The organism is Pseudomonas sp. B37(2017) (assembly GCF_002112885.1).
In the GTDB taxonomy this organism is placed as follows: Bacteria; Pseudomonadota; Gammaproteobacteria; order Pseudomonadales; family Pseudomonadaceae; genus Aquipseudomonas; species Aquipseudomonas paraglycinae.
The window spans coordinates 112,255-168,359 of sequence record NZ_NEIX01000002.1 but is presented as its reverse complement, the minus strand read 5'-3'; the positions used below and the strand labels follow the sequence as shown (position 1 = coordinate 168,359).

The window sequence follows — 56,105 nt, the reverse complement described above, 5'->3', positions numbered from 1 at the left end:
AGCGAGCGCGAGGCCATGGAGTTCGCCGAGTACTGGCTGGAAAAGGTCAACCTGAAAGAGTTCGCCAACCGCCCCGCCGGCACCCTGGCCTACGGTCAGCAACGTCGCCTGGAAATCGCCCGCTGCATGATGACCCGTCCGCGGATCCTCATGCTCGACGAACCGGCCGCCGGCCTGAACCCGAAGGAAACCGAAGACCTCAAGGCGCTGATCAGCGTGCTGCGTGAAGAGCACAACGTGACCGTGCTGCTGATCGAACACGACATGAAACTGGTCATGAGCATTTCCGACCACATCGTCGTGATCAACCAGGGCACGCCTCTGGCCGACGGCACGCCGGAACAGATCCGCGACAATCCTGAAGTGATCAAAGCCTACCTGGGGGAAGCGTAAATGCTGCAGTTCGAAAACGTTTCCACCTTCTACGGCAAGATCCAGGCCCTGCACAGCGTCAACGTCGAAGTCCGCCAGGGCGAGATCGTGACTCTGATCGGCGCCAACGGTGCCGGCAAGTCCACGCTGCTGATGACGCTGTGCGGTTCGCCGCAGGCCCACAGCGGCAGCATCCGCTACATGGGTGAGGAACTGGTCGGCCAGGACTCGTCGCAGATCATGCGCAAGAGCATCGCCGTAGTGCCGGAAGGTCGTCGGGTGTTTGCCCGTCTGACCGTCGAAGAAAACCTGTCCATGGGCGGATTCTTCACCGACAAGGGCGACTATCAGGAACAGATGGACAAGGTTCTCGGACTTTTCCCACGCCTGAAAGAACGCTTCAACCAGCGCGGCGGCACCATGTCCGGCGGCGAACAGCAAATGCTCGCCATCGGCCGCGCGCTGATGAGCAAGCCGAAACTGCTGTTGCTCGACGAACCGTCGCTGGGCCTGGCACCGATCATCATCCAGCAGATCTTCGACATCATCGAACAGCTGCGCAAGGACGGTGTGACGGTGTTCCTGGTCGAGCAGAACGCCAACCAGGCGCTGAAAATCGCTGACCGTGCGTACGTTCTTGAGAACGGCCGGGTGGTGATGCAAGGCACCGGCGAAGCGCTGCTGACCGACCCGAAAGTGCGCGAGGCATACCTCGGCGGTTGATGGATCGCTTCAAACAAAAAACGGCCTCTGGGCCGTTTTTTTGTGCCCGGCAAAAAAACTTTATTGATCGCTGTAACGCATCGCCGAGTCGTTTCTCTAGTGGAGCAAGCAAGCGCAATCGCTTGTTCAAACCCAAGTTCAAACCGGAGAAACATCATGACTGCTACTACCCGCACCCTGTCCGCCACCGCCCTGGTTCTGGCCCTCGGTTCTGCTCTGAGCATCGCTGCCGTCTCCACCGCCCACGCCGCTGACGACAACATGGAAAAATGCTTCGGCGTGGCCATGAAAGGCAAGAACGATTGCGCCGCAGGCGCGGGCACCACCTGTGCCGGCACCGCGAAAATGGATCATCAGGCCAACGCCTGGAAACTGGTTCCAAAAGGCACCTGCGCCACCACCGAAAGCAAAACCTCGCCGACCGGTTTCGGTCAGCTCGAAGCGTTCAAAGCCAAGTCCTGATCCGGGAGCCGCCCGAGTGTCGATCATGATCACATCCTGCGACCATGCCTTGCGCCGCACTCGGGCAGCCCTCTCCGGGCTCCCGTCCCGTGCCGGGCTGGGGCTCAAGAGCGAGCACTTCAGCGAAGTGCTCGATTCACGTCCGGACATCGGTTTCTTCGAAGTCCACGCCGAAAACTACATGGTGGCCGGCGGCCCGTTTCATCATTTTCTGGGATTGATTCGCGAGGCGTATCCGCTGTCGCTGCATGGCGTCGGGCTGTCCATCGGTGCCGAAGGCCCGCTGGATGTCCAGCACCTCAAACGCCTGGCGGCGCTGATCGAGCGCTATCAACCGCACTCCTTTTCCGAACACCTGGCCTGGTCGAGCCACGGCCCGGTGTTTCTCAATGACTTGCTGCCCCTGGCGTACGACAAGCCGACGCTGAACCGCGTCTGCGACCACATCGATCAGGTGCAAAACACCCTCAAGCGTCCGATGTTGCTGGAAAACCCGGCAACCTACCTGGCGTTCCAGCGCTCGACCATCGACGAAGCCGATTTCATCCGTGAAGTCATCCGGCGCACTGGCTGCGGTCTGTTGCTGGACGTGAACAATGTCTACGTCTCGTGCATCAACCATCAGCGCGATCCCCTGGCTTATCTCGACGCACTGCCGCTGCACGCGGTGGGCGAGATTCATCTGGCCGGGTTTGCCGAAGACTCCGACAGCCTCGGTGATCGCTTGCTGATCGACGATCACGGCGCGCCGATCGATCAAGCGGTCTGGTCGTTGTACCGGCAAGCGCTGGAACGCGTCGGCCCGGTGGCGACGCTGATCGAACGGGACAATCAGGTGCCGGCCTTCAACGTGCTGTTGACGGAAGCGCAGCAGGCCGATGAGCTGTTGCTGTGCGCGGGAGGTCGGCCGTGAGCACTCAAGCCGCGTTCAGCGCAGCGTTGCTCGATACCGACCTGCCCTGCCCCGACGGTTTGTGCAGTGCAAACGGTGCCGACCCGGCCAGCCGTTTCGCGGTGTACCGCAACAACGTGCAGGGTTCGCTGATCAATGCATTGGCCGACAGTTATCCCGTGGTCATGCAGTTGGTGGGGGACGAATTCTTCCGAGCCATGGCCGGCATTTTCGTGCACAGCCATCCGCCACACAGTCCGTTGATGAGCGACTACGGCAGCGGGCTGGCGGACTTCATCAGCGGCTTCGAACCTGCTGCGAGCGTTCCCTATCTGGCCGATGTCGCGAGCCTGGAACGCTTGCGCACGCTGGCCTATCACGCTGCCGATGCGTTGCCTGTGAGTCAGGAGCGGATTGCTGCTGTATTCGCAGATGCCGATGCGCTCAACGAACTGCGCATCGGCCTGCACCCTTCGCTGCATCTGCTCGATTCAAGCTTCGCCGTAGTGGACATCTGGGCCGCGCATCAGCACGACGCGACGCTGGCCGGGATCGATCTGCATAACGCCCAACACGCGTTGATCCTGCGCAATGGACTGGAAGTCGAGGTGTTCACCGTGGATCGCGGCGCCAGCCAGTTCATTCGCCAGCTCAAGGCCGGCCAGTCACTCACGCAGGCGCTGGAATCCGCTGGGACCTTCGACCTCAGCCAGACCCTCGCCCTGCTGATCAGTCGCCAAGTCATTACTCATTTGCACCCAAAGGTGTCGTCATGAACAGCCTCGTTGCCCGCGCCATCGCGCTGCTGGAAAAAATCCCTCACAGCCTGATCGCCTTCATCGCGCGATTTTCCATCGCCGCAGTGTTCTGGAAATCCGGGCAGATCAAGGTCGAAGGGCTGGCCGTCGACCTGATCGATGGCACCTTCGAGCTCGGCTGGCCGCGTCTGGCGGACTCGACGATTCCGCTGTTCAAGAGCGAGTACCACGTGCCGCTGCTGTCGCCGGAAATCGCCGCGCATCTGGCGGCGTTTGCCGAGCACTTCTTCCCGATCCTGATTCTGATTGGCTTCGCTACGCGTTTTTCGGCGCTGGCCTTGCTGGGCATGACCCTGACCATTCAGCTGTTCGTGTATCCGGATGCCTACCCGACCCACGGCACCTGGATGGCGGTGCTGCTGTACCTGATGGCGACCGGGCCGGGCAAAGTGTCGATCGATCACCTGATCGCCCGGCACTACAACCGGTCCAGCGCCTCGCCACTGAGTTTGAACCAGCCAATCAGGTAGTCCGCCAGCACCTGGGTACGTTTCGGTAGACCGCCCTGATACGGATGCACCAGGTACATCGGCATGCGCCGGGTCTGAAAATCCCGAAGGAGCCAGCGCAATCGGCCGTCAGCCAATTCCGCCTGCAATAGATAGGACGGCAGGCGAGCGATCCCGGCGCCGGCCAATGCGGCTTTCTTCAGCAGGTTGTAATGATTGCTGGCGAACGGTCCCGACACCCGCACCCGCAGCAGCTCGTGCTGCTGGTGATAAAGCCATTCCTCGCGACCGCTGTAGTGACTGTTGAGCAGGCAACGGTGTTCGGCCAATGCTTGCGGCGTCAGCGGTTCGCCAAAGCGCTCCAGATATTCAGGACTGGCACAGGTCATTTCCTGCCAGGCCAGCAGGGGCTTGGCCACCAGTCGCTCGTCATTGGCGACCTCGGTGCGGATCGCCAGATCGAAGCCGTCGCGGGACAGGTCGCGGTAGCTGTTGTTCAGCTCCAGTTCGATCTGCACCTCGGGGTATTTCTGCGAAAAGTCCAGCAGCAGGCCGTCGAAGAAAGTTTCCCCCAGCGACACCGGAACCGTCATACGCACCGGGCCGGCCATGTCGTCCTTCAATCGCGCCAATGCCTGACGCGCTCTTTCAACCTGGACTACAAGCGCCTGAGCCTGTGGCAACAACGCCGCACCGGCCGCCGTCAGGCTCAACCGACGCGTCGTGCGTTGCAGCAACACCATGGAAAACCGTGCCTCCAGCTGGCTGATGCGCTTGGACAACTGCCCCTTGCTGCAGCCCAATTGTTGCGCCGCCAGGGTAAAACTGCCGGCTTCGATCAAGACCGCGAACGCTGCCAGATCATCCATCTCGCTCATGGATTGTTTCCATTTGAAAACCAAAGGTTGCCCATTAGTGCGCTTATCCGCAGAAAAAACCACTCTAGACTGAAACCTCGTTCAATCACTTGAGGCAATCACGATGAAAATTCTGTTGATCGGCGCGGGCGGTACCATCGGTTCGGCCGTGGACAAAGAGCTGTCGCAGCGTCATGAAGTCATTCGTATCGGTCGCAGCAGCGGCGATTTCCAGGTGGATATCAGCGACAGCGCATCGATCCGCAAGCTGTTCGAACAGACCGGCAAGTTCGACGCACTGGTCTGCGCCGCTGGCAACGTGACCTTCGCCCCGCTGGGTGAAATGACCGAAGACAGCTTCGCCCTCGGCCTGAAAGACAAGTTGATGGGCCAGGTCAATCTGCTGCTGATCGGCCGTGAATTCGCCAACGACGGCGCATCGTTCACCTTCACCACCGGGGTGCTCAGCCACGATCCGATCCGCAGCGGCGCCTCGGCTGCACTGGTCAACGGCGCGCTCGACAGCTTCGTTCGAGCCGCCGCCATCGAGCTGCCACGCGGCCTGCGCGTGAACTCGATCAGCCCGACCGTGCTGGTCGAAGCCATGGGCAGCTACGCCCCGTACTTCCGTGGCTACAAGCCGGTTCCTGCGGCGGATGTGGCATTGGCCTACGCCAAAAGTGTCGAAGGCTTGCAGACAGGTCAGACATTTCACGTGGGCTAAACCCTTGTGATGAACGGTCAGCCTGCGTAACGTGGCGACACTTGTCTGGAGAGCCAAAGATGCGTGTTGCCCGTTCCCTGATCGTTGTTGCCCTGCTCCCGTTGTTTGCCGCGTGCCAGTTGTTCGATGGCGCGCGGGAAAGCGCCTCCCACGTCGGCCAGACGCGGATGCAGGGGCAACTGACCGCTGCCGACGGCAAACTGGTGTTCCAGGCCTGCGGCGAGCAGCGTCAATACGTGGTCAACGACATCGGCGGCACCAGCGTCCTGCAAGAGGCCGCCACCCTGGCCGATCAGCAGGGCAAGCTGTTCGCCGACGTGCGCGGGAAGATCGCCGGCGACCGCCTCGACCTGACCCAGCTTTATCGCGTCGAACGCTCCGGCACCGCCTGCGACGATCCCAACTTCAAACAGCTGATCCTGCGCGCCGCCGGCCATGGCCCGGAATGGAATGTAAAAGTCAGCGGCAAGGGCCTGGTCATCGACCGCGAAGGCCAGCCACCGCTCGCCGTGCCCTATGTCGAAGAGCAACTGGGCGACGGCCGTTTCAACCTCAGCAGCGAAGCCAACAACCAGCGCATCGAGCTGTGGGTGGCGCCGCAGCGCTGCATCGACAGCAGCACTGGCAGCGTGCAGCACATGAGCGCCGAGTTGCGTATCGACGGCAAGGTGCAGCGTGGTTGCGGGTATTTCGGCGGTTCGCGTAACGACTGATCGTTTTACCCTCACGGGATCCGGCCGTTGCGGCTTATAATCGCCGCCTTCAAACGCCCTGGCGCAGTTGTGCGCCCCGCGAACCGGATCCTGTCATGTTACGAATCACTGAACTCAAGCTGCCGATCGACCATCCCGACGAAGACCTGCGCGCTGCCATCGTGCAACGCCTGGGCATTGCCAGCGATGACCTGCTCGATTTCACCTTGTTCAAGCGCAGCTACGATGCGCGCAAAAAGTCCTCCGAACTGTGCTTCATCTACACCATCGACCTCGAAGTGCGCGACGAGGCCAAAGTGCTGGGCAAGTTCGCCGACGACCGTAACGTCAACGTCGCGCCGGATGTCAGCTACAAATTCGTCGGTCAGGCGCCCAGCGACCTGAGCCAGCGCCCGATCGTGGTCGGTTTCGGCCCGTGCGGGATCTTCGCCGGCCTGTTGCTGGCGCAGATGGGCTTCAAGCCGATCATCCTTGAGCGCGGCACCGAAGTGCGCCAGCGCACCAAGGACACCTGGGGCCTGTGGCGCAAAAGCGTGCTCAATCCCGAGTCCAACGTGCAGTTCGGCGAAGGCGGCGCGGGCACGTTCTCCGACGGCAAGCTGTACAGCCAGATCAAGGACCCGAAATTCCTCGGCCGCAAGGTGCTGCACGAATTCGTGAAGGCCGGCGCGCCGGAAGAAATCCTCTACGTCAGCAAACCGCACATCGGTACGTTCCGTCTGACCGGCATGGTCGAGACCATGCGTGAAGAGATCCGTGCACTGGGCGGTGAAGTACGCTTCCAGGAGCGCGTCACCGACGTGCTGATCGAAGACGGTCAACTGGTCGGCGTCGAGCTGGCCAGCGGCGAAACCCTGCATTCCAAACACGTGGTCCTGGCCCTCGGCCACAGTGCCCGCGACACCTTCCGCATGCTCCACAGCCGTGGCGTGTTCATGGAAGCCAAGCCGTTCTCGGTGGGCTTCCGGATCGAGCACCCGCAATCGCTGATCGACCGTGCGCGTCTGGGCAAGTACGCCGGCCACCCCAAGTTGGGAGCCGCCGACTACAAACTGGTGCACCACGCCAAGAACGGCCGTTCGGTCTACAGCTTCTGCATGTGCCCGGGCGGCACCGTGGTGGCGGCGACCTCCGAGCCGAACCGCGTGGTCACCAACGGCATGAGCCAGTACTCGCGTAACGAGCGCAACGCCAACTCCGGCATCGTCGTCGGCATCACCCCGGAAGTCGATTATCCGGGCGGCCCGCTGGCGGGGATCGAGTTGCAGGAACGTCTGGAGTCCCACGCCTTCATCCTCGGCGGCAGCGACTACAAGGCGCCGGCGCAACTGGTCGGCGACTTCATCAACGACATTCCTTCGACCGAACTGGGCGAAGTCGAGCCGTCGTACAAACCGGGCGTGGCACTGGGCGATCTGGCCCTGGCCTTGCCGGACTTCGCCATCGAAGCGATCCGCGAAGCACTGCCGGCGTTCGAGAAGCAGATTCGCGGTTATTCGCTGCACGATGCGGTGCTGACCGGCATCGAGACCCGCACCTCTTCGCCGCTGCGCATCACGCGTAACGAGACGCTGCAGAGCATGAACGTCAAAGGCCTGTTCCCGGCCGGTGAAGGCGCGGGTTATGCGGGCGGGATTCTGTCGGCGGGTGTCGATGGTATTCGCATCGCAGAAGCCGTGGCGCGTGACATTCTCGGTCTAGAGGCCTGACACCGCAAAATTGTGGGAGCGGGCTTGCTCGCGAATGCGGTGTTACATTCAACAATTATGTTGACTGATCCAAAGCATTCGCGAGCAAGCCCGCTCCCACATTAGGTTCCGGGTGTATCAAATATTGGCGCGCAGAACCGAGGTCGGCAGCGCCTTACCCTGCTCGGCACTCGCCGCTACGGCCGCTATCAATCCATCCAGCTCATAGCCCTGCGCCTTGAGCCACGCCTGATCGTAATACGTGTCCGCGTAGCGCTCGCCGCCATCGCACAGGATCGCCACGATCGAGCCCGACTCCCCCGCCGCTTTCATCTGCTGGGCCGCCATCAGCGCGCCGATCAGGTTGGTCCCACTCGAACCGCCCACATGTCGGCCCAGACGCTGCGCCAGGTAATGCATGGCCGCCAGCGACAAAGCATCCGGCACCTTGACCATCGCATCGATTACCTTCGGCAGGAACGACGCTTCTACCCGCGGCCGGCCGATGCCTTCGACGCGTGAACCGTGGTCCAGACGCAAACTCGCGTCGCCGGTCTGGTAAAAGTCGAAGAACACCGAACGCTCGGCATCGGCGCACAGCACGCGGGTGCAGTGCTGGCGATAACGCACGTAGCGACCGAGGGTCGCGGTGGTGCCGCCGGTGCCGGGACTGGAAATCAGCCAGGCCGGGCACGGGTGCTGCTCGTAACGCATCTGCTGGAAGATCGACTCGGCGATGTTGTTGTTCGCCCGCCAGTCGGTGGCCCGCTCGGCGTAGGTGAACTGGTCGATGAAGTGACCGTCGTGCTCGCGGGCCAGGCGTTCGGATTCGGCGTAGATCTGGGTCGGATCGGCTACCAGGTGACTCTGGCCACCGTAGAACGCGATCTGCGCAATTTTTTCCTTGGAGGTGGTCGCCGGCATCACCGCAATGAACGGCAGCCCGAGCATCCGCGCGAAGTACGCCTCGGAAATCGCCGTCGATCCGCTGGACGCCTCGATCACCGGCGCGCCGGGCTTGAGCCAGCCGTTACACAAGGCGTAGAGAAACAGCGAGCGGGCCAGCCGATGCTTGAGGCTGCCGGTCGGGTGACTGGACTCGTCCTTGAAGTACAACTCGATGCCTGGGAACCCCGGCAGCGGCAAGGGGATCAGGTGGGTGTCGGCGCTGCGCTGGAAGTCCGCTTCGATGATCCGGATGGCTTCGCGGGCCCACTGTCGGTTGTCGCTCATGGCTGTCGTTCTCGTTGAATCGGGCAGAAGTGCCTTCACAGGCTCAGCCCCCAAGCTTAGGAAAAATCCCACGGCACCGACAGATACAGCTGAGCTTCAATCCCTTGGGCAACTGCTAGGCTCTGCTGCATGTCGGCCTGGCGCCCTGTAACCACATATAACAAAAAAGAATATAACTTTTGTTTTAACAACTAACGGTACGGGTTAGGGTGTGCCACCTTTTGACTTTATCGATGGAGAGCGACCTTGCCTCTGCGTAGCACTTTCACGCGTTTCTTTCAGTTGGAAGCTGCCAGCGGTCTGTTACTGATCGCCGCGGCCATCCTGGCTCTAATCATCAACAACTCGCCGTTGTCGTGGTTGTACAGCGGCCTGCTCGACACCCCGGTGGTGGCGCAGATCGGCGCGTTGAAGATCGCCAAGCCCCTGCTGCTGTGGATCAACGACGGCCTGATGGCGCTGTTTTTCCTGCTGATCGGCCTGGAAGTGAAGCGCGAAGTCCTCGACGGTCAGCTGTCGAAACCGTCGCAGATCGTCCTGCCCGGCGCGGCGGCCATCGGCGGCATGCTGGTGCCGGCGCTGATCTACTGGTTCCTCAACCGCGACAATCCGGCCGCCCTCGACGGCTGGGCGATTCCGACCGCCACCGACATCGCCTTCGCCCTCGGCGTGCTGGCCTTGCTCGGCAAGCGAGTGCCGGTGTCGCTGAAGCTGTTCCTGATGACCCTGGCGATCATCGATGACCTCGGGGCCATCGTGATCATTGCAATCTTCTACTCCGGCGAGCTGTCGACCCTGTCGCTGGGCCTGGCGGCGGCGTGCATCGCGGCGCTGGTGGCGATGAACCGACTCGGCGTGGTCAAGCTCGGGCCGTACATGATCATTGGTCTGATCCTCTGGGTCTGCGTACTCAAGAGCGGCGTCCACGCGACGCTGGCCGGCGTGACCCTGGCATTCTGTATCCCGCTGCGCACCAGGAATGCCGAGCCTTCGCCGCTGCTGACCCTCGAACACGCGCTGCACCCGTGGGTCGCCTACGGCATTCTGCCGCTGTTCGCCTTCGCCAACGCCGGCCTGTCGTTGACCGGCGTGACCGCCGAAAGCTTCACCCACCACGTCCCGATGGGCATCGCCGTCGGCCTGCTGCTGGGCAAGACCATCGGCGTGTTCGGCCTGACCTGGCTCGCCGTCAAGACCGGCATCGCCGCCCTGCCCCAAGGCGCCAATTGGGGCCAGGTGTTGGGCGTGGCGATCCTCTGCGGGATCGGCTTCACCATGAGCCTGTTTGTCGGCTCCCTCGCCTTCGTGCCGGGCGCCAGTGAATACGCCGGGATGGACCGGATGGGCATTCTCACAGGTTCAGTGTTTGCGGCATTGATCGGTTATGCGGTGACATTGGCGGCGAGCAGAAAAGGATCCACACAAGGAAGTTAACACGCTCATTACGCGCCTCTCACTGGAAGGCCCAAGACTCAATGAAAGATTCACACACATGATTGGGCTCCAGAACCCTGCAAAGCATTGATAGTCTCCCGTTGGCGCTGCTCGCAGCGCTTAACCTGAGCCTTTCAAGTGTGCTATATCTCCTGTTGACAGCAGCGTCACCTCAGAATGTTTTTTCGGAGCCTTCCATGTCACGCAAAGCAGAAAAGCGCCCAATGACGGACAGTCAGATTGCCGTGCAGGAGTCTTATATTCCGGACATTGCCCTGAAAGCGTTCAACAACGCCTACAAAATGGCGCTTGCCAATGGGGCTGCTGTGCTTGTCGCCAAAGATGGTCAATTGTTTGAAGTTACAGAAAAATCTTCGGTTGCACTGCGCTCGATCGGCACCTATGGAAACCTGAAAAGCGGGACTCGCCTGCAAATCAGCAAACTGCCTAAACAGGTCGTTTCTTGAGCACACCGAGGGTACGTATATTCGCCGGACCAAATGGCTCAGGAAAAAGCACCTTTAATCGGCTGGTTCCTGCGCATCTATTGGGAAATTACATAAACCCGGATGATATAGAGCGTGCAATCAAAGACACTGGTTATTTTGATTTCACCACCTATCGCATCGAATCTCACAAAAATGACATTTTCGATTTTTTCCGCAACCACGCCCTGCTGAAAAAAGCTCCAGAGTCATTGGCAAAAATGGATTCGATTACGATTGAAGGTGACAGGCTCAGCTTCTCGGATACTCAGATCGACTCCTATGTAGCCTCCGCTCTTTCCGACTTCATACGGCGCTCTCTGATCAAAGAGAAAATCAGTTTTACGTTCGAAACCGTCATGTCCTCATCAGATAAAGTCGATTTGCTCTACGAAGCCCAGAGATCCGGGTACAGGGTTTACGTCTATTACGTTGCAACAGCCGACCCGGAAATCAATGTCGCCAGGGTTGCCTATCGCGTATCACAGGGTGGGCACAACGTTCCTCCTGAAAAGATACGAAAGCGTTATTGGAGGTCTCTGGCGCTCCTATCGGATGCAATCCTCACCTCGAACAGAGCCTATATCTTTGATAACTCCGACGAAGGTAGCGAAGGACTGACACAGGTTGCAGAGATCACAGACGGGGAGCTGATTGAAATCAAATCTGACGTACAGCCACCTTGGTTTAAAGAGTTCCTGCTCGATAAACTGATCTAGATCACAAGCCTACGACTTCTCTTAATGTCGGCCTTTATTCACGTCGAACAATCACCCACGCCTTTAAAGATACGTCCTACCCAATCGCATTCGTCTATCGCGATCACTGGTGAACACCAAACAAAAACCCCGACCAGTCACCTGATCGGGGTTTTCTTTTACCGCTTGTTCGCGATTAGTGCGAAACGCGGCTGGTGCCGCCAACAGTCGAAATCCGTACCCGCTCACCCACGCGGAATACTTCATTCTCCTGCACTTGCTGCACATAGGCACGCATGCTGCCGTCGTCTTCGCGCACGGTGATTTCAACGCCTTGAGTGCGGGTCAGGCCTTCTTCAGTGGCCGAACCGATCAGGCCGCCGGCCACGGCACCGATAACGGCTGCAACGATGCTGCCTTTGCCGCCGCCGATGGCGCTGCCGCCGACACCGCCCACCGCTGCACCGGCGAGGCCGCCGATCGGGGTCTTGGTGCCTTCGATTTTCACCGGACGCAGGGATTCGATGGTGCCCATGCGAATCGTCTGCACGCGACGCGCTTCGTCACGGGAGTAGGAGTCACCGGTCAGGCTCGACTGGCAGCCGGTCAGCAACATCGCCATCGTGGAAAAGGAAGCAACCAGTAGAACAGACTTACGCATAGCATCAACTCCAAAGGACAGGTATTCATTAAACTCCGCAGCTTGACGCCTGTCACGGCGTCGCCCGGATAAAGTTGCTTTCATTCAGGCCCGGTACAGGCGCCCGCGAACTCACCCAACAGTAGCGCCAAAATCCGTTTCCTGCGCCGCCGACCCAAGGATTTCCATGGATTACTTCATCATTGTCGTCACCACCGCCGCCGGTCTGTACTTCCACTGGTGGCTGTATGTGCGGATCAAACGCTGGATGGATCGCGACCTGGCCCTGTCACTGGCCGGCAAGGATGAAGGCAAACGCGCCTTCATGCTCGAACGGCTGAAGCAGGCTCAGGCGCAGAAGATCAAGCGCCGGGACCTGCCGAAGTGGCTTGAGGCCGCTGCGGCAGGCTATCCCGCTCGGTAGACTGTTTACGGTGCCAGACGTTCAAGAATCCAGTCGGCGCCCTGCACACGGTAGTTGAGGCGATCGTGCAGACGGCTGGCGCGGCCCTGCCAGAACTCGATGCGCTCGGGGAGCAAGCGGTAGCCACCCCAGTGTTCCGGGCAATCGGGCTGGGTGTTGGTGAAACGTTGCTCGGTGGCCTTGAGCAAGTCTTCCAGTTCACCCCGGCCGTTGATCACCCGGCTCTGCGGGGAGGCCCAAGCGCCGAGACGGCTGCCCAGCGGTCGCACCTGATAGTAAGCGTCGGACTCTTCAGGCGTGACCTTCACCACCCGCCCTTCGATCCGTACCTGGCGCTCCAGGGTCGGCCAGAAGAACGTCATGGCAGCGAACGGGTTCGCCGCCAGATGCTGGCCCTTGGCGCTTTCGTAGTTGGTGAAGAAGGTGAAGCCCTGCTCGTCCAGCCCCTTGAGCAGCAGAATGCGGCAATGCGGACGGCCGTCCGCATCCACCGTGGCCAGGGTCATCGCGTTGGCTTCCACCGGCGCCTGTTCGGTTTTCACCGCTTCGGCAAACCACTGGTGAAACAACGCAAAGGGCTCAGCCGGGGCTTGCGCCTCGGTCAGGCCGTCCCGGGTGTAATCACGACGCATATCTGCCAGAGACTGGGTCACGGCGCATTCCTTTTCGTTAGCGGATCACTTTTTAGTGGTATCGGTCGCAGCGACTTTCTTGTCGGTTGCGGCAGCTTTGGCGGGCGCGGTCTTTTTCGCCGGAGCCTTGGCCGGGGCCTTCTTCGCTGGAGCCTTGGCAGCAGCTTTCTTGGCCGGAGCCTTTTTGGTGGCCGGTACAGCGGCTTTCTTCGCAGCCGGTGCCGGGGTCACCGGTTTGGCGGCAGGCTTGACGTCCTGAGCAGCGACCATGGTCACTGGCTTCGGTGCTGGCATGTTGTATTTGCTCAGCAGTGCGACCATGGTGTTTTGCGGCGTCACCAGCAGTTCGACACGACGGTTCAGGGCACGGCCTTCAACGCTGTCGTTGGCAGCACGCGGGGCTTCGGAACCCATGCCGCGCAGCATCAGACGATCACGCTGCAGACCGCTGAGGCGGAAGATCGCCGCCACGGCTTGGGCGCGTTCCTGGCTCAACTTGACGTTGGCCGGAGCGGCGCCGGTGGTGTCACTGTGACCGAGCACCAGCACGGCGGTTTTCGGGTCGGCTTCGAGGATTTTCGCCACGCGGGTGAACGGGCCGAGGGTCACTGGCAGCAGCATCGCCGGGCGGTCCGGGTTGAACGAGCCTTCCACCGGCGCGGTCACGACCAGCACGTTTTCACGGCGCTCGAGTTGGAGGTTGCTGTCCTTGATCGCGGTGCGCAGGCGCGGCTCGTAGTCATCCAGCCAGGCTTGAGTCACTTTTGGATCGGGCATCGGCACGACTTTGGCCGTGTCCTGCTCCTTGCCGCCAAACGGCCACCACCATTTGCCACCCTTGTCGGCCTCAGCCTTGGCGACTTCGACCGGCTTGGCTTCGGGTTTGGCTTCAGCCTTCACCTCAGCCTTGGCCGCCGAGTCGTCGGAGCCAAACGGCCAGTACCACGGACTGCTGCTCTCGGCCTTGGCAACCGGCGCGGTGGCGGCCGGTTTCAACGGGGCAGGCGCCGGAGCCGGCTCCTTGGCTGCGACTTTGTCGGAAGAACCGAACGGCCACCAGCTGCCGCCATCGGCGTCGTTCTTCGGAGTCTGTGCACAACCGGTGATTGCGAAACACAGGGCCAGGGCGAGAGTTTGTTTGGACGACATTGGAAACCCACAAAAAGAAGTAGTGAACAATCAGAGGACTTTCGCCCGGATAAACAGACGCTTTGAAACGAAATTCGCCATGAGGTTCCGGCCCTGGAGCCTCGTGCGATGCTTTACAGACAAGTGGCTAGTACCCGCGCCAGCTTCTGCGCGCGCGGATCCATCAAGACGTACGGCCCCAGGGTATTTGTCACAAATCCGAAGGCCACATCGTGCTCCGGATCAGCAAAACCGATGGAACCGCCCGCACCCGGATGGCCGAATGCACGCGGGCCGAGGCCGTAAGTGGCGTTTGGCACGTCGGGTTGATCGAGCATGCAACCGAGACCGAAACGGGTGCGGGTCAGCAAGGTCTTGTCCTCGCCGAGGCTGTGTTCGCGGGTCAGTTCTTCGAGCATTTCGCTTTCCAGCAGGCTGCCGTCGAGCAGACCGGCGTAGAACCCGGCCAGACTGCGCGCATTGCCGTGGCCGTTGGCCGCCGGTTGCTGCATGCGGCGCCATTCCGGTTTGTTGGTGCTGGTGAGCACCGACGGCGGATTGGTGAAGGCCCGGGTGGTCATGGCCGTCGGCTCGCGCATGGTCACTTGCAGCAGGCGCTGGGCAGCGGCGTCGCCGGTGTTGCCCTTGCCCCGCGCAATGTGCGCCACGCGATGAAACTCTTCGTCGGCCAGACCGACATGGAAATCCAGCCCCAGCGGTTTGGCGACCCGCGCCACAATCGATTCCCCCGGCCCGCGACCGTCGGCACGCCGCAGCAATTCGCCAATCAGCCAGCCGTAGGTGATCGCGGCATAGCCATGACCGGTGCCCGGCGTCCACCACGGTGCTTCGGCGGCGAGAGCGTCGACCATGGTTTGCCAGTCATACAGCGCTTCCGGCGCCAGCAATTCGCGCAGGGCCGGCAGACCGGCCTGATGGCAAAGCAGTTGGCGCAGGGTGACGGATTCCTTGCCGGCGGCGGCGAATTCCGGCCAGTAACGGGCGACCGGCGCATCGAGCTGCAACTTGCCTTCGGCAACCAGTTGCAGCGCGGTGACGGCGGTGAAGGTCTTGGTGCAGGAGAACAGATTGGCGATGGTGTCGCTGTGCCAGGCCTCGGCGCCGTCCTTGTCGGCGGTGCCGGACCAGAGGTCGAGGACGGTTTCCCCGCCGACCCGGATGCACAACGCGGCGCCGCGTTCCTGGGGATCGTCGAACAGTGCGGCGAAAGCTTCGCGCACCGCTTCGAATTGAAGCTCGTAATGTCCCTGAATCTGCACCCGCAACTCCCCCGCGAAAACGCTCTACAAAGTGGCCCGCATTGTTCCAGCCCGTGAGGGTTTTGGGAACCGCTGCGGGCCGGGCGGTCTTCAGGTTTCGTAACGATCAGTGACCGTTGCCCGAATGCCCGCCGGTGTGGCCGGCCCCCTGCCCCGGGCCTTTGCCGGCGTCTGCCTTGCGGCCGCCTTCGGCTTCGTGGCCGGTCTTGTCCGCAGCGGCAGCCGCTTTCTGCGCCTCTTTGTTCAACTGATCGACGGTCGCCAGGTTGCTCTTGCGCACGGCTTCGACAAAACCCTGGAACGGCAGATCGGTGACGCCAACCAGACCAAAGTGGCCGTTTTCGCCATCGAGCAGACGCCCGGTCACCGGTTGATCCAGATACTGGAACCAGTGCACGCCGACAATCGACGGCTCGCTAAGCGCCTGTTTGAGGAAGTTGGCGTAGGCCGGGCCGCGGTCTTCTTCCTTGCTCAACGGAGTCACGCCGCCCCAGAACGGGCCACGGTCGGTGGAGCCGAAGTTGAATTCGGTGATCAGCACCGGTTTGTCGAGGTTGCGCAGCGCGGCGAAGTCATAACCGTCCTGCGGTTGCAGGGTGTACATGTTGAAGCTCAGCACGTCGCAATACTGGGCGCAGGACGCCACGGCTTCCGGGGTGCTGGTGGCGAAACGGCCACCAAGCAGCAACTGGTTCGGCGCGTGCCATTTCAGCGAGTCGGAAATGGTCTTGAAGTAGGTGTCGGCGAACACCTTCTGGAAGTATTTGAAGTCGGCCTCGATTTCCGGATGCTCCGGATTCGGCAGCGGCGCCTCGAAACCCGGGTCTTCCATCAATTCCCACGCCGGCAGATCAATGCCCCAGGCCTTCGACAGCCCCGCCTGATTGCGGTACTTGTCGCGCAACTGCTTGAGGAACGCGCGTTTGGCCGGAACGTCGGTGGTCATTTTCAAGGTGCCGTAGGCCAGCGCGTAACGGGATTTCGGATCATCACCGGGGCCGGCCCAAGCCAGCTCGTTGTCGGCGAAGTAGCCGATGAGCCACGGATCATCGCGATGATCACGGGCGGCAATCGCCACGGCGCGTTCGGTGGCCATGGCGAAGCGCGGATCGAACGGGTCAGGCATGCCGCCCCACCAGTCGGTGCCGGTGCTGATGCTGGTGTAATCGCCGACGATCGACAGCGGCAAGGTGTACGGCATGCGCTCGGCGTCACCGAGGGCAGGCGCGCTCCAGTTACCGACCGTGTTGAAGCCCCAGGCTTGCAGGCGATCAAGGGTGTGGCTGGCCCACTTTTGCTCGTCGACCGTGTTTTTGCACGGCTTCGCAACGCTTTGCCCGCTGGTGGCTGCCGACTCGGCGACCCCGGCTTTCGGCTGTTCGGAGGCGGCTACCGGTGCACTGGCGTTGGTCGCGGCTTCTTCTGCGGCGCCAGCCTTGGCGGCTTCGGCCACTCCGGCCTTGTTGCCGCTGTCCGGAATGCATGGCTCGCCATACAGACGCTGAAGGTTGGCGCCGTAGAAGTCGTACCAGCGACCGAAGTTGTAGCCACGACCCTGATCGACACCGTTGCCGCCACGGTTGTCGCCTTCGCCGAAGTGGCTGGCCAGCGGCTCTTCCGGTTTGGGCAGGGATTCGAACATGTACTCGCGGCCGGCCACGTAGGTCTGGTTGACCTCCGGGCTGACGGTGTTCACGCCGAGGGAATAGAACGGATGGCCCTCGGGCGTCACCAGATACCAGCGGCCGTCACGTTTTTCGGTGCGGAAGAAACCGCTGGCCTTGAACGCCGGGCCTTTGCTCCAGCCACCGAACTTGTCCAGCGACGACTTTTCGCGCTCGGCCAGCCAGGTGTTCAGTTGTTGCTGTTCTTTGGCGGCGGCGGATTTCAGTTGTTCGTCATTGGCGACTTTCTCCGGCCACTTGCCGCGAGTCGACTGGCCATAGGCATCCACCAGATTGCCGTAGGCGGATTTGATCACCTCGCCTTCGTCCTGCACGCCAAAGCGCTCGAGCAACAGACTTTGCGCGGCTTTCGGCTGATCCATCGACAGGCTGACCGAAACCACCTGGCTGCGATCCAGCTCACCGCTGCTGCTCGCCAGCAAGATGCGCTGCCCATCAATCGTCATTGGCATCACCGGCCCGGCTTTCATGCCCTGGCTGAGTGGCGAGGTTGCGGTCAACGGCACCAGCAAGGTCTGCGCCGGGCCCGCCGGCAGGTCAACGCGGCTGACCAGAGTCTTGCCGTCGTTGCTCTGGATTTGTACGTAGACGGTCACCGCCCAGTTCATCGCGCTCTGGATGCGCAGGCTCATCATGCCGGACTGCGACCAGTCCCAGGCACCGGTCTGCGGGGACAGACGCAAGGTCGGGCGGGCCGTCGGGTTGAACGTCACCCGGCGCAGCACTTCGCCCTCGGGGGTCTGCTCGGCGTTGGCTTGCGGCAGGTCGGCGTTTTCGGTCGCCACTTTCACCACGTCGGCGGGGCGGACAAAGTTGAACAGGGTCTGCTGGCCGGCAGGTGCCGCCAGCAAGGGGCCAGCGAAAACCAGGGCAAAAATGGCAGGCAACGAACGACGAATCATGAGAACGGATTTCTCCCTAACGACCCACGAGGGCCAATGGAAAAGCGATAGCAGAGAGATAGACAGCGCGGCGGGCAAAACTGCCCACCGATGTCTCAGGATATTTCACGACGGAAAGGAGGCAACGCATTGAGGATCGCCTTGCCGTAGCGCTGGGTGACCAGCCGCCGATCCAGCAAGGTGATGGTGCCGCGGTCTTCTTCGGTACGCAGCAGTCGGCCGCAGGCCTGAACCAGCTTCAGCGAGGCGTCGGGCACCGAGATCTCCATGAACGGATTGCCGCCCCGGGCTTCGATCCATTCCGACAGTGCGGCTTCGACCGGATCGTCCGGCACCGAGAACGGGATCTTGGCGATCACCACGTGTTCGCAGTAGGCGCCGGGCAAGTCCACGCCTTCGGCAAAACTGGCGAGACCGAACAGCACGCTGGAATCACCGCCATCGACCCGCGCCTTGTGCTTGTTCAGGGTTTCCTGTTTCGACAGGTTGCCTTGAATGAACACTTGCTTGCGCCAGTCGCGGTCGAGGCCGTCGAACACGTCCTGCATCTGTTTGCGCGACGAGAACAGCACCAGACTGCCGCGAGAGCCTTCGACGAGTTCCGGCAGATCGCGGATGATCGCGGCGGTGTGGGCGGCGGCATCGCGCGGGTCGGCCTTCAGGTCCGGCACCCGCAACACACCGGCATCGGCGTGATGGAACGGGCTCGGCACCACTGCGGTGACGGCTTTTTTCGGTAGGCCGGCGCGCATGCGAAAGCGGTCGAACGTGCCGAGGGCGGTCAAGGTCGCGGAGGTCACCAGACAGCCGTAGGCCACGTTCCACAGGCTGCGGCGCAGGGTTTCGGCGGCGAGGATCGGGCTGGCGTTGACCTCGATGTCGAACAGCGAACCGCTTTCCGCCAGGGTCAGCCAGCGGGCCATCGGCGGGTTGTCTTCCGGGTCTTCGGCGGTGAATGCGGTCCACAGCTCCCAGTTGCCGGACGCCCGGGACAACAGGCTGCCGAACAGCGGATACCATTCTTCGGCCTGGTTGCTGGCGATGCCGATGTTGACCTCGCCGTCCATGCCTTCCTTGAGCAGATCCGTCAGGCGGGTGAACAGGTCATTGAGGCGGGAGAAGCCTTTTTTCAGCTCGATGCCCATCTCGCGCATGTGCTCGGGAATCACCCCGCCGATGAAGCGATGACGCGGGCGCTCGCGACCTTCGACGTCTTCACCGGGTTTGAAATCGGCGATCTGTTCGCAGGCGGTGAACATGAACTGCTGCTGGGTCTTGATCTCCCGCGCCAGCTCCGGCACCTGCTCGATCAGCTTGCCAAGGTCGCCTGGCAGCGGGTGCTGGGCCAGCAGTTTGGTGAGGTTCTTGGCGGTGGTTTCCAGCCAGTCGGCGGTGGAACGCAGGCGCGTGTAATGGGCGAAGTGGCCGATGGCCTTGTCCGGCAGGTGGTGGCCTTCGTCGAACACATAAATGGTGTCGCGCGGATCCGGCAGAACCGCCCCGCCGCCCAGTGCCAGGTCGGCCAGCACCATGTCGTGGTTGGTGACGATCACGTCGACCTTGCCCATGCCTTCGCGGGCCTTATAGAAGGCGCACTGGCCGAAGTTCGGGCAATGACGGTTGGTGCACTGGCTATGATCGGTGGTCAGGCGCGCCCAGTCGGCGTCTTCCAGCGCGTTGGGCCAGCTGTCGCGGTCGCCGTCCCATTTATTGCCGGCGAGCTTCTCGATCATGCTGGTGAACAGCTTCTGGCTGGCCTCATCGACCTCGATCTTGAAGCCTTCTTCTTCGAACAGCTGCGCGGTGGCGGTCTGCGCGTGGCCTTCCTGCAACAGCATGTCGAGCTTGGACAGGCACATGTAGCGGCCACGGCCCTTGGCCAGGGCGAAGCTGAAATTCAGCCCGCTGTTGCGCATCAGGTCGGGCAAGTCCTTGTAGACGATCTGCTCTTGCAGGGCGACGGTGGCGGTGGCGATCACCAGGCGTTTGCCGGCCAGTTTGGCCGTCGGGATCGCCGCCAGGCTGTAGGCCACGGTCTTGCCGGTACCGGTGCCGGCTTCCACCGCGACAATCGCGGGGTCGCCACTGCGCCGGCCTTCGTCGTCGGTGTCGATATCACCGAGGACCTTGGCGACTTCAGCGATCATCAGGCGCTGGCCGTAACGCGGTTTGAGGCTCTTGGCCTCTAGAAAACGCGAGTAGGCGCCCTGGATCGTGGTTTTGAGTTCAGTGCTGATCATTGAGTGTCGGGCGCAAAAAACGCTGGATAAATTTTCAGTGGTTCGGTTCGGCGGCTATCATACCCCGCGAATCGATCCCGCGCAGAACGGAGTACCCCAATGACACCTTTTAGCCTCGTTTACCCCATCCATGTACTGGCCGCACTGGTGTGGGTCGGCGGTATGTTTTTCGCCTGGATGGTGCTGCGCCCCGCGGCCATGAAGGCACTGGACGGCCCCGGGCGCCTGACGCTCTGGGTGGAAGTGTTTCAAGGTTTTTTTCGTTGGGTGTGGGGGGCGGTGATTCTGCTGCCGGTCACCGGGGTGGGCATGCTGCATCTGCAACACATCGCCTTCGACAACGCGCCGCGTTATGTGCAGGTGATGATGGGGTTGTATGTGGTGATGACCGCGCTGTTCATCCGGATTCAGGCCTTGATGCTGCCGGAGTTGCGCACGGCGGTGCAGGCGAAGGACTGGCCGGCGGGTGCGGCAGTGCTGGGGCGGATTCGCAAGGTGGTGGGGTTCAATCTGCTGGTCGGGGTGGTGCTGGTGACGGTGGCTGCTGCGCGCCCCTCGTTCTGACGAGCGCGTTTTGCCTGATCGTTCCCACGCTCTGCGTGGGAATGCAGCCCGTGACGCTCCGCGTCACTGGACGCAGAGCGTCCCTTGAGGCATTCCCACGCGGAGCGTGGGAACGATCAACGAAGGTGAGAGCAATCGGTTACAAGCGCTGTACAGTGACAGACCCCGCCGCACCCGCAGGCCCCGGCTGCCCGTCGGCCCCCGGCTTGCCGCTCTTGCCGCCATCGGCGCGATAGACCAGGCAGCCCTTGGACTTGCCACCCGCCCCCGGCTTGCCGCCAGGACCGGCCGGGCCACCGGCACCGCCGGCGACTTCGACCTTGATCAGCTCGACCGGAAACTCGCGCGGCACTTCAAGACGCACCAGCGCGCCCGGTGCACCCGGCTGGCCATCGCTGCCGTTGCTGCCATCAAAACCGTGTCCCGCCTGGCCCCAGGTGCAACCCGGCTCCTGACCGTTGGCGCCATCAAGCCCGACAAAACCCGGCGCGCCGGTGCCGCCACGGGCATCGACCACCAGTTTCGGCGCATTCAACGCCTTGAATTGCAGATTCAGATTGCGCCCGGCGCGGGCGGCTTTTTCGTAAGTGCCCGGTGCACCACGGGCGGTGATCTGGCTGCCCTCGCCGAGTTCGGCGCGGCTCACTTTCATCTCCAGCGCCTGTTCGCTCGGCACGATGGCGATGCGCGCTTCGTGGCCCAGCTGCAATTCGCCGACACTCAGCTCGGTCACGTTCGAAGGAATCAGCAAAGTGCCGTAATCGGCGACTACCAGTTTCTCCAGTTGCAGAGTGCTGGCGGTGTTCGGCAGACGCATCAGCGAGTTGGTTTCGACGCTGACCACCTGGGCGCAGGCCAGGGGACTGATGAATGCAGCGAGCAGGCAGAGTTTACGCATGGGAAGCCTCCGGAGCGGCCGGGGCCGGGATGGTTTGCAGGTGGAATACGCCGAACAACAGGATACGGCCACGATCACGCCAAGGGTGCGGACGCCCCTTGAGACTGCGGTTGCACAGCAGCACTTCGAGTACGTGGATCGCCAGCAGCAGACCGCCCGCCAGATTGACCAGCAGGTGCAGCGGATGAACAAACGGCACCAGCTGATTGGCCAGCACCACGCAGCAGAACAGCAGGGTCAACAATCGCCCCAGCCCACAGAACACCTTCATACGCTCCCCCGTGTTGCGAATTATTCTTTGGGCGCACAGTAACGGCTTCTGCAGGGGATAAGCCAGAGGGGAAAATGAAAAAAACCGGACCGCCGCCGGATGGCTGCCGGTTCGACGACGTTCATCGACCGACAGCTCTAGCCTGCGGACTACAGACTCATCCTAACGATTGATGTGCAGTTCCACCCGACGGTTCTGCGCACGCCCCTCGTCCGTGTTGTTATCGGCGACCGGTTCGCTTTCGCCGCGCCCTTCACTGGTGAGTTTGTTTGGCGCCAGGCCCTGGCTCAGCAAATACTCCGCCACGCTGCTGGCGCGACGTTCCGAAAGTGCCTGGTTGTAGGCATCCGAACCCTTGCTGTCGGTGTGGCCTATGACCTTGATGCTCACCACATCGGCATTGCGCAGTTTGTCCATCAGCGTGTCCAGCTGGCTTTTCGCGGCCGGTTTCAGATCGGACTTGTCGAAGTCGAACAGCACGTTGCCGGCATCGTTGAGGGTGATGACTTCGGTTTGCGGGGCCGGTTCGGCCGGTTTCTCGGTGACCGGGTATTGCGGCAGCGGACAGCCACGGTGGTCGACCGGGGTATTGGCCGGGGTATCGGGGCAACGGTCGCGGCGATCGAACACGCCGTCGTCGTCTTCATCGCCATCCTGGGCATAGCAGATCAATCCGCCGGTGAGGATCCCCAGCGCAGCGCCACCGCCGGCCCAGCCGCCACTTTCGAGCGCGCCGAGACCGCCGCCGACCAGTCCGCCAATAAGGCTGCAGATCGGCCAGGTACGTTGATTGAGGGGAGCGGTGCCATCGCTGTGGGTGGCGCAACCGGTCAACAGGCTGCCCAGCAGCAGAACCGGCAAGACGGACCTTGTAAGAACACTCATCGTTAAAGCTCCTGTGTCACCGGCCCATACCGGTTACACAGGAGTAAAGACCCGCATCCGCGACTGCACAAGCCGCGGATGCGAGGGGGCTAGCGGTTGATTTTGATTTCGGTACGACGGTTCAGCGCACGTCCGTCAGCAGTTTTGTTGTCTGCCACCGGCTGGCTTTCACCGGCACCGGTCACCGACACGAAGCTGCTTTGCGGTACACCGCTCTCGACCAGGTACTTGACCACGGAGTGCGCGCGGCGATCCGACAGTTTCTGGTTGTAGGCATCGCTGCCGACGCTGTCGGTGTGGCCGGTCACGGTCAGTTGCGCGGTGCTGGATTCCTGTTTCAGGCGCGAAGCGACCTTATCCAGGACCAGTTTGTCGGCCGGGGTCAGCGTGGCCTTGTCGAACTGGAAGTGAACATCGCGGATGACAATGGTTTCTTCCTTGACCACTACAGCTTCTTCGACCACTGGCGCAGGGGCTGGTGGAGGGCAGCCGTCAGCATCGACCTGTACGCCTTTAGGCGTGCCCGGGCACTTGTCGCGACTGTCCGGCACACCATCGCCGTCTTCATCGCCATCACCGTGAACCCAGCAATAGGCTGCTGCCGTACCGCCGACGAGTAACGCGCCATACCCCGCCCATGCGGAGCTTTCGGTTGCACCGAGACCCGCACCGACGACACCACCGACTGCCGCACAGGTCGGCCAGTCGGTTTTCTGCAAACCTGCGCAACCAGTCAACACACTGGTTAGCAGAACCAAGGGTAATGCTGTCCGAACTATGCTCATCTAGTTTTCTCCTGAGGGATCGGCTTAGAACCGATTCAGGGAGTAAAGACCGGAGTTTTAATCTCCGCCAGCAATAGGCCATTGCTGTTTGTGCGCCTGTTCACGGGACTTCGACGAATTTGCCGCAAACCCGCAGAACAGAGATCTAGGCCTTGGCGTCCTGGCAAGCTAGTCTTGGCGCTCTGATTGAGGAGCTTCGATGAACGTCGCCATTTCTTCCCGCACGCCGCAGCAGGCATTGGCCGCCCTGCTCGACCGCTATGCCCCGGCACGTCTGCTGCTGATCGGCGCCAGCGAGTTCCCGGCGCTGGCTGCCTTTAAGGAAGCGCACCCGGACACCTGCGTCGCGCACGCCGCGCCCGGTGCATTGCCGGCAGAACTGGCGGCCCGCCGTTTCGACCTGGCGCTGGTGGTCGATTGCCTGGAACATTTGCCCAAGCGCGACGGCCTGAATCTGTTGGGCGGGATCCGCAACCTCAACGCCAGCCGCATCGCGGTGCTGGCGGATCTGCCGGCCAGCGGCTGGCAAGAAACCGATTTTTATTCCCTGGCCCTGCAGGCCAGCGAACGCTTCGCCCGGGATGAACAGGTGCTGACCCTGTTCACCTACGATCTGCTTGACTACAAACAAGTCCCCGACTGGCTCAACTCGCGGTTCTGGGCCAATCCGGAAAACTTCGGGAAATACTGGTGGTAATGCAATGAGTACAGCCATTTGCCCTTGCGGCAGCGGCAACCTGCTGGATGCCTGCTGCGGTCACTATCACGCCGGCCACCCGGCCCCATGCGCCGAAGCCCTGATGCGCTCGCGCTACAGCGCCTATGTGCTGGGTCTGATCGATTATCTGGTGGCCACGACCCTGCCCGCCCAGCAAGCGGGGCTGGATCGCCAGTCGATCAGCGACTGGAGCGCCCAGAGCACCTGGCTCGGCCTGGACGTGGAAAGTTCGGAAGTGCTCGGAGGCCAGCCGGAACACGCGTTCGTCACGTTCACTGCGCGCTGGCATGACGGTCAGGGCGAGCACAGCCACCGCGAGCGCTCCTCGTTCGTGCAGAACACCGGGCGCTGGTACTTCATCGACCCGACCGTGCAACTGAAGCTGGGCCGCAACGACGCCTGCCCGTGCGCCAGCGGCCAGAAGTTCAAGAAATGCTGTGCGGGGTATTTCGGCAGCTGAAGCTAGACTGGGCAGCAAAGGGAGTTAAACCATGCTCGGTCATTGGCGCACATTCCAGGTCTTCTCACTGCTCGTGTTTCTGGGGCTCGGCGGCTGCGCGTCATGGTTTACCGACGACGCCCGCGACCCCGCCGTTCACCTGGTGAAAGTCGAAGTGGTGCGCGCCAAGCTGCTGGAACAGAAATTCATCCTGCACTTTCGCATCGACAACCCCAACGACAGCGATCTGACGGTGCGCGGCCTGGAATACCGCATACACCTGGCCGACATGTTGCTGGCGGAAGGCGAGCACGAACACTGGATCACGGTGAACCCCAAAAGCAGTGCGTTTTACAACGTGCCGATCCGTACCAACCTGTGGCCGAAGGTGAAAGAGGTGGTGAAAATGCTGAAAAACCCGCACCAGCAGATTCCCTACCGACTGGAGGGCGAGATGGAAACCGGTTTATTCATCGCTCACTACGTGCACCTGGCGCGCAATGGCGTGATAATCCCCGCCGATTTGATTACGGAGTGACCCCGATGACCCAGCAACCTCATGTCCATGGCCCAGACTGCAACCACGATCATGACCATCACCACCATGATCACGACCATGGCCATGTCCACGGCCCGAACTGCGGCCACGCCCACCAGGAACCGGTGCGCAACGCCCTGAAAGACGTTGGCCGCAACGACCCTTGCCCATGCGGCAACGGCAAGAAATTCAAGAAGTGCCACGGCGCTTGATGTTTCAGGCAATTATCTTCTTCGCCTGAGATACCGCCTTCGCGAGCAAGCCCGCTCCCACATTCGACCGTATTCCTTCTGACGGAATGCAGGCAAATGTGGGAGCGGGCTTGCTCGCGAAGGGGCCTGCCCATTCACTGGAAGCTTTTCAGCCTGCCGCCAGAATGTGCTCGGTGCCGACCACCGTCGCATACTCCCCGTGCAAGTTCCCCAGCGACATCGCATGCACCTCTTGCGCCGAACGCAACGTGCCGAAATAGTCGGCCTTGTCGAAGGTAAAGCACGCATCCTCCGCTACCCACGCGTCAAACCCCAGATTGCCTGCCGTGCGCGCCGTGGACTCCACCGAGTTGTTCGTCGCCACGCCGACGATGACCAATTGCCCGATCCCCGCCTCACGCAACTTCGCCTCAAGGCCTGTCGCACAAAACGCATCCGGTACCTGTTTCTGGATCAGCCACTCGCCGTCCTGCGGCAAAAACCTTTCCTGAAAATCCACGCCTGACTGCTCGGGCCAGAACACCGAATCCGGCGAGCGCGACAGGTGCTGCACGTGGATCACCGGCCGCCCGCTGCGTCGCCAGAAACTCAGCAAATCGAGAATCCGCTCTTCGGCCGACGGATTGTTCCGCCGCCCCAGACGCGGTTCCAGAATGCCTTTTTGCTGGTCGATGATGATCAGTGCAGCGCTGGCCTTGAGTTCCATGGCGATTTTTCTCACGCGGGGTCATTGAATTTCCCGTACTTGAGCATCACCTCCTGTGACTAAGCAAGCTATCGAACGCACACAGGACAACCTGAAGCCGGCGTTTGCTGTCCGCATGTAAGCCATTTTCCTGATTTGGAGCTTTCCATGATCGACCTGTATTACTGGACCACGCCCAACGGCCACAAGATTTCCCTGTTCCTCGAAGAAGCGGGCCTGCTCTACGACGTGCACCCGATCAACATCAGCCAGGGCGAGCAGTTCCAGCCGCACTTTCTGAAAATCGCACCGAACAACCGCATCCCGGCCATCGTCGATCATGAACCGGCTGACGGCGGCGAACCGTTGTCGCTGTTCGAATCCGGGGCGATCCTGCTGTACCTCGCGGAAAAGACCGGCAAGTTCCTGCCCAAGGATCTGCGTGGCCGCCAGGTGGCGCTGCAATGGCTGTTCTGGCAAATGGGCGGTCTGGGGCCGATGGCCGGGCAAAACCATCATTTCAGCCAGTTCGCCCCGGAAAAAATCCCCTACGCGATCAAACGCTACATCGATGAAACCGCACGCCTGTACGGGGTGCTGGACAAGCAACTGGCGAACAACGAGTTCGTCGCCGGCAGCGAATACAGCATCGCCGACATGGCGATCTACCCGTGGATCGTCTCGCACAAGTGGCAGAGCCAGAACCTGGAAGACTTCCCGAACGTGCAGCGCTGGTTCAACCACATCAAGGACCGCCCGGCGACCGTGAAGGCCTACGCGCTGGTGCAGAAGATCAATCCGCCGAAGTCTTGAGTCACCTGGCCTGATCGTTCCCGCGCGCGGGAACGATCAACGGGAAGAAATAACCGCTCGCCCCGCTTGCGCGGCCCCCTCCTGCTCACTAACGTAGCGGCTTTATTGCGCCCCCAGCCTCTACACCCCCGCAGGAGCTTTGCCATGGCCTCGCCAGCCCTTTCACATTTTCTTCCCCGGTTCGGCGTTGCCGCAGCAGTGGCCGGTGTTCTGAGCCTGACCGGTTGTCAGACCTGGAACGCCCAGGACACCCTCCCGCCGACCTCCGGTGTGCAGCCGCTCAAGGGCCTGGCGCAGAACGTTTCGGTGCGCCGCAATGCCATGGGCATGCCGCTGATCGAAAGCAACAGCTTCCACGACGCGTTATTCGCCCTCGGTTATGTGCACGCCAGCGACCGGATCAATCAGATGGTCACCCTGCGCCTGCTGGCCCAGGGCCGTCTGGCGGAAATGTCCGGTTCGTCGATGCTCGACGCCGACCGCTACATGCGCGCCGTCAATCTGAAGAAAAGCGCCGGCGAGCTGTACAAGGCTTCGTCGCCACGGCTCAAGCGCTTCTTCGAGGTCTATGCCCGGGGCGTCAACGCCTACCTGTTCCGCTACGCCGACAAACTGCCGGGGGATCTGGCTTCCAGCGGCTACAAGCCTGAATACTGGAAACCGGAAGATTCGGCGCTGATCTTCTGCCTGCTGAACTTCAGCCAGTCGGCCAACCTGCCGGAAGAAATCGCTTCGCTGGTGCTGGCGCAGACCGTGACCAACGACAAACTGGCGTGGCTGACCCCGTCCGCTCCCGACGAAAACCTGCCGCTGGCCGAAGCCGACAAGCTGCAAGGCATCAAGCTCAACGGGCAGATTCCGGGGCTGACGGAGCTGAGCAACGCCAGCGAACAACTGGCCGCCATCAACCTGCTGGGCACTCAGTCATCGAACAACTGGGCCATCGCCCCGCAACGCAGCCGCAGCGGCAAGAGCCTGCTGGCCAGCGACAGCCATGGCCCGCTGGCTGCGCCGTCGCTGTGGAGTTTCGTGCAGATCCGCGCTCCGAAATACCAGGCCGCCGGCGTGACCGTGGCCGGTCTGCCGATGGTGCTCGGCGGTTTCAACGGCAAGGTGGCGTGGAGCCTGACCAGCGTGCTCGGCGATAACCAGGACCTGTTCCTGGAAAAAATCCGTCGTCAGGGCAGCACGTTGTCCTACGAGGTCAACGGCAAGTGGCAACCGGTTGCGGTGCGCAACGAAACCTACTTCGTCAAAGGCCAACGGCCGATTCGCGAAGCGGTGTACGAAACCCGCCATGGCGCGCTGCTCAACAGCACCCAGGCTGCCGCTCAGGGCGCGGGTTTTGGCCTGGCCTTGCAGACGCCGAGCTTCACCGACGACAAATCCCTCGATGCGTTTTTCGATCTGAGCCGCGCGCAGAACGTTGAGCGCGCCTCCGACGCCAGCCGGGAAATCCGCGCCATCGCGCTGAATCTGGTGTTTGCCGACGCCAGCAACATTGGCTGGCAAGTTACCGGGCGGTTCCCGAACCGCCGTGAAGGTGAAGGTCTGCTGCCGTCGCCGGGCTGGGAAGGTCGCTATGACTGGGACGGTTACGCCGACCCGATGCTGCACCCGTACGATCAGGACCCGGCCCAAGGCTGGCTCGGCACCGCCAACCAGCGGGTCATCCCTCACGGCTACGGCATGCAACTGTCCAATTCCTGGGCGGCGCCGGAGCGTGGCGAGCGCCTGGCCGAACTGGCCGGCAGCGGTAAACACGACGGTCGCAGCGTGATCGCCATGCAGTACGACCAGACCACCACCTTCGCCGCCAAACTGAAGAAAATGTTCGAGGCACCGGGCATGGCGCAGCCGCTGAAACAGGCGATCGACGCACTGCCGGAAGCCGAGCGCAGCAAGGCCCGCGAGGCCTATACCCGCTTGATGGCCTTCGACGGCAAGCTCAGCCCGACTTCCGCCGATGCGGCGATCTACGAGCTGTTCCTGCAGGAAAGCATGAAGCAGATTTTCCTCGACGAGCTCGGCCCGCAAGGCAGCCCGGCGTGGAAAGCGTTTATCTCCAATGGCGATATGTCCTACGCTGCCCAGGCTGATCACTTGCTGGGCCGCGAAGACAGCCCGTTCTGGGACGACGCCCGCACCCCGCAAAAAGAAGACAAACCGACGATCCTCGCCCGTAGTCTGGCGGCAGCGATCAGCGCCGGCGACAGCCAATTGAGCGGCGACCGCCGGGCCTGGCAGTGGGGCAAACTGCACCGCTACGAGTGGAAGAATGCCAACGGCCAGACCGTTCGCGGCCCGATCGCGGCGGGCGGTGACCACACCACGCTCAACACCGCAGCGTTTGCCTGGGGTCAGGACTTCAACACCACCCGTGCGCCGTCGATGCGCTTCATTGTCGATTTCGGTCAGAGCGAACCGTTGATGGGGCAGAACGGGACGGGGCAATCCGGGAATCCGGTGAGCCCGAACTACCTGAACGGCATCGATCCGTGGCTCAAGGGCCAGTACATCGGCTTGCCGATGCAGCCGCAGAACTTTGACCGGGTGTATGGCAAGACGCGGTTGACGCTTACCCCCGGCAAATAACCCCCCATGATCGTTCCCACGTCGAGGCGTCGAACCGTCCGCGTGGGAATGCAGCCCGTGACGCTCCGCGTCACTGGACGCAGAGCGTCCCTTGAGGCATTCCCACGCAGAGCGTGGGAACGATCGTGCGACAGTTCAGAAAATCAATAGAACTTCTGACTTCGCGCCAACCTCATAGCTAACAAGTCCCTCCATTCCGGTAACGCCATGGACCTTGTTATCGCCCGCCCCGAAGGCCTCTACTGCCCCGCCGGGGATTTCTACATTGACCCGTGGCGGCCCGTCGAGCGCTCGGTGATCACCCATGCCCATGGCGATCATGCCCGTGGCGGCAACCAGCATTACCTGGCTGCCAGCGCCGGCGAAGGGATTCTGCGCGCGCGTCTGGGCGCGGACATCAACCTGCAAACCCTCGACTACGGCCAGCGCCTGACCCACCACGGCGTCACCTTAAGTTTTCATCCCGCCGGCCATGTGCTTGGCTCGGCTCAGGTGCGGCTGGAATATGGCGGCGAAGTCTGGGTCGCGTCCGGCGACTACAAGATCGAACCCGACGGCACCTGCGCGCCGTTCGAACCGGTGCGCTGCCACACCTTCATCACCGAATCGACCTTCGGCCTGCCGATCTACCGCTGGCAGCCGCAGGCGCAGGTGTTCGCCGAGATCAATCAGTGGTGGCAGGCCAACATCGAGGCCGGCAAGGCCAGCGTGCTGTTCTGCTATTCGTTCGGCAAGGCCCAGCGGATTCTCCACGGCATCGACGAAACCCTCGGGCCGATCCTCAGCCACGGAGCGGTCGAGCCACTGAACCGCGTGTACCGCGAGGCCGGCGTCTACCTGCCGCCAACCCTCTACGCCGGCGATGTGAAAAAGAACGACCCGATGATGCGCCAGGCGCTGGTCATCGCCCCGCCCTCGGCCGGCGGCAGCAGCTGGATGCGCCGTTTCGGCGATTACAGCGACAGCTTCGCCAGCGGCTGGATGCGCCTGCGCGGCACCCGCCGGCGGCGCGGGGTCGATCGCGGTTTCGTGCTTTCGGATCACGCCGACTGGCCCGGCCTGTTGTGGGCCATCGAACAGACCGGCGCCGAGCGGGTCATGGTCACCCACGGCTCGATTGGCGTGCTGGTGCGTCATCTGCGCGAAAAAGGGCTGGACGCACAAGGTTTCAACACCGAATACGGTGACGATGAAGAAGAGCTGTCCACCGCCACGCCCGCCGTTGCCGAGGTGCAACCATGAAAGACTTCGCCGGGTTGTACGCCGAACTCGACGCCACCACCTCCAGCAACGCCAAACTGGCGGCCATGCAAACCTACTTCGCCCAGGCGCAACCGCAGGATGCCGCGTGGGCGGTGTACTTTTTGTCCGGCGGGCGGCCTCGGCAACTGGTGCCGGTGCGGATCCTGCGAGAACTCGCGGTCGAGATGTCCGGGCTTTCGCCATGGCTGTTCGAGGAGAGTTATCAAGCGGTGGGCGATCTGGCGGAAACCATCTCGCTGGTGCTGCCGGAACACCCGCACACTTCCGAGGCCGGACTCGCCGAATGGATTGAAGACAAACTGCTGCCCCTGCGCGGTGAAACCCCGGAATACCTCGCCCATCAGTTACCCGCATTGTGGGCGCAACTGGATCGGCCGAGCCTGATGCTGTGCATCAAACTGATCACCGGCAGCTTCCGGGTCGGCGTCTCCAAACTGCTGGTGACCCGTGCCCTGGCTTCGATGGCCGGGCTGGACAGCAAACGCGTGGCGCAACGATTGGTGGGTTATACCGACCTGTCCAACCGGCCGACCGCTGCCAGTTACCTGAAACTGATCGCCCCCGAATCCAGCGACGAGCACGCCCAGCGTGGCGGCCAGCCCTACCCGTTTTTCCTCGCCCACGCCCTGGCGCAACCGGTGGAAACCTTCGACGCACTGCTCGGGCCGGCGAGTAGCTGGCAGGTGGAATGGAAGTGGGATGGCATCCGCGCGCAGGTGGTCAAGCGCGACGGAAAACTGTGGATCTGGTCCCGGGGCGAAGAACTGGTCACCGAACGTTTTCCCGAACTCGACACGCTGGTGCACGGTTTGCCCGACGGCACGGTGATCGATGGCGAGATTGTGGTGTGGAAAAACCAGCGCCCGGTCACCGAAGACGCGTTCGATCCGCAGTCGACAGAAGCGCCGGCGGTGCAACCCTTCGCACTGTTGCAACAACGGATCGGCCGCAAGTCGCTGGACCGGAAAATCCTTGAAGACGCGCCGGTGGTGGTACTCGCCTACGACCTGCTCGAATGGCAGGGCGAAGACTGGCGCAACCAGCCCCAGGCCAAGCGTCGTGAGCAACTGGAGCAGGTCATCGCCCGCTGCAACAACCCGGTGCTGTTGCCTTCGCCGATCCTGACAGGTGACGACTGGTTCGACCTCGCCCGCCAGCGCGAAGCCTCCAGACGCTTGGGGGTCGAAGGCATGATGCTCAAGGCTCGGGACGCGATGTACGGCGTGGGCCGAACCAAGGACATGGGCGTGTGGTGGAAATGGAAGGTCGACCCGTTCAGCGTCGACGCGGTGCTGATCTACGCCCAGCGAGGGCATGGTCGCCGCGCCAGCCTCTACAGCGATTACACCTTTGCGGTGTGGGACGGCCCGCCCGGTTCCAGTGCGCGAGCGCTGGTGCCCTTCGCCAAGGCCTATTCCGGGCTGACCGATGCGGAAATGCGCGAAGTCGACAGCATCGTGCGCAAGACCACAGTCGAAAAATTCGGCCCGGTCAGCAGTGTGAAGCCGAGCCTGGTGTTCGAACTGGGCTTCGAAGGCATCGCCCTCTCCCGCCGACACAAGAGCGGCATCGCCGTGCGCTTCCCGCGCATGCTGCGCTGGCGCCAGGACAAGACCGTGGACGAGGCCGACAGCCTGACGACCTTGCAAAACCTGTTGGTCTGATTCCCTTCCCCTGACGCCCGGAAATCCCTGCACCGAACCAACCTGGTGCAGCTTTTCCGGCGCGCCCGTTTTCGTGCACTGACCGGCCCCCGCCTGCACTTCCTATACCTTTTAAAACACTTGTTCGGGACTCTGGTTCGGAAATTGCTACTTTCTATAAGTCGTAAGCGCTCCAGTAACAATCATTCCGCGCCACAAGCGCTCATATTGGTTCTTAGGGATTGAATAATGAAAAAAGCATTGCTGACCCTTTCTGCACTGGCGTTGTGCATGGCCGCCGGCTCCGCGCTGGCCAAGGAATACAAAGAACTGCGGTTTGGCGTTGACCCTTCCTACGCACCGTTCGAGTCGAAAGCGGCAGACGGCAGCCTGGTTGGCTTCGACATCGATCTGGGCAACGCGATCTGCGCCGAGCTGAAGGTCAAGTGCAAATGGGTCGAAAGTGACTTCGACGGTATGATTCCGGGCCTCAAGGCCAATAAATTCGACGGTGTGATCTCGTCAATGACCGTTACCGAAGCCCGCGAAAAAGTCATCGACTTCTCCAGCGAGCTGTTCTCCGGCCCGACCGCCTACGTGTCGAAAAAAGGTTCGGGCATCACCGACGACGTCGCCTCGCTGAAAGGCAAAACCGTCGGTTACGAGCAAGGCACCATCCAGGAAGCCTACGCCAAAGCCGTGCTGGACAAGGCCGGCGTGAAAACCCAGGCCTATCAGAATCAGGACCAGGTGTATTCCGACCTGACCTCCGGCCGTCTCGATGCGGGCATTCAGGACATGTTGCAGGCCGAATTGGGCTTTCTGAAGTCGCCCCAAGGCGCCGAGTATGAAGTCAGCAAGCCGGTCGACAACCACCTGCTGCCAGCCAAGACCGCTGTCGGTATTAAGAAAGGTAACACCGAGCTGAAAGCGCTTTTGGATAAAGGTATCAAAGCGTTACACGATGATGGCAAATACGCAGAGATTCAAAAGAAACACTTTGGCGATCTGAATCTGTACAGCGGCAAATAATGCCCCGGCGCCCATCCTCGATGGGCGCCTTTTTCATTCAGTCAGGTTGCTGATTTATGTTCGAAAACCTCTTACAAAATCTGGGGCTCTCCGCCTTCAGCCTCAAGGGTTTTGGCCCTTTGCTGTTGGAGGGCACCTGGATGACCATCAAATTGTCGGCGTTGTCGCTGCTGGTGGCCGTGTTGCTCGGCCTGCTCGGCGCCAGTGCCAAGCTGTCAAAAGTCAAACTGCTGCGCCTGCCCGCCCAGCTCTACACCACGCTGATTCGCGGAGTGCCGGACCTGGTGCTGATGCTGCTGATCTTCTACAGCCTGCAAACCTGGCTGACGACGCTCACCGACTACCTGGAATGGGAATACATCGAGATCGACCCGTTCAGCGCCGGGGTCCTGACCTTGGGCTTCATTTATGGCGCGTACTTCACTGAAACCTTTCGCGGGGCGATTCTCGCCGTGCCGCGCGGTCAGGTCGAAGCCGCCACCGCCTATGGCCTCAAGCGCGGCCAGCGCTTTCGTTTCGTGGTGTTCCCGCAAATGATGCGCTTCGCCCTGCCGGGCATCGGCAACAACTGGATGGTGATGCTCAAGGCCACCGCGCTGGTTTCGATCATCGGCCTGGCCGATCTGGTCAAGGCCGCGCAGGACGCCGGCAAGAGCACCTATCAACTGTTCTACTTCCTGGTTCTCGCCGCGTTGATCTACCTGCTGATCACCAGTGCCTCGAACATCATCCTGCGCTGGCTCGAACGCCGCTACGCCGCCGGTGCCCGGGAGGCCGTACGATGATCGAACTCCTGCAGGAATACTGGAAAGCCTTCCTTTATACCGACGGCCAGAACATCACCGGGCTGGCGATGACGATGTGGCTGCTCAGCGCCTCGATCTTCTTCGGTTTCCTCGTGTCGATACCGCTGTCGATCGCCCGGGTGTCGCCGCACTTCTACATTCGCTGGCCGGTGCAGTTCTACACCTACCTGTTCCGTGGCACGCCGCTCTATATCCAGTTGCTGATCTGCTACACCGGGATCTACAGCCTGGCCGCCGTGCGCGCGCAACCGGTGCTCGACAGTTTCTTTCGCGATGCGATGAACTGCACGATCCTGGCCTTCGCCCTCAACACCTGCGCCTACACCACGGAAATTTTCGCCGGGGCCATCCGCAGCATGAACCACGGCGAAGTCGAAGCGGCCAAGGCCTACGGCCTGACCGGCTGGAAGCTGTATGCCTACGTGATCATGCCGTCGGCGCTGCGCCGTTCGTTGCCGTACTACAGCAACGAAGTGATCCTGATGCTGCACTCGACCACCGTGGCTTTCACCGCGACCATCCCCGACATCCTGAAAGTCGCGCGGGACGCCAACTCGGCGACCTTCCTGACCTTCCAGTCGTTCGGCATCGCCGCGCTGATCTACCTGACCATCACCTTTGCGCTGGTCGGCCTGTTCCGCCTTGCCGAACGCCGATGGCTGGCCTTCCTCGGCCCGACCCACTAGGACCCTTTTGAGATGCGCCACCAGATACATGACCTGCTGGCCCCGCTGCCGGGGACCGCACGACAGATCCACAGTTTTCACTTCGGCCCGGACAAGGCCCAGGGCAAGATTTACATCCAGTCCTCGCTGCATGCCGACGAACTGCCCGGCATGCTCGTGGCCTGGCACCTCAAGCAGCGTCTGGCGGAGCTGGAAGCCGCCGGCCGCTTGCGCAGCGAAATCGTGCTGGTGCCGGTGGCCAACCCGGTCGGCCTCGAACAGGTGCTGATGGACGTGCCGCTGGGCCGCTACGAGCTGGAGAGCGGGCAGAACTTCAACCGCTGGTTCGTCGACCTCAGCGAAGAAATCGGCAACGAAATCGAAGCGCAACTGAGCGATGACCCGCAGCGCAACCTCGAACTGATCCGTTCCAGCCTGCGCAACGCCCTCGCCCGCCACACCGCCACGACTCAGCTGCAATCCCAGCGCCTGACCCTGCAACGGCTGGCCTGCGATGCGGACATGGTTTTGGACCTGCACTGCGATTTCGAATCCGTGGTTCACCTGTACACCACGCCCGAGGCGTGGCCGCAGGTCGAGCCGCTGGCGCGTTATATCGAATCCCAGGCGAGCCTGTTGGCCACCGACTCCGGCGGCCAGTCGTTCGACGAGTGCTTCACCCTGCTGTGGTGGCAATTGAAGGAGCGCTTCGGCGAACACTTCGAGATTCCGCTGGGCAGTTTCTCGGTCACCGTCGAATTGCGTGGCCAGGGAGATGTCACCCATCCGCTGGCCAGTCGCGATTGCCAGGCGCTGATCGATTACCTGATCCATTTCGGCGCTATCGTCGGTGAGCCCAAAGCCTTGCCGGCGCTGCCACATCCCGCCACACCGCTGGCCGGCGTGGAACCGGTAGCCACTCCCGTCGGCGGCCTGCTGGTCTACAGCGCCACACCCGGACAGTGGCTGGAAGCCGGGCAGAAAATCGCCGAAATCATCGACCCGATCAGCGACCGGGTCACACCAGTCCATTGCACCGCTTCCGGTCTGCTCTATGCCCGCTCGCTGCGGCGCATGGCCACCGCCGGTATGGTGATCGCCCACGTCGCGGGCGCCGAAGCCTATCGCAGCGGCTATCTACTTTCGCCTTGAGGATGCCTGTCCCATGTACAAATTGACCGTTGAAGGCCTGCACAAAAGCTATGGCGACCATCAGGTGCTCAAAGGCGTCTCGCTCAAGGCCAAGACCGGCGACGTGATCAGCCTGATCGGCGCCAGCGGCTCGGGCAAAAGCACATTTTTGCGCTGCATCAACTTTCTCGAACAACCCAACGACGGCGCGATGAGCCTCGATGGCCAGGCGATCCGCATGGTCACCGACCGCCACGGCATGCACGTGGCTGACGCCGATGAACTGCAACGCCTGCGCACCCGGCTGGCGATGGTGTTCCAGCACTTCAACCTGTGGAGCCACATGACCGTGCTGGAAAACATCACCATGGCCCCGCGCCGGGTGCTGGGTTGCAGCAAGCAGGAAGCCGACGACCGCGCCCGGCGTTATCTGGAAAAGGTCGGTCTGCCGGCGCGGGTGGCGGATCAGTACCCGGCGTTTCTCTCCGGTGGTCAGCAGCAACGGGTGGCGATTGCCCGGGCATTGGCGATGGAGCCGGAAGTCATGCTGTTCGATGAACCGACTTCGGCGCTGGACCCGGAGCTGGTCGGCGAAGTGCTCAAGGTGATTCAGGGCCTGGCCGAAGAAGGCCGGACCATGATCATGGTCACCCATGAAATGAGCTTTGCGCGCAAGGTCTCGAGCCAGGTGCTGTTCCTGCATCAGGGGCTGGTGGAAGAAGAAGGCGCGCCCGAAGAAGTGCTGGGCAATCCGAAAAGCGAACGCCTGAAGCAATTCCTCAGCGGCAATCTCAAGTAAAACTATTGCCCGGCCGGCGCGGTCACTGAAGGAACACCTTCAGAGCACACGTCGCCGGCATGGGCACTTCCACCGACTTCGCCAAACACTGGTTCAGCGCCCGCGACTGGAAGCCGTTCGCCTTTCAGAAGCAGGTGTGGGCGGCGGTCAAACGTGGCGAATCCGGCCTGCTGCACGCCAGCACCGGTGCCGGTAAAACCTATGCGGTGTGGTTTGCCGCGCTCAATCGCTTTGCCCGCTCCGGGCCTGTTGCTGAAACCACTCGCAAACGCCCACCACCCGCCGAACCGCTGACCGTCTTGTGGATCACGCCGATGCGGGCGCTGGCCGCCGACACTGCGCGCGCCCTGCAAACGCCGCTGGACGATCTGCAGATTCCCTGGAGCGTCGGCCTGCGCACCGGCGACACCGGCAGCAGCGAGCGAGCCCGCCAGAACCGACGCCTGCCGACCACGCTGATTACCACCCCGGAGAGCCTGACCCTGATGCTCGCCCGCGCGGACGCGCAAACGGCGCTGTCGACATTGCGCATGGTCGTGGTGGATGAGTGGCACGAATTGCTCGGCAACAAGCGCGGCGTGCAATTGCAACTGGCCCTCGCCCGGTTGCGGCGCTGGCAGCCGGGGCTGATCGTCTGGGGAGTTTCCGCGACGCTCGGCAATCAGTCCCACGCCGAACAGGTGCTGATCCCACAGGGCGACGGCGTCAGTATTCAGGGGCAAAGCGAAAAGTCGCTCAAGGTCGACACCCTGCTCCCACCGGCGATCGAACGCTTTCCTTGGGCCGGGCACATCGGTCTGAAGATGTTGCCGCAGGTGGTTGCCGAACTGGACGTCTGCGCCAGCAGCCTGGTGTTCACCAACACCCGGGCGCAATCGGAAATCTGGTATCAGGCGTTGCTGGAAGCGCGACCGGACTGGGCCGGCCTGATCGCCCTGCACCACAGCTCGCTGTCCCGCGACACCCGCGACTGGGTCGAGCAAGCGCTGAAGAACGGCCAACTCAAAGCCGTGGTCTGCACTTCAAGTCTGGATCTGGGGGTGGATTTCCTGCCGGTGGAGCGCGTGCTGCAGATTGGCTCGGCCAAAGGCGTCGCGCGGCTGATGCAGCGCGCCGGGCGTTCGGGCCATGCGCCCGGTAGAACGTCGCGGGTCACCCTGGTGCCGACCCACAGTCTGGAACTGATCGAAGCCGCGGCGGCCCGCGATGCCGTGGCGCAGCGGCGGATCGAGCCTCGATTGTCACCGCACAAACCGCTGGATGTGCTGGTGCAGCATCTGGTCAGCATGGCCTTGGGCGGTGGCTTTGTTCCCGATGAGCTGTACGAAGAAGTCCGTGGTGCCTGGGCTTATCGCGACCTGACACTCGCGGACTGGTCGTGGGCGCTGGCGTTCGTACGCCACGGCGGAATGTCGCTGACGGCGTACCCGGATTACCGCCGGGTCGAGCCGGATGAGCACGGGATCTGGCGCGTCCCCGATGCCCGTCTGGCGCGCCGCCATCGCATGAGCATCGGCACCATCGTCAGCGATGCCGCGATCCATTTGAAGTTCTGGAGCAAGGGCGGGGGCGGCAAACAACTGGGCAGCGTTGAAGAAGGCTTTATCGCCCGCCTCAAGCCCGGCGATGGCTTCCTGTTCGCCGGGCGCTTGCTGGAGTTGGTGCGGGTGGAAAACATGACCGCTTACGTCAAACGCAGCACCGCGAAAAAAGCCGCCGTACCGCGCTGGAATGGCGGGCGCATGCCGCTCTCCAATGAATTGGCCGAAGCGGTGGTCAGCCGGTTCAGCGCGGCGGCACACGGCGAATTTGTCGGCCCGGAAATACAGGCGTTGCGACCATTGCTGGAAACGCAGATGCGCTGGTCGGGCCTGCCGACCGTCAACAATCTGCTGGCCGAAGTGCTGAAATCCCGCGAAGGCTGGCACCTTTTCCTCTATCCGTTTGCCGGACGTCAGGTGCATCTGGGGCTGGCCAGCCTGCTGGCATGGCGGGTCAGTCAGCGCCTGCCTGTGACTTTCTCGATTGCGGTCAACGATTACGGACTGGAATTGCTCAGCGCTACGCCCGTTGACTGGTCTGTGCAACTGGATGATGCCCTGCTCAGCCCCGAGGATTTATTGAGGGATGTGCTGGCCAGCCTCAACGCGGGGGAGCTGGCGCTGCGGCGCTTTCGGGAAATCGCGCGGATTGCCGGACTGGTGTTTGCCGGTTACCCCGGCGCGCCGAAAAGCACCCGTCAGGTGCAGGCCTCCAGCGGGCTGTTCTTCGAAGTGTTCAAACAATACGACGCCGACAACCTGCTACTGGCGCAGGCCGGGGAAGAAGTACTACGAGAAGAACTGGATATTCGTCGACTGGAACAGACACTGGAGCGAATCAACCGGATGAAACTGAACCTGCACCTGATCAAACGTCCTACACCGCTCGGGTTTCCATTGCTGGTGGAACGCATGCGCGAAAGCATGAGCTCGGAAAAACTCGCCGACCGGATCCGCCGAATGGTCGGCGATCTGGAGAAAACCGCTGACAAGGGCCAATCCTGATGAACACGCCCTACCCCGTGCGTCTGGCAGGCGAAGACCTCTGGTTGCTGCCGGAAAAGGCGCTGTACTGGCCGGCGCAACAGGCGCTGCTGATTGCCGATGTGCATTTCGGCAAGGCTGCCGCTTATCGGCGCCTGGGGCAGCCGGTGCCGCAGGGCACGACAGCGAGCAACATCGCCGTGATCGAGCAGTTGCTGGCGAAACTGCCGTGTCGGCAACTGATCTTTCTTGGGGACTTTCTGCACGGGCCGGGTTCGCATGCCCCGGGCACTTTGAGTGTTTTGGCTGAGTGGCGCTCACGCTATGCCGATCTGCCGATCACGCTGATTCGCGGTAATCACGATAAACGTGCCGGTGATCCGCCGCAGTCGCTGAACATTCGGGTGGTGCCGGAGCCGATGCTGCTGGGGCCCTTCGCGTTGCAGCACGAACCCGATCCGCACGCTGAACGCCACGTGCTTGCTGGCCACGTCCACCCGGTCTATCGGTTGAACGGCAAGGGACGTCAGCGTTTGCGTCTGGCGTGTTTCAGACTGGGAGAACGCATCAGCCTGCTGCCGGCGTTCGGGGCCTTCACCGGCGGTTATCCGGTGGAGAAGGAAGACAGCTGTCGGATCTTTGTCATCGGCGACAACGAAATATGGCCCGTCGGCTGAAGTCCTGTTGAGGATTCAGCCGACGAGCCATGCATTCAATCAAGCGACGGGGGCGGGTGGCGGTTTGTCCGGCAGCGTCGGTTCGCCGGGCTCGGTTGGTTCTTCGTTGGGGGTATCGGGATCGGGCTGGTGAGGAATTCCGCCAGCCATGGCGATGGGCGGGTGTGCCAACAAGGACCAGGCCAATACGCCAATCTGATTGGGCTCGAGCCTTGCCAGTTCGGCAGTGATTTGCGGATCGATCTTCATGGAGCACTCCTCGGCGAAGGCCCGTCCCGCTGTTCGCGAAACGGGCAGTACACCCCATAGAGTGTCTACCCGCCGAAGAATTCCCGGTAACTGCCGGATGGACGGATCAGGTGCGAGGCAGGGTCACGCCACGCTGGCCCTGGTACTTGCCCGCACGATCCTTGTAGGAGACTTCGCATTCCTCGTCGGATTCGAGGAACAGCATCTGCGCCACGCCTTCGTTGGCGTAGATCTTCGCCGGCAGGTTGGTGGTGTTCGAGAACTCCAGGGTCACCTGGCCTTCCCACTCGGGCTCGAGCGGGGTGACGTTGACGATGATGCCGCAGCGAGCGTAAGTGCTTTTGCCCAGGCAGATGGTCAGGACGTTGCGTGGAATACGGAAGTATTCAACGGTCGTGGCCAGGGCGAAGGAGTTCGGTGGAATGATGCAGACGTCGCTGTGGACGTCGACGAAGCTGCCGGCGTCGAAGTTTTTCGGATCGACGATGGCCGAATTGATGTTGGTGAACACCTTGAAATGATTGGTGCAACGCACATCGTAGCCATAGCTCGACACACCGTAGGAGATCACACGGCTGTCGTCGCTGCCACGTACCTGGCGCTCGACGAACGGCTCGATCATGCCGTGTTCCTGCGCCATGCGGCGAATCCACTTGTCCGATTTGATGCTCATGGCGGGTGTCCTGAATAGCGAGGTGGAAAAAATCTGTCCGGCATCTTACCGGGCGCGCCGCCGGGTTCAAAGTCCGGGCTGCAAATCTCGCCGAACGTGCAGGAATTACGCGGCCTGGCGACGAACCGTCACACCGCCGATCCCTAAAACAGAGAAACCTTCGCAAGAAGCATTGGCACGTTCCGGAAAAAGGGTTAAGGTGGCGCCACTGTGCTGCTTGTGTCACTGAGAATCTCTACACGATATGTTGAATTTCGATCCAACCATCTACAAGAATTTTTCCTGCTCTTTGCACTCAGTCTCGGCCAGGGTTCTTCCTGAGTCGCAGTTATCTTTGTTCAAGGAGTTACACCATGTCTAATCGCCAAACCGGTACCGTTAAGTGGTTCAACGATGAAAAAGGCTTCGGCTTCATCACTCCACAATCCGGTGACGACCTGTTCGTTCACTTCAAAGCTATCCAATCCGACGGCTTCAAAAGCCTGAAAGAAGGCCAACAGGTTTCTTTCATCGCTACCCGCGGTCAGAAAGGCATGCAAGCTGAAGAAGTACAAGTTATCTAACTTGTAGCTTCTTTAGTAAAAGGCCCCGCCCTCAAAAGCGGGGCTTTTTTGTGGGCGTCTGTTTTTCCGGGCGCAAAAAAAGATCGCAGCCTGCGAAGGCTGCGATCTTTTTTGTTGCTTACCAGGCGACGCCGAAGCCGGCGGTGTAGCGGGTCTTGCTCAAGTCCGCATCCTCGGTGCCGCTGATGATGTCGCGCTCAGCCTTGAGGTTGAGGGATGCCCAGTCGGTGACCTTGTAGCGCAGGCCCATTTCCGCATCCAGCGCATAATCGGCCACACCGGACAGCGGCTTGCCGACTTCGCCATTGGTGAAGAACTCTACCTTCTTGCCGATCAGGTAGCGGTTGTAGTCCCACTTCATGGCGACTGAATAGAAGTTGTCCTTGCTGCCATCGCGATACTGGTAGTCGGTGCGGTTGAGCAGCGAGCCCAGGGAGAATGCCCCCAGCTCGTCATCCCAGAACTGGTAACCCGGACCGGTACCGACCACGCGCTGGCGCGCCAGCTCTTCGATGTGATCGCGCTTGTAGTTCAGGCGGCCCTGCCAGAACCACTTGTCCGTCAGGAAGCGGTCGAGTGCGTACTCGGCGCGCCAGTTGTCGGTGGTGGTCACGTCGTCCTGCACTTCGCGGTTGTACTCGCCCTCGGCGGTGTGCCGCCAGCGACCATGGCGGGCGGACGTCTTGAAGCCGATGTCGTAGTCGTCGGTGTCCTTTTCCGCACGCTGATAATCCAACGCCAGGTCGACATTGCCCTTCCACACCAGGTCCTCGACCACCGGTTTGGGCTTGAGAATCTGCTGAATGCTCGCCAGCTCCACGGTTTTCGGCGCTTCGCCGTTGGCCAGAGTGACCTTGCCGTCTTCGGCGGCGCTCAGCGACTTGGCCTTCTCGCCGTTGTAGGCGTCCTGCTTGACCAGCAACTCCTGATCGCTCTCCAGGGTCTTGACCTGCTTCCAGTCGATGGTCACGGCACCCGCGTACTGGGTCTGGACCAGCAACTTGCCACCGTCGAACAGCGTGATTTTGCCGCTCAGCTTGTCACCGTTCTTCAACCAGACGGTATCGGCAAGCAAGGGTGTGGACGCACTGAAGACAGCAAGGCACAGCAGGGTTCTGGACAACATAAGCGAATCGGGGACTCTGGTTTGCGAAAAAGGGTCGGCATTATCCGTAGGAATAATTCCCTGACAAGGAGTGACCCGGCTATTTCTGTTGAGTTCATTTCTCAATTGCCCCTCCACCGATTACGCTTAAGGACATAACGCGATCAAGCTCAGGAACCGCGCACGTGACAGACCCGATGCATGCCTGCGAAAACGATCCGCAAATCCGACGCACGGCACTCTATTCCACCCTCGCCCAAGTGCCTGAGGGCAAGGTCGTCAGCTATGGTCAGTTGGCCGAACTGGCGGGGTTGGGGCGCGCCGCCCGCTGGGTCGGCCGGACCCTGAGCCAATTGCCCGGCGACACCAAGCTGCCGTGGCACCGCGTACTCGGCGCCGGCGGTCGGATCAGCCTGCCGGCGGGCAGCCCGTCCGGGGACGAACAGCGGGCACGATTGCGCATGGAAGGCATCACCGTCCTGAACAATCGTGTGGATATTCGGCGCCATGGCTGGCGTCCGGTAGAGCACAGCGGTTAGAGTGCGCGCTTTGTTTTCGCAATCTTGAGGCAGACTTCAGCCCATGCCCCGTAAAACCTGGCGCGCCGCGCTCGCCGCCTATGCCAGTCCTTCGACGCTCGTGCTGTTGTTGCTGGGTTTCGCCGCCGGCCTGCCGTACATGCTGGTGTTCTCGACACTTTCGGTCTGGCTGCGTGAAGCCGGTGTGGCCCGCGAGACGATCGGCTACGCCAGCCTGATCGGTCTGGCTTATGCCTTCAAATGGGTCTGGTCGCCCCTGCTCGACCAATGGCGCCTGCCGTTGTTGGGCAAGCTGGGGCGCCGCCGTTCGTGGCTGGTACTTTCACAGACGCTGGTGATCCTCGGTCTGATCGGCATGGGCTTTTGCGACCCGCAGAAACACCTGTCCTGGCTGATCGCTATCGCGGTGGTCGTTGCATTCGCCTCTGCCACCCAGGATATCGCCGTCGACGCCTATCGACTGGAAATCGCCGAAGACAACCGCCAGGCCGCACTGGCCGCCAGTTACATGTCCGGTTATCGGGTTGCTGCGCTGCTCGCGACGGCCGGTGCACTGTTCTTCGCCGAGGGCTTCGGCTCCACCGGCTTCAACTACCAGCACTCCGCCTGGACCGGCACCTACGTGCTGTTCGGCGCTCTGATGGTCCCTGCCCTGCTCACCACCCTGCTGATGCGCGAGCCGCCCGTGCCGCTGCGCACCCAGTTGCAGGCCGGGCGCTACACCTTCATGCATCAGTTGATGTCGGTGTTCGTGCTGATCATTTTGCTGGTGTCTGTGCCTGCGATGTTCACCCAGCTCTACAACACCGATTTCGCCAGCGTGCTGTTCGGCGACATGAGCCCGCTGGACCTGCTGCTGGAAGACCGGGCGTTCCTGCGTGCGATTCTCTACACCACGCTGACTTGCCTGTGCCTCTCGGCCATGGGGCGTCGCGGTCTGGCGCCAGTGCTGACGCCGGTCAACGACTTCATCCTGCGCTACCGCTGGCAGGCGCTGCTGTTGCTCGGTCTGATCGCCACCTATCGGATGTCCGACACGGTGATGGGCGTGATGGCCAACGTGTTCTACATCGACCAGGGCTTCACCAAGGACCAGATTGCCAGCGTCAGCAAGATCTTCGGCCTGATCATGACCCTCGTCGGCGCCGGCATGGGCGGCCTGCTGATCGTGCGTTTCGGCATCCTGCCGATCCTGCTCATCGGCGGCGCTGCGTCGGCGGCCACCAACCTGCTGTTCCTGATGCTGGCCGACATGGGTCCGAACCTGCAGATGCTGGTGGTGACGATCTCCCTCGACAACTTCAGCTCGGGCCTGGCCACGTCGGCGTTCGTCGCCTACCTGTCGAGCCTGACCAACCTGAAGTTCTCCGCGACGCAGTACGCCCTGCTCAGCTCGATCATGCTCCTGCTGCCACGCCTGATCGGCGGCTACTCCGGGGTCATGGTGGAGAAATTCGGCTATCACAACTTCTTCCTGATCACCGCGCTGCTCGGTGTTCCGACCCTGGTGCTGATCGCCCTGCACTGGTTCCAGGAAAGCCGCCGCGAAGGCCCGACACCGACGCCGGAACCTGCACCGACCTCCGTCGCGGAAGAATCGTAAGACATCTCGCACCCGGCGAGAGGGTTCGCGCCGGGGTTGCACTTCTGTACGTCGGCGGATCTCGCCGTTACACTGCTCCGTCATTTCCAGTCATAGCAACCGACAACGGCCAACCATGCGCACCAGTCAATTTTTGCTCGCCACACAGAAAGAAACGCCTTCCGACGCGGTCGTGATCAGCCATCAGCTGATGCTGCGCGCCGGCATGATCCGCAAACTCGCCTCGGGCCTGTACACCTGGCTGCCGATGGGCTTGCGAGTGATGCGCAAGGTGGAAGCCATCGTTCGCGAAGAAATGAACGCCGCCGGCTCTCTGGAAGTGTTGATGCCGAGCACCCAACCGGCCGAGCTGTGGCAGGAATCGGGGCGCTGGGAAGAATACGGCCCTGAGCTGCTGCGCATCAAAGACCGCCACGGTCGTGATTTCTGCGCGGGCCCGACCCACGAAGAAGTGATCACCGATCTGATGCGCAACGAGTTGAGCAGCTACAAACAGCTGCCGATCAACCTGTACCAGATCCAGACCAAATTCCGTGACGAAATCCGTCCACGCTTCGGCCTGATGCGCGGTCGCGAATTCATCATGAAGGACTCGTACTCCTTCCATGCGGATCAGGCGTCGCTGCAGATCACCTACGACCGCATGCACGAAGCGTACTGCAACATCTTCACCCGCCTGGGCCTGAAGTTCCGTCCGGTGGAAGCCGACAACGGTTCGATCGGTGGCGCTGGCTCCCACGAGTTCCACGTGCTGGCCGAGTCCGGCGAAGACGATATCGTCTTCAGCAACGGTTCCGATTACGCGGCGAACATCGAAAAAGCCGAAGCCGTGCCGCGTGAAACCTCGCGCGCCGCGCCAAGCGAAGAGCTGCGTCTGGTCGACACACCAGACACCAAGACCATCGCGGCCCTGGTGGAGAAATTCAATCTGCCGATTGAAAAGACCATCAAGACCCTGATCGTGCACGCCGAAGAAGAAGGCAAGCTGATCGCGCTGATCATCCGTGGCGACCACGAGCTGAACGAAATCAAGGCTGCCAACCAGCCAGGCGTTGCCAGCCCGCTGGTCATGGCCTCCGATGCCGAACTGCGTGACGCCATCGGCGCCGGTGCCGGCTCCCTCGGCCCGCTGAACCTGCCGCTGCCGATCATCATCGACCGCTCGGTCGAGCTGATGAGCGACTTCGGCATCGGTGCCAACATCGACGACAAGCACTACTTCGGCGTGAACTGGGAGCGTGATCTGCCGGTTCCGACCGTGGCCGACCTGCGCAACGTCGTGGCCGGCGACCCGAGCCCTGACGGCAAGGGCACCCTGGAAATCAAGCGCGGCATCGAAGTCGGGCACATCTTCCAGCTGGGCAACAAGTACAGCAAGGCGATGAAGTGCGAAGTGCTGGGCGAGAACGGCAAGCCGGTAACCCTGGAAATGGGTTGCTACGGTATCGGTGTTTCCCGCGTGGTGGCTGCCGCCATCGAGCAGAACAACGACGAGAACGGCATCATCTGGAGCGACACCCTGGCGCCATTCCAGATCGCCCTGGTGCCGCTGCGCTATGAAACCGAGCAGGTGCGCGAAGCCACCGACAAGCTGTACGCGGAACTGACCGCGGCCGGCTTCGAAGTGCTGCTGGACGACCGCGACAAGAAAACCAGCCCGGGCATCAAGTTCGCGGACATGGAGCTGATCGGCATTCCGCACCGGATCGTGGTCAGCGACCGCGGCCTCGCCGAAGGCAACCTGGAATACAAGAGCCGTACCGAAGGCCAGGCGCAAGCGCTGCCGGTTGCCGACGTGCTGTCCTTCCTTCAGGCCCGTATCCGCCGCTGAAACCAGATAGAGACGTCATGTTCAAGCGAAACACCTTAGGCCTCGGTGGTGCCGCCCTGTGCGGCACCCTACTGGTCAGCGGCTGTGCCAATCACATGTCACAACGCAGCGAGCACGAGGAACGTGTCGAGCGCAAACTGCTCGATCACAGCCTGCAGATCGATGTCGGCGAGCCCAAGGTGCTTGAGCTGCCGCAACGGCGCGTGAAGATCAACGAACAGAAGACCTTCGAAGTCACCGAATTCGAGGTCACGCGCCATTACGACCGTTACACGCCTTACCAGCCATGGCGGGAGATCTACGAGATTCCGCTGGGCGCGGTGGCGGTGGTCGGCGGCGTCGGTGCGAACGTGGTCAACGTGTTTGCCCTCGGCAATCTGCCCGACAGCGTGACACGGGACTGGCTCAGCTACGGTTTCGCCGGGCTCAACCCGTTCATGAACGTGCAATCGAACGGTCGCGCGCAACAGAATCTGGCCGGCATCGACGAAGTCCAGCGCGACAAGCGCACGGAGTATTCGAGCCTGCCGTGGAGCGAGCGCCCGGTTCAGGTCAAGGCCGGCAAGCAGACCTTCGACATGACCACCGATCGCAACGGCGTGCTGCGTCTGAACCTGCTGGACAGCCCGTTCGCCGAAAACGACCTCAATCATGTAGGCAAACTGCAGATCAGCGTCGAAGACAGCAAGGATGACGTGCATTCCGATTCGTCTCTGGCGATCAGCACTCACCTGCGCGGCAAGCTGCTGGAGGCTCACGGGCTGATCTACGACGATCTGGAAGACGACGAAGTGAGCCAGTGGGTACACCGGGTGAAGCGTCTGTCGGAACTGGGTCTGGAAGAAGAAGCCAGTGAACTGGAACAAAGCCTGATCGAACTGACCCGCAACGATCCTGAGTTGCAGGCCGAATTCCTCAAGTCCCTGACCCGGGATGCGGGGCGTCTGGTGGCGGATCCGGGGCCGAACTGAACCCCCCTGAAAAAATGCCCGAACCTGGTTCGGGCATTTTTTTGTCCGTCTATCGCTCGAACAACTCCATTTGTTCGAACCCGCCGCGTAAATCCTCCAGCCGCACGCCCACTCCCAATAGCCGCACCGGTTTGCCACCGCGGTTGAACGCCTGCGTCAGCATCAACTGGTAACTGCCCAGATCCCGCCCTGCCCCGGCCTGCTCCAGTGTGGTCTGGGTGAAATCGTGAAACTTCACTTTGACGAATGGCTTGCCCGGCCGGTAGCTGCTGTCGATCCGCGCCATGCGGGTTTTCAGGGTTTCCAGCAGCTCGGGGAGCTTATCGAGGCAACTGCGCAGATCCGGCAGATCGACGTCGTAGGTGTTTTCGACACTGATCGACTGACGGCGGCTGTCGTTATGTACCAACCGCTCATCGATCCCACGGGCGAGACTCCACAAGCGCTCGCCGAAACTGCCAAATTCCCGCACCAGCGCCAGCTTGTCCCAGTCGCGCAATTGCAGACAGTCACTGATACCCAGCTTGCTCAACTTGTCGGCCGTGACCTTGCCGACCCCGTGCAACTTGCTCACCGGCAAGCTACTGACGAACTCCTCGACCTGATCTGGAGTGATCACGAACAAGCCGTTGGGCTTTTTCCAGTCGCTGGCGATCTTGGCCAGAAACTTGTTCGGCGCCACGCCGGCGGAGACGGTGATATGCAACTGATTGGACACCCGGCGGCGAATGTCCTGGGCGATCCGCGTGGCGCTACCGCCGAAATGCGCGCTGTCCGAGACGTCGAGGTACGCCTCGTCCAGCGAAAGCGGCTCGATGAGGTCGGTGTAATCGCTGAAGATCGTGTGAATTTCTTTCGACGCCTCGCGATAGGCGTCCATTCTCGGCTTGACGATGGTCAGGTCCGGGCACAGCTTCAAGGCGTGTCCAGAGGACATCGCCGAGCGAACCCCGTATGCACGCGCCTCATAGTTGCAGGTGGCGATCACCCCGCGCCTGTCCGCCGAGCCACCGACCGCCAACGGCTTGCCGGCGAGGCTCGGGTCATCCCGCATCTCGATGGCGGCGTAGAAACAGTCACAGTCGACGTGGATGATTTTTCGCTGAGTCATGACAGAAAAGGAAACATGGCGAGCCGGACCGGCAGTATCTCACTGACACCTGTATATAGCACCAGTGGTATGAAGGTTCTTTTCAGTTTGTAGGAAACGGCCTTTGAATTTATTTTCTCAATCGAAAACCAACCTCCAATAGAGCTGAAACCCTTGCCCTGCCTGACCTGCAGCCCCTGAAAAGACCGTCCGTCAGCGCTAACCGATTGAAGCTGAAGAGGTTTTATCCAAATTGAAGGTTGACACCCCGGCGTTCCTCTGTAGAATGCCGCCACACAGACGCGGGATGGAGCAGTCTGGTAGCTCGTCGGGCTCATAACCCGAAGGTCGTCGGTTCAAATCCGGCTCCCGCAACCAAACATCAGAAAAGGCCAATCGAAAGATTGGCCTTTTTTGTGCGTGTCTGTTTTTCACGACGATGCACGACGTTCTGCAAACAGGAATCCGTTTCAATTCCGAAACTTAAGCAGCCACCTGCGACCGTTTGCCGCGATTGCACACTTATTTGACCCTTCTCGGGATTATCGGTTGACACCCCGCCGTTCGCCTGTAGAATGCCGCCACACAGACGCGGGATGGAGCAGTCTGGTAGCTCGTCGGGCTCATAACCCGAAGGTCGTCGGTTCAAATCCGGCTCCCGCAACCAAACATCAAAAAAGGCTACTCGAAAGAGTGGCCTTTTTTGTATCTGTGGAAAAAGTCCTTTCGCAACAATGATCTGTCACTGTGCAGTGAACCGTTCAGGATCTTCAGACCCGCCAAGTTGCGACTATGCTTGAAGTCGCAGGCAAGGCGTCTGCAATCCAGGAGCTGCCCTCGCCGATCCCCGGTGAGAGGCGTAGTATTTTGTGATTATTTTTTTCTACAGGGATTGGTTACTTGGCTGGATACCTCCATCCTGTCGCGCACAATCCAAGAGGTGATTGATGCGCGCCAACTCGTCTGATTCACAAGACACCGTCACAGCGACCCCACCGATCAAGCCTGAGCGTCTGCGCCTGCTGGATCGGATCAGCAAATACCGGCAACCGATCGGTCTGGCGGTCACGTTGCTGCTGTTCGCCATCGCGCTGATTGCCTGTCGCCATCTGCTCAGCGAACTCGATCTCGACGCCCTGCACGACTCGATTCTCGACGTGCCGAAACCGGCCCTGCTCGGCGCCCTCGGTGCGACAGTCGTCGGCTTCATCATTCTGCTCGGCTACGAATGGTCGGCCAGTCGGTATGCCCGCGTGACGCTGGCACCGAAAACCCTGGCTCTCGGCGGTTTCACCGCGTTTGCCATCGGCAATGCCATTGGCCTGTCGATGCTGTCCGGTGGCTCGGTGCGTTACCGTTTATATGCACGGCATGGCCTGGGCGCTTCCGAAGTCGCGCACATGACCCTGTTCGCCAGCCTGTCACTGGGCTGCGCCCTGCCGCCGCTGGCTGCACTTGCGACCCTGAGCAACCTGCCCGCCGCCTCACAGGCACTGGGGCTGTCCGAGACTTTATTGGGGACGATTGCCGGCGTAGTGCTGCTGCTCGGCGCGATTCTGGCCATCGGCATCTATCGCCGTCGCCTGCCGGAACAACCTTACCCGGACAACCTGCTGGTCCGAGCCGGTCGTCGCACCCTGCGCCTGCCGGGTCGCCGCCTGACGTTCCTGCAACTGGTCATCACCGCCCTCGACGTCGCCGCCGCTGCAACCGTCCTATATCTGCTGCTGCCGGAAGCGCCGCCCTTCGGTGCCTTCCTGCTGGTTTATCTGCTGGCTTTGGCGGCCGGCGTACTCAGTCACGTTCCGGGTGGTGTGGGTGTCTTCGAGGCGATTCTGCTCGCGGCGTTCGCCGACAAACTCGGTGCCGCTCCACTGGCTGCCGCCCTGCTCCTGTATCGCCTGATCTATGTGGTGCTGCCGTTGCTGGTGGCCTGCGTGCTGTTGCTGCTCAACGAAGGCCAGCGCCTGTTCCAGTCGCAGACCATGCGTGCGGCGTCCGGTCTGGCGGCACCGATTCTTGCGGTGCTGGTGTTCCTGTCCGGCGTGGTGCTGCTGTTTTCCGGCGCGACGCCAGAGATCGACACCCGCCTGGAGCACATCGGCTTTCTGATTCCTCACCGTCTGGTCGACGCTTCGCACTTTGGCGCCAGCCTGATCGGCGTGCTGTGCCTGATGCTCGCCCAAGGCCTGCGTCGCCGGTTGTCGGCGGCGTGGATGCTGACCACCATTCTGTTGCTGGTGGGCGCCCTGCTCTCGCTGCTCAAGGGTTTCGACTGGGAAGAAGCGACCCTGATGACCCTCACCGCCGCACTGCTGGGGGTGTTCCGTCGTTCGTTCTACCGCCCGAGCCGTCTGACCGAACTGCCGTTCTCGCCGCTCTATCTGGTGGCCAGCCTGTGCGTACTCGGTGCTTCGACCTGGCTTTTGCTGTTCGCTTATCAGGACGTCCCTTACAGCCATCAACTGTGGTGGCAGTTCACCCTCGACGCCGATGCCCCGCGCGGCCTGCGCTCGCTGCTCGGCGCCGCCGTGCTGCTGCTGGTGATCGCCCTGACCTGGCTGCTGCGCACCGCTCGCCCGGTGATCCATCTGCCGACACCGGATGAACTGGAACGCGCCTCGAAAATCCTGATGGCCTCCTCGCAACCGGACGGCGGCCTGGCCCTGACCGGTGACAAGGCGCTGCTGTTTCATCCCAACGACGAAGCCTTCCTGATGTACGCCCGTCGCGGCCGCAGTCTGGTGGCCCTGTACGACCCGATCGGCCCCGGCCAGCAACGGGCCGAGATGATATGGCAGTTCCGCGACCTGTGCGACATCCATCACGCCCGCCCGGTGTTCTATCAGGTGCGCGCCGAGAACCTGCCGTACTACATGGACATCGGCCTGACCGCGATCAAGCTGGGCGAGGAAGCCCGGGTCGATCTGCATCGCTTTGACCTGGAAGCCAAGGGCAAGGAGATGAAGGACCTGCGCTACACCTGGAACCGTGGCACCCGCGATGGTCTGTCACTGGAAATCCACGAGCCGGGCCAGGCGCCGATGGATGAGCTCAAGGTGATTTCCGATGCCTGGCTGACCGGCAAGAACGTGCGCGAGAAAGGCTTCTCCCTCGGCCGTTTCAGCGACGATTACCTGAAGCATTTCCGCATCGCGGTGATTCGCTTCGAAGGCCGCCCAGTGGCGTTCGCCAACCTGCTCGAGACCTACAGCCATGACCTGGCCAGTCTCGACCTGATGCGCGCGCACCCGGACGCCCCCAAGCTGACCATGGAATTCATGATGGTCGGTCTGATTCAACACTATAAGAGTCACGGATACGCGCGCTTCAGCCTGGGCATGGTGCCGCTGTCGGGGTTGCAACCCCGGCGCGGTGCACCGCTGACCCAGCGTCTGGGCTCGATGGTTTTCCGCCGTGGTGAGCAGCTGTACAACTTCCAAGGCTTGCGCCGCTTCAAAGACAAGTTCCAGCCTGACTGGGAACCCCGTTATATGGCCGTGCCCGCCGGACTCGATCCGCTGGTGGCGCTGGCCGACACTGCTGCCCTGATCGCGGGCGGCTTGACTGGATTGGTGAAACGCTGATGATTCAACGCTCCCTGAAGTACATCCTGGTCGCACTGCTGGTGCTGGCCGCGATTGCCGGTGGCGGTTTCTGGTACCTCAAACGCCCGGCACCGGAACCGACCCTCGAACAGCTCACCCCGGCCGATGGCGCCGCCATGACCCGGGTCATCCCCGGCACCAAGCCCAAGGCGCAGGTGCTGGTGGCGGTCAACGACGACCAGAAACTCAGCGACAAGCAACTGAGCACCCTGAGCCGCAGCGCTTCGGCGCAGATCGTTCAAGTGATCCTGCCCAAGGACTGCCTGCTGCAAAGCCGCGCCCTGCAAGCCGGCCTGCGCGAACTGAACGGCCCGGCGACGCTGGTCAGCGGTATCGGCCCCGGCGCCGTCCTGGCATGGCGCTGGTTGTCCGAGCAGAAAGACGACAAGGCCCAGGCCGTCTCCGTCGACCTGGCCCTGGAAAAACCCGGCTGCACTCACCTGTTGCCAAAAGCCGCCGCCCACGGCCACTGGCTGGTGGCGTGGAACGACAACCCGGACGACACCAGCGCGGGTTTCGTGCGCGATCAACCGAACGCCGAAACCAGCATCAGCGACTACGACATCAACCTGCCGCAAGTGCTGAACAACGAACTGCGCAAGATCCTCGTCGGCGGCGACAAGGCCAACGGCGGCCTGCAGATTCCGGTCGTGGAAGTCCCGGCCGGCCAGGCCAAGGACACCGTCACCCTGTTCCTGTCCGGTGACGGCGGCTGGCGCGATCTGGACCGCGACGTGGCCGGTGAAATGGCCAAGATCGGCTACCCGGTCGTCGGCATCGACACCCTGCGCTACTACTGGCAGCACAAGAGCCCGGAACAGAGCGCCCTCGACCTGACCGAACTGATGCAGCACTACCGCCAGAAATGGGGCACCAAGCGCTTCATCCTGACCGGCTACTCGTTCGGCGCCGACGTCCTCCCGGCCATCTACAACCGCCTGCCGGAAACCGAGCAGCAACGCGTCGACGCAATCATCCTGCTGGCCTTCGCCCGCACCGGCAGCTTCGAAATCGAAGTCGAAGGCTGGCTCGGCAACGCCGGCAAAGAAGCCGCCACCGGCCCGGAAATGGCCAAGCTGCCCCCGGCCAAGGTCGTGTGCATCTATGGTGAAGAAGAAACCGACGAAAGCGGCTGCACCGACAAGACAGCGGTGGGCGAAGCGGTGAAACTGCCTGGCGGCCATCACTTCGACGAGAACTACCCGGCGCTGGCCAAGCGTTTGGTGGATTTGATCGAGAAGCGTCAGAACACGGCGCAGGTGGCGGAAGAGTGATCTGAAGCGCACCAACGAAAAGCCCCCGCAACCTTAGGGTTGTGGGGGCTTTTTTACGCAAACTTGAAACACTTCCTGCCAGTCAAACCTTATATCGATGCCAAGACTAAAACTGAACATCTATCCATGTGATGTCATCTTCAACTTCGATACAGCTGCCATCTGGCTCTGCTAACAAGCTGCTTTGCTGCGACTCGGTTAGCTCCGCCCAAAAGCCATCGGTTGCAAACACCAGTCGCTCACTTAAAGCCAATGGATAAAACACAAAATCAGGGTTCGGCGCGCGACTCACCTTCAAGCATCGAGTCACCCGGTGCCGAGCGGGATCTTGCGCCAGCTCGAAGTGGGAACGGTCACGTCTCCAATTGGCTTTACAGTGCGGCGACGTCATCCATTCGATCGCGCCTGCCGAGGTCACAACACCGCATGAACAATCACCCTCATACGCAAGCGTGAGTTTGCCATGAGCAGCGACACCCACCACATAACAAGCGGCGCCTGTCTGGCTTGCAAACAAGACGGGATGGAGGTCGGCCAGCATAGAAACCAGTACCTGTTCAACCGCTCCGTACTCAGTGATATCGAGGCCCTGATCAAAATGTTTTGACCAGATCGCTAAAACACCTTCCACAAAGGATTCAGCCAACTGGCCACTGCCAACCCTCGAAGTACCGTCTGTGATAACAAATACGCCGCTCTCTCCATCACAGAGCGCTCCAGCAAAGTCATGATTGGTTTGCCTGGCTCGCCCCGTTACCGATCTGGCGTGGTATTTCATGCGCTGCCCAGTTCTTTCATGCGCCCATGAATGATTTGCCCTCTTCCTGGATTGGCCTGTACCGAGCCCGAGCTTTCAATCACATAGTCGATGCCACCGAGCCGCCTGAGTGCTCGAACTCCAGTCGTGATGAACTCCTTGAGCTCGGACTCCGCTTGGCGAACCTCTTCTAAAAGCTCTGGACGTCCATCAATCAAGATAATGATGTCTTCGACATCTTTATGGTATGGATCGCCACCGCCCCGACCGCCGAAGGCTTCCAGTTTTGTCGCGAGAAAATAGGTCGGTTTGAATATCTGGATGACGGTACCGCTGGGCAACGTAAATTTATCAGCCCGTGCCAACCCCTCTACAAACCAGCGGTTGGCGTATCCGAGAACTTCGGGATCAGAAGGCATCACGTCAACGACGATATCGTTGAAGCGGAAACGACAGTTGACTTCATCCTCGCCGGTAATCTTGAAATTCCTGGCTGCCAACCGTTCGGTAAGCTGCTGCCAGGCGCTAATACCTGCCAGCTCGATCACCAGGTCAACGTCATCGGTGAAACGAATGTCGTCCAGCACAACAGCATCCGTTACCAGCATGGCTGTGGTGCAACCTCCGACAAAGGCAACCTCAGCGAGAAACGCCTCTCCCAAGCCTTCGGCGACAAACTCTATTAGCTCGTAGTTGTGATCAGCGTTTGATGACATGTTATTTCAGTCCCATTCCTGCTTTTAGAATGTTGACTGCGACACCGCACTCTCGCGGGCCTCCAAGGCGGATCGCATCAGCAAGCGCAAGATAGTGATAAAGAATCCTGTCCTTCTTCACCGCTTCCGGCACTGTCTTGTAGAGCGGCTCTATTGCCTGACCACGCTCCGTTCCAAATGCATCAGGCCAGACCGGAATCAGTCCACCAGCACTTTTGATGCTTTTGGACAGTGCCGGTGCTGCGAAACCCGTCGGGATACCGCGAACCATTGCACCGGGCTTTACAGGAAAGAAGTATTTCAGAGCGTGCTCGGTGATGCTCAGTAGCTGCCGCCGATTAACCTTCGCCAGCCCTGTCTCATAGTCATTGGTGAGCAGGCCGGACTCACGACACCTGGCGATGGAATTTGAAACCTCGCTTTTGCTTAGCCCGAGAGCAGCAGACAACGCACGCAACGAGTAACCCTCACTCCAGCTTGTCAGGGGCGGAACAGCCACAGGCTCCGACCACCCCTCCCATCCTGCCTCATCGTTCAAGGCCGAATCGAAATCCTGTCGCCGGAAAACAGTATCTTCACCGTCAGTGGAGTAGGTGACCAATGGCTGCCCCACCCGCCCACCTGCGGTCATTTGGCTGACCACATAAGGCTTCAACAACTCCTCAACCCTGTTCGAATTCGACTCTGACTCCATTACACCAAG

General features: G+C 61.4%; 56 protein-coding genes and 2 tRNA genes (2 of these 58 only partly in view). 38 read left to right on the top strand and 20 right to left on the bottom strand.

The window, feature by feature from the left end; genetic code table 11:
- The 6 genes from livG to CAF90_RS07285 form a co-directional block, all read left to right on the top strand.
- On the top strand, positions 1–393 hold the 3' portion of the coding sequence (gene livG, locus CAF90_RS07310) for a high-affinity branched-chain amino acid ABC transporter ATP-binding protein LivG (RefSeq protein WP_007959160.1). 375 nt of this gene lie to the left of the window's left edge; 393 of the gene's 768 nt are visible here — the last part of the coding sequence; the start codon falls outside the window, past its left edge; it ends in the stop codon at positions 391–393.
- Positions 394–1,095, top strand: coding sequence for an ABC transporter ATP-binding protein (locus CAF90_RS07305; RefSeq protein WP_003222380.1), 702 nt, complete (start codon positions 394–396; stop codon positions 1,093–1,095).
- Positions 1,096–1,251: 156 nt separating this feature from the next.
- Entirely contained in the window at positions 1,252–1,557 is a 306-nt protein-coding gene (locus CAF90_RS07300) for a DUF2282 domain-containing protein (protein WP_007959157.1), read from the top strand.
- A 25-nt stretch (positions 1,558–1,582) separates the two neighbouring features.
- A complete protein-coding gene (locus CAF90_RS07295; protein ID WP_085605862.1) occupies positions 1,583–2,470 on the top strand; it encodes a DUF692 domain-containing protein in 888 nt (295 codons plus the stop codon).
- Complete coding sequence (locus tag CAF90_RS07290; RefSeq protein ID WP_085605376.1) at positions 2,467–3,225, top strand: DUF2063 domain-containing protein; 759 nt, start codon at positions 2,467–2,469, stop codon at positions 3,223–3,225. Before CAF90_RS07295 ends, CAF90_RS07290 begins: the two co-directional genes overlap by 4 nt.
- Positions 3,222–3,737 (top strand): DoxX family protein, encoded by a 516-nt coding sequence (locus CAF90_RS07285; protein WP_085605374.1) that lies wholly within the window; start codon positions 3,222–3,224, stop codon positions 3,735–3,737. The genes CAF90_RS07290 and CAF90_RS07285 overlap by 4 nt, the downstream gene beginning before the upstream one ends.
- On the opposite strand, the gene CAF90_RS07280 is transcribed toward CAF90_RS07285, so the two are convergent.
- Positions 3,686–4,594 carry a LysR family transcriptional regulator gene (locus CAF90_RS07280; RefSeq protein WP_085605372.1) on the bottom strand — a complete coding sequence of 303 codons (909 nt, stop codon included), beginning with the start codon at positions 4,592–4,594 and terminating at the stop codon, positions 3,686–3,688. The two genes, CAF90_RS07285 and CAF90_RS07280, sit on opposite strands and share 52 nt — an antisense overlap.
- A gap of 103 nt (positions 4,595–4,697) precedes the next feature.
- On the opposite strand from CAF90_RS07280, the gene CAF90_RS07275 reads away from it, so the two are divergent.
- From CAF90_RS07275 to CAF90_RS07265, 3 genes are all read left to right on the top strand, one after another.
- Positions 4,698–5,297 carry a short chain dehydrogenase gene (locus CAF90_RS07275; protein ID WP_007959150.1) on the top strand — a complete coding sequence of 200 codons (600 nt, stop codon included), beginning with the start codon at positions 4,698–4,700 and terminating at the stop codon, positions 5,295–5,297.
- A 59-nt stretch (positions 5,298–5,356) separates the two neighbouring features.
- Positions 5,357–6,010, top strand: coding sequence for a COG3650 family protein (locus CAF90_RS07270; protein WP_085605370.1), 654 nt, complete (start codon positions 5,357–5,359; stop codon positions 6,008–6,010).
- A gap of 95 nt (positions 6,011–6,105) precedes the next feature.
- Positions 6,106–7,719, top strand: a complete 1,614-nt coding sequence (locus tag CAF90_RS07265; protein ID WP_085605368.1) for an NAD(P)/FAD-dependent oxidoreductase — start codon at positions 6,106–6,108, stop codon at positions 7,717–7,719.
- Positions 7,720–7,836: 117 nt separating this feature from the next.
- Here CAF90_RS07265 and CAF90_RS07260 read toward each other — a convergent pair whose 3' ends face one another.
- Positions 7,837–8,931, bottom strand: coding sequence for a PLP-dependent cysteine synthase family protein (locus tag CAF90_RS07260; RefSeq protein ID WP_085605366.1), 1,095 nt, complete (start codon positions 8,929–8,931; stop codon positions 7,837–7,839).
- A 246-nt stretch (positions 8,932–9,177) separates the two neighbouring features.
- Here CAF90_RS07260 and nhaA point away from each other — a divergent pair, with 246 nt between their 5' ends.
- From nhaA to CAF90_RS07245, 3 genes are all read left to right on the top strand, one after another.
- Positions 9,178–10,365, top strand: a complete 1,188-nt coding sequence (gene nhaA, locus CAF90_RS07255; RefSeq protein ID WP_085605364.1) for a Na+/H+ antiporter NhaA — start codon at positions 9,178–9,180, stop codon at positions 10,363–10,365.
- 197 nt (positions 10,366–10,562) lie between these two features.
- Positions 10,563–10,832 (top strand): hypothetical protein, encoded by a 270-nt coding sequence (locus CAF90_RS07250; protein WP_085605362.1) that lies wholly within the window; start codon positions 10,563–10,565, stop codon positions 10,830–10,832.
- On the top strand, positions 10,829–11,569 hold the full coding sequence (locus tag CAF90_RS07245) for a zeta toxin family protein (protein ID WP_085605360.1): 741 nt from the start codon (positions 10,829–10,831) through the stop codon (positions 11,567–11,569). Before CAF90_RS07250 ends, CAF90_RS07245 begins: the two co-directional genes overlap by 4 nt.
- Positions 11,570–11,744: 175 nt before the next feature.
- Here CAF90_RS07245 and CAF90_RS07240 read toward each other — a convergent pair whose 3' ends face one another.
- Entirely contained in the window at positions 11,745–12,209 is a 465-nt protein-coding gene (locus CAF90_RS07240) for a glycine zipper 2TM domain-containing protein (RefSeq protein WP_007918566.1), read from the bottom strand.
- Positions 12,210–12,375: 166 nt separating this feature from the next.
- Between CAF90_RS07240 and CAF90_RS07235 the strand changes: the two genes are divergently transcribed.
- The gene (locus tag CAF90_RS07235; RefSeq protein ID WP_007959143.1) at positions 12,376–12,612 is read left to right on the top strand and encodes a hypothetical protein; all 237 of its coding nucleotides are present in this window, start codon (positions 12,376–12,378) and stop codon (positions 12,610–12,612) included.
- A gap of 5 nt (positions 12,613–12,617) precedes the next feature.
- Here the strand turns inward: CAF90_RS07235 and pdxH are convergent, their stop codons facing one another.
- From pdxH to dinG, 5 genes are all read right to left on the bottom strand, one after another.
- Positions 12,618–13,265 carry a pyridoxamine 5'-phosphate oxidase gene (gene pdxH, locus CAF90_RS07230; protein WP_085605358.1) on the bottom strand — a complete coding sequence of 216 codons (648 nt, stop codon included), beginning with the start codon at positions 13,263–13,265 and terminating at the stop codon, positions 12,618–12,620.
- Positions 13,266–13,289: 24 nt separating this feature from the next.
- Positions 13,290–14,393 carry an OmpA family protein gene (locus CAF90_RS07225; RefSeq protein ID WP_085605356.1) on the bottom strand — a complete coding sequence of 368 codons (1,104 nt, stop codon included), beginning with the start codon at positions 14,391–14,393 and terminating at the stop codon, positions 13,290–13,292.
- A gap of 113 nt (positions 14,394–14,506) precedes the next feature.
- Positions 14,507–15,652, bottom strand: a complete 1,146-nt coding sequence (locus CAF90_RS07220; protein ID WP_007959136.1) for an EstA family serine hydrolase — start codon at positions 15,650–15,652, stop codon at positions 14,507–14,509.
- 106 nt (positions 15,653–15,758) lie between these two features.
- On the bottom strand, positions 15,759–18,239 hold the full coding sequence (locus CAF90_RS07215) for a beta-galactosidase (protein WP_085605354.1): 2,481 nt from the start codon (positions 18,237–18,239) through the stop codon (positions 15,759–15,761).
- 95 nt (positions 18,240–18,334) lie between these two features.
- Entirely contained in the window at positions 18,335–20,479 is a 2,145-nt protein-coding gene (dinG, locus tag CAF90_RS07210) for an ATP-dependent DNA helicase DinG (RefSeq protein ID WP_085605353.1), read from the bottom strand.
- A gap of 99 nt (positions 20,480–20,578) precedes the next feature.
- Here dinG and CAF90_RS07205 point away from each other — a divergent pair, with 99 nt between their 5' ends.
- Positions 20,579–21,043 carry a CopD family protein gene (locus CAF90_RS07205; RefSeq protein WP_085605351.1) on the top strand — a complete coding sequence of 155 codons (465 nt, stop codon included), beginning with the start codon at positions 20,579–20,581 and terminating at the stop codon, positions 21,041–21,043.
- Between the two features lie 139 nt (positions 21,044–21,182).
- On the opposite strand, the gene CAF90_RS07200 is transcribed toward CAF90_RS07205, so the two are convergent.
- From CAF90_RS07200 to CAF90_RS07185, 4 genes are all read right to left on the bottom strand, one after another.
- Entirely contained in the window at positions 21,183–21,941 is a 759-nt protein-coding gene (locus CAF90_RS07200) for a collagen pro alpha-chain precursor (RefSeq protein ID WP_085605349.1), read from the bottom strand.
- Positions 21,934–22,212 carry a DUF1145 domain-containing protein gene (locus CAF90_RS07195; RefSeq protein ID WP_039771353.1) on the bottom strand — a complete coding sequence of 93 codons (279 nt, stop codon included), beginning with the start codon at positions 22,210–22,212 and terminating at the stop codon, positions 21,934–21,936. The genes CAF90_RS07200 and CAF90_RS07195 overlap by 8 nt, the downstream gene beginning before the upstream one ends.
- A gap of 162 nt (positions 22,213–22,374) precedes the next feature.
- Positions 22,375–23,097 (bottom strand): OmpA family protein, encoded by a 723-nt coding sequence (locus CAF90_RS07190; RefSeq protein WP_007952001.1) that lies wholly within the window; start codon positions 23,095–23,097, stop codon positions 22,375–22,377.
- 89 nt (positions 23,098–23,186) lie between these two features.
- Positions 23,187–23,882: an OmpA family protein gene (locus CAF90_RS07185; protein ID WP_011332779.1), complete on the bottom strand. Its 696-nt coding sequence runs from the start codon at positions 23,880–23,882 to the stop codon at positions 23,187–23,189.
- Positions 23,883–24,081: 199 nt separating this feature from the next.
- On the opposite strand from CAF90_RS07185, the gene CAF90_RS07180 reads away from it, so the two are divergent.
- Genes CAF90_RS07180 through CAF90_RS07165 form a run of 4 tightly spaced genes read left to right on the top strand, consistent with a single transcriptional unit; the run spans position 24,082 to position 25,789 of the window.
- A complete protein-coding gene (locus CAF90_RS07180; protein WP_011332778.1) occupies positions 24,082–24,579 on the top strand; it encodes a DUF6231 family protein in 498 nt (165 codons plus the stop codon).
- Between the two features lie 4 nt (positions 24,580–24,583).
- On the top strand, positions 24,584–25,060 hold the full coding sequence (locus CAF90_RS07175) for a YchJ family protein (protein WP_007955017.1): 477 nt from the start codon (positions 24,584–24,586) through the stop codon (positions 25,058–25,060).
- 31 nt (positions 25,061–25,091) lie between these two features.
- Positions 25,092–25,577, top strand: coding sequence for an LEA type 2 family protein (locus CAF90_RS07170; RefSeq protein WP_007955016.1), 486 nt, complete (start codon positions 25,092–25,094; stop codon positions 25,575–25,577).
- A gap of 5 nt (positions 25,578–25,582) precedes the next feature.
- Positions 25,583–25,789, top strand: a complete 207-nt coding sequence (locus tag CAF90_RS07165; protein ID WP_007955014.1) for an SEC-C metal-binding domain-containing protein — start codon at positions 25,583–25,585, stop codon at positions 25,787–25,789.
- 148 nt (positions 25,790–25,937) lie between these two features.
- Here CAF90_RS07165 and CAF90_RS07160 read toward each other — a convergent pair whose 3' ends face one another.
- A complete protein-coding gene (locus tag CAF90_RS07160) occupies positions 25,938–26,495 on the bottom strand; it encodes a cysteine hydrolase family protein (RefSeq protein WP_085605347.1) in 558 nt (185 codons plus the stop codon).
- 147 nt (positions 26,496–26,642) lie between these two features.
- On the opposite strand from CAF90_RS07160, the gene CAF90_RS07155 reads away from it, so the two are divergent.
- From CAF90_RS07155 to pdeM, 11 genes are all read left to right on the top strand, one after another.
- The gene (locus tag CAF90_RS07155; protein WP_085605345.1) at positions 26,643–27,287 is read left to right on the top strand and encodes a glutathione binding-like protein; all 645 of its coding nucleotides are present in this window, start codon (positions 26,643–26,645) and stop codon (positions 27,285–27,287) included.
- A gap of 144 nt (positions 27,288–27,431) precedes the next feature.
- On the top strand, positions 27,432–29,882 hold the full coding sequence (locus CAF90_RS07150) for a penicillin acylase family protein (RefSeq protein ID WP_085605343.1): 2,451 nt from the start codon (positions 27,432–27,434) through the stop codon (positions 29,880–29,882).
- Between the two features lie 207 nt (positions 29,883–30,089).
- The gene (locus CAF90_RS07145) at positions 30,090–31,124 is read left to right on the top strand and encodes a ligase-associated DNA damage response exonuclease (RefSeq protein WP_085605341.1); all 1,035 of its coding nucleotides are present in this window, start codon (positions 30,090–30,092) and stop codon (positions 31,122–31,124) included.
- The gene (locus CAF90_RS07140; protein ID WP_085605339.1) at positions 31,121–32,809 is read left to right on the top strand and encodes an ATP-dependent DNA ligase; all 1,689 of its coding nucleotides are present in this window, start codon (positions 31,121–31,123) and stop codon (positions 32,807–32,809) included. Before CAF90_RS07145 ends, CAF90_RS07140 begins: the two co-directional genes overlap by 4 nt.
- 228 nt (positions 32,810–33,037) lie before the next feature.
- Positions 33,038–33,820 (top strand): transporter substrate-binding domain-containing protein, encoded by a 783-nt coding sequence (locus CAF90_RS07135; RefSeq protein WP_085605337.1) that lies wholly within the window; start codon positions 33,038–33,040, stop codon positions 33,818–33,820.
- A 56-nt stretch (positions 33,821–33,876) separates the two neighbouring features.
- A complete protein-coding gene (locus tag CAF90_RS07130) occupies positions 33,877–34,605 on the top strand; it encodes an ABC transporter permease (RefSeq protein ID WP_007955000.1) in 729 nt (242 codons plus the stop codon).
- A complete protein-coding gene (locus tag CAF90_RS07125) occupies positions 34,602–35,312 on the top strand; it encodes an ABC transporter permease (protein ID WP_007954996.1) in 711 nt (236 codons plus the stop codon). The genes CAF90_RS07130 and CAF90_RS07125 overlap by 4 nt, the downstream gene beginning before the upstream one ends.
- 12 nt (positions 35,313–35,324) lie before the next feature.
- A complete protein-coding gene (locus tag CAF90_RS07120; protein ID WP_085605335.1) occupies positions 35,325–36,443 on the top strand; it encodes a succinylglutamate desuccinylase/aspartoacylase family protein in 1,119 nt (372 codons plus the stop codon).
- A gap of 13 nt (positions 36,444–36,456) precedes the next feature.
- The gene (locus CAF90_RS07115; protein ID WP_007954993.1) at positions 36,457–37,221 is read left to right on the top strand and encodes an ABC transporter ATP-binding protein; all 765 of its coding nucleotides are present in this window, start codon (positions 36,457–36,459) and stop codon (positions 37,219–37,221) included.
- A gap of 59 nt (positions 37,222–37,280) precedes the next feature.
- Positions 37,281–39,767: a ligase-associated DNA damage response DEXH box helicase gene (locus tag CAF90_RS07110; protein ID WP_085605333.1), complete on the top strand. Its 2,487-nt coding sequence runs from the start codon at positions 37,281–37,283 to the stop codon at positions 39,765–39,767.
- Entirely contained in the window at positions 39,767–40,423 is a 657-nt protein-coding gene (pdeM, locus tag CAF90_RS07105) for a ligase-associated DNA damage response endonuclease PdeM (protein ID WP_085605331.1), read from the top strand. The genes CAF90_RS07110 and pdeM overlap by 1 nt, the downstream gene beginning before the upstream one ends.
- Positions 40,424–40,462: 39 nt before the next feature.
- On the opposite strand, the gene CAF90_RS07100 is transcribed toward pdeM, so the two are convergent.
- Positions 40,463–40,672, bottom strand: a complete 210-nt coding sequence (locus CAF90_RS07100; RefSeq protein WP_085605329.1) for a hypothetical protein — start codon at positions 40,670–40,672, stop codon at positions 40,463–40,465.
- Between the two features lie 106 nt (positions 40,673–40,778).
- A complete protein-coding gene (gene dcd / locus CAF90_RS07095) occupies positions 40,779–41,345 on the bottom strand; it encodes a dCTP deaminase (RefSeq protein WP_007954988.1) in 567 nt (188 codons plus the stop codon).
- Between the two features lie 353 nt (positions 41,346–41,698).
- On the opposite strand from dcd, the gene CAF90_RS07090 reads away from it, so the two are divergent.
- Positions 41,699–41,908 carry a cold-shock protein gene (locus CAF90_RS07090; protein ID WP_002554837.1) on the top strand — a complete coding sequence of 70 codons (210 nt, stop codon included), beginning with the start codon at positions 41,699–41,701 and terminating at the stop codon, positions 41,906–41,908.
- A gap of 118 nt (positions 41,909–42,026) precedes the next feature.
- Here CAF90_RS07090 and CAF90_RS07085 read toward each other — a convergent pair whose 3' ends face one another.
- The gene (locus CAF90_RS07085) at positions 42,027–43,034 is read right to left on the bottom strand and encodes a DUF481 domain-containing protein (RefSeq protein WP_007954986.1); all 1,008 of its coding nucleotides are present in this window, start codon (positions 43,032–43,034) and stop codon (positions 42,027–42,029) included.
- 176 nt (positions 43,035–43,210) lie between these two features.
- On the opposite strand from CAF90_RS07085, the gene CAF90_RS07080 reads away from it, so the two are divergent.
- From CAF90_RS07080 to CAF90_RS07065, 4 genes are all read left to right on the top strand, one after another.
- On the top strand, positions 43,211–43,552 hold the full coding sequence (locus tag CAF90_RS07080) for an MGMT family protein (RefSeq protein ID WP_011332761.1): 342 nt from the start codon (positions 43,211–43,213) through the stop codon (positions 43,550–43,552).
- A 43-nt stretch (positions 43,553–43,595) separates the two neighbouring features.
- Positions 43,596–45,155, top strand: coding sequence for an AmpG family muropeptide MFS transporter (locus tag CAF90_RS07075; protein WP_085605327.1), 1,560 nt, complete (start codon positions 43,596–43,598; stop codon positions 45,153–45,155).
- Positions 45,156–45,270: 115 nt separating this feature from the next.
- Positions 45,271–46,986, top strand: coding sequence for a proline--tRNA ligase (locus CAF90_RS07070; protein WP_007954979.1), 1,716 nt, complete (start codon positions 45,271–45,273; stop codon positions 46,984–46,986).
- Between the two features lie 17 nt (positions 46,987–47,003).
- The gene (locus CAF90_RS07065) at positions 47,004–47,957 is read left to right on the top strand and encodes a hypothetical protein (RefSeq protein ID WP_007954977.1); all 954 of its coding nucleotides are present in this window, start codon (positions 47,004–47,006) and stop codon (positions 47,955–47,957) included.
- Positions 47,958–48,006: 49 nt separating this feature from the next.
- On the opposite strand, the gene dinB is transcribed toward CAF90_RS07065, so the two are convergent.
- Positions 48,007–49,068 carry a DNA polymerase IV gene (dinB, locus tag CAF90_RS07060; protein WP_085605325.1) on the bottom strand — a complete coding sequence of 354 codons (1,062 nt, stop codon included), beginning with the start codon at positions 49,066–49,068 and terminating at the stop codon, positions 48,007–48,009.
- Between the two features lie 280 nt (positions 49,069–49,348).
- On the opposite strand from dinB, the gene CAF90_RS07055 reads away from it, so the two are divergent.
- From CAF90_RS07055 to CAF90_RS07040, 4 genes are all read left to right on the top strand, one after another.
- Positions 49,349–49,425, top strand: a tRNA-Met gene (locus CAF90_RS07055).
- A 212-nt stretch (positions 49,426–49,637) separates the two neighbouring features.
- Positions 49,638–49,714: transfer RNA gene (locus CAF90_RS07050), tRNA-Met, on the top strand.
- A 280-nt stretch (positions 49,715–49,994) separates the two neighbouring features.
- Positions 49,995–52,634 (top strand): bifunctional lysylphosphatidylglycerol flippase/synthetase MprF, encoded by a 2,640-nt coding sequence (gene mprF / locus CAF90_RS07045; RefSeq protein WP_039771320.1) that lies wholly within the window; start codon positions 49,995–49,997, stop codon positions 52,632–52,634.
- On the top strand, positions 52,634–53,929 hold the full coding sequence (locus tag CAF90_RS07040) for a virulence factor family protein (protein WP_064593891.1): 1,296 nt from the start codon (positions 52,634–52,636) through the stop codon (positions 53,927–53,929). Before mprF ends, CAF90_RS07040 begins: the two co-directional genes overlap by 1 nt.
- A gap of 106 nt (positions 53,930–54,035) precedes the next feature.
- On the opposite strand, the gene CAF90_RS07035 is transcribed toward CAF90_RS07040, so the two are convergent.
- The 3 genes in view from CAF90_RS07035 to CAF90_RS07025 are tightly spaced (at most 1 nt apart) and all read right to left on the bottom strand, a layout consistent with a single transcriptional unit that may run on beyond the window.
- Positions 54,036–54,707, bottom strand: coding sequence for a PP2C family serine/threonine-protein phosphatase (locus CAF90_RS07035; protein ID WP_085605323.1), 672 nt, complete (start codon positions 54,705–54,707; stop codon positions 54,036–54,038).
- Positions 54,704–55,402, bottom strand: coding sequence for a hypothetical protein (locus CAF90_RS07030; RefSeq protein WP_085605321.1), 699 nt, complete (start codon positions 55,400–55,402; stop codon positions 54,704–54,706). The genes CAF90_RS07035 and CAF90_RS07030 overlap by 4 nt, the downstream gene beginning before the upstream one ends.
- Position 55,403: 1 nt before the next feature.
- A protein-coding gene (locus CAF90_RS07025) for a MarR family transcriptional regulator (RefSeq protein ID WP_085605319.1) crosses the window boundary here: on the bottom strand, positions 55,404–56,105 show its 3' portion. 66 nt of this gene lie beyond the right edge of the window; 702 of the gene's 768 nt are visible here — the last part of the coding sequence; its start codon lies off the right edge, out of view; its stop codon occupies positions 55,404–55,406.

Bases quoted from the DNA above. Each gene is read 5' to 3' on its own strand.
- CAF90_RS07305 (WP_003222380.1), top strand. From the start codon at position 394: ATGCTGCAGTTCGAAAACGTTTCCACCTTCTACGGCAAGATCCAGGCC.
- CAF90_RS07300 (WP_007959157.1), top strand. From the start codon at position 1,252: ATGACTGCTACTACCCGCACCCTGTCCGCCACCGCCCTGGTTCTGGCC.
- CAF90_RS07295 (WP_085605862.1), top strand. From the start codon at position 1,583: ATGATCACATCCTGCGACCATGCCTTGCGCCGCACTCGGGCAGCCCTC.
- CAF90_RS07285 (WP_085605374.1), top strand. From the start codon at position 3,222: ATGAACAGCCTCGTTGCCCGCGCCATCGCGCTGCTGGAAAAAATCCCT.
- CAF90_RS07280 (WP_085605372.1), bottom strand. From the start codon at position 4,594: ATGAGCGAGATGGATGATCTGGCAGCGTTCGCGGTCTTGATCGAAGCC.
- CAF90_RS07275 (WP_007959150.1), top strand. From the start codon at position 4,698: ATGAAAATTCTGTTGATCGGCGCGGGCGGTACCATCGGTTCGGCCGTG.
- CAF90_RS07270 (WP_085605370.1), top strand. From the start codon at position 5,357: ATGCGTGTTGCCCGTTCCCTGATCGTTGTTGCCCTGCTCCCGTTGTTT.
- CAF90_RS07265 (WP_085605368.1), top strand. From the start codon at position 6,106: ATGTTACGAATCACTGAACTCAAGCTGCCGATCGACCATCCCGACGAA.
- CAF90_RS07260 (WP_085605366.1), bottom strand. From the start codon at position 8,931: ATGAGCGACAACCGACAGTGGGCCCGCGAAGCCATCCGGATCATCGAA.
- CAF90_RS07250 (WP_085605362.1), top strand. From the start codon at position 10,563: ATGTCACGCAAAGCAGAAAAGCGCCCAATGACGGACAGTCAGATTGCC.
- CAF90_RS07240 (WP_007918566.1), bottom strand. From the start codon at position 12,209: ATGCGTAAGTCTGTTCTACTGGTTGCTTCCTTTTCCACGATGGCGATG.
- CAF90_RS07235 (WP_007959143.1), top strand. From the start codon at position 12,376: ATGGATTACTTCATCATTGTCGTCACCACCGCCGCCGGTCTGTACTTC.
- CAF90_RS07225 (WP_085605356.1), bottom strand. From the start codon at position 14,393: ATGTCGTCCAAACAAACTCTCGCCCTGGCCCTGTGTTTCGCAATCACC.
- CAF90_RS07215 (WP_085605354.1), bottom strand. From the start codon at position 18,239: ATGATTCGTCGTTCGTTGCCTGCCATTTTTGCCCTGGTTTTCGCTGGC.
- dinG (WP_085605353.1), bottom strand. From the start codon at position 20,479: ATGATCAGCACTGAACTCAAAACCACGATCCAGGGCGCCTACTCGCGT.
- CAF90_RS07205 (WP_085605351.1), top strand. From the start codon at position 20,579: ATGACACCTTTTAGCCTCGTTTACCCCATCCATGTACTGGCCGCACTG.
- CAF90_RS07200 (WP_085605349.1), bottom strand. From the start codon at position 21,941: ATGCGTAAACTCTGCCTGCTCGCTGCATTCATCAGTCCCCTGGCCTGC.
- CAF90_RS07195 (WP_039771353.1), bottom strand. From the start codon at position 22,212: ATGAAGGTGTTCTGTGGGCTGGGGCGATTGTTGACCCTGCTGTTCTGC.
- CAF90_RS07190 (WP_007952001.1), bottom strand. From the start codon at position 23,097: ATGAGTGTTCTTACAAGGTCCGTCTTGCCGGTTCTGCTGCTGGGCAGC.
- CAF90_RS07185 (WP_011332779.1), bottom strand. From the start codon at position 23,882: ATGAGCATAGTTCGGACAGCATTACCCTTGGTTCTGCTAACCAGTGTG.
- CAF90_RS07180 (WP_011332778.1), top strand. From the start codon at position 24,082: ATGAACGTCGCCATTTCTTCCCGCACGCCGCAGCAGGCATTGGCCGCC.
- CAF90_RS07175 (WP_007955017.1), top strand. From the start codon at position 24,584: ATGAGTACAGCCATTTGCCCTTGCGGCAGCGGCAACCTGCTGGATGCC.
- CAF90_RS07170 (WP_007955016.1), top strand. From the start codon at position 25,092: ATGCTCGGTCATTGGCGCACATTCCAGGTCTTCTCACTGCTCGTGTTT.
- CAF90_RS07165 (WP_007955014.1), top strand. From the start codon at position 25,583: ATGACCCAGCAACCTCATGTCCATGGCCCAGACTGCAACCACGATCAT.
- CAF90_RS07160 (WP_085605347.1), bottom strand. From the start codon at position 26,495: ATGGAACTCAAGGCCAGCGCTGCACTGATCATCATCGACCAGCAAAAA.
- CAF90_RS07155 (WP_085605345.1), top strand. From the start codon at position 26,643: ATGATCGACCTGTATTACTGGACCACGCCCAACGGCCACAAGATTTCC.
- CAF90_RS07150 (WP_085605343.1), top strand. From the start codon at position 27,432: ATGGCCTCGCCAGCCCTTTCACATTTTCTTCCCCGGTTCGGCGTTGCC.
- CAF90_RS07145 (WP_085605341.1), top strand. From the start codon at position 30,090: ATGGACCTTGTTATCGCCCGCCCCGAAGGCCTCTACTGCCCCGCCGGG.
- CAF90_RS07140 (WP_085605339.1), top strand. From the start codon at position 31,121: ATGAAAGACTTCGCCGGGTTGTACGCCGAACTCGACGCCACCACCTCC.
- CAF90_RS07135 (WP_085605337.1), top strand. From the start codon at position 33,038: ATGAAAAAAGCATTGCTGACCCTTTCTGCACTGGCGTTGTGCATGGCC.
- CAF90_RS07130 (WP_007955000.1), top strand. From the start codon at position 33,877: ATGTTCGAAAACCTCTTACAAAATCTGGGGCTCTCCGCCTTCAGCCTC.
- CAF90_RS07125 (WP_007954996.1), top strand. From the start codon at position 34,602: ATGATCGAACTCCTGCAGGAATACTGGAAAGCCTTCCTTTATACCGAC.
- CAF90_RS07120 (WP_085605335.1), top strand. From the start codon at position 35,325: ATGCGCCACCAGATACATGACCTGCTGGCCCCGCTGCCGGGGACCGCA.
- CAF90_RS07115 (WP_007954993.1), top strand. From the start codon at position 36,457: ATGTACAAATTGACCGTTGAAGGCCTGCACAAAAGCTATGGCGACCAT.
- CAF90_RS07110 (WP_085605333.1), top strand. From the start codon at position 37,281: ATGGGCACTTCCACCGACTTCGCCAAACACTGGTTCAGCGCCCGCGAC.
- pdeM (WP_085605331.1), top strand. From the start codon at position 39,767: ATGAACACGCCCTACCCCGTGCGTCTGGCAGGCGAAGACCTCTGGTTG.
- CAF90_RS07100 (WP_085605329.1), bottom strand. From the start codon at position 40,672: ATGAAGATCGATCCGCAAATCACTGCCGAACTGGCAAGGCTCGAGCCC.
- dcd (WP_007954988.1), bottom strand. From the start codon at position 41,345: ATGAGCATCAAATCGGACAAGTGGATTCGCCGCATGGCGCAGGAACAC.
- CAF90_RS07090 (WP_002554837.1), top strand. From the start codon at position 41,699: ATGTCTAATCGCCAAACCGGTACCGTTAAGTGGTTCAACGATGAAAAA.
- CAF90_RS07085 (WP_007954986.1), bottom strand. From the start codon at position 43,034: ATGTTGTCCAGAACCCTGCTGTGCCTTGCTGTCTTCAGTGCGTCCACA.
- CAF90_RS07080 (WP_011332761.1), top strand. From the start codon at position 43,211: ATGCATGCCTGCGAAAACGATCCGCAAATCCGACGCACGGCACTCTAT.
- CAF90_RS07075 (WP_085605327.1), top strand. From the start codon at position 43,596: ATGCCCCGTAAAACCTGGCGCGCCGCGCTCGCCGCCTATGCCAGTCCT.
- CAF90_RS07070 (WP_007954979.1), top strand. From the start codon at position 45,271: ATGCGCACCAGTCAATTTTTGCTCGCCACACAGAAAGAAACGCCTTCC.
- CAF90_RS07065 (WP_007954977.1), top strand. From the start codon at position 47,004: ATGTTCAAGCGAAACACCTTAGGCCTCGGTGGTGCCGCCCTGTGCGGC.
- dinB (WP_085605325.1), bottom strand. From the start codon at position 49,068: ATGACTCAGCGAAAAATCATCCACGTCGACTGTGACTGTTTCTACGCC.
- mprF (WP_039771320.1), top strand. From the start codon at position 49,995: ATGCGCGCCAACTCGTCTGATTCACAAGACACCGTCACAGCGACCCCA.
- CAF90_RS07040 (WP_064593891.1), top strand. From the start codon at position 52,634: ATGATTCAACGCTCCCTGAAGTACATCCTGGTCGCACTGCTGGTGCTG.
- CAF90_RS07035 (WP_085605323.1), bottom strand. From the start codon at position 54,707: ATGAAATACCACGCCAGATCGGTAACGGGGCGAGCCAGGCAAACCAAT.
- CAF90_RS07030 (WP_085605321.1), bottom strand. From the start codon at position 55,402: ATGTCATCAAACGCTGATCACAACTACGAGCTAATAGAGTTTGTCGCC.